Source organism: Halomonas flagellata (assembly GCF_022487945.1).
Lineage (GTDB): Bacteria > Pseudomonadota > Gammaproteobacteria > Pseudomonadales > Halomonadaceae > Halomonas > Halomonas flagellata.
This window is the reverse complement of sequence record NZ_JAKVPY010000016.1, coordinates 57,672-106,860: the sequence shown is the minus strand read 5'-3', so window position 1 is coordinate 106,860 and position 49,189 is coordinate 57,672. Positions and strand designations below refer to the sequence as shown.

The following is a 49,189-nucleotide window of genomic DNA, read 5'->3' as shown; positions in this document are numbered from 1 at the left end:
CCACGCCGACCCGGCTAATGTTCATGGGGAGTTCTCCTCATCCTAAGGCTGGTAAGTGATGCACTCACCCACCAGTGTGGCGCAACGACGCCGGTGTAGGGTGGGGAGGACTCCATCCCATTGCTTAAGCGGGCCATCAGAAGGCAGTCGGGCATGCTGTAAACGCTTCAGGAGCGGGGCTGGTCCGGCGACAGGCCTGCGAGGAGGCGCTGTGAACCCCTCCCTGGGCGCTACCGATGCCATCCATGGCATCGGACCTCCTCTTCGGCCTATCCCCGGCGCCCCGCAACCACCCAACTGTTCTGCCCTATATTGGGGAGAATCAGCCCTCCAGGGCCTCGAGCACCTGACTGGTGATCTCGTCGACGCTGCCGACACCCTCGACGCGGTGGTAGGTTGGGGCGGCCTCCGGGTCCTGTTCGGCCCACTGCCGGTAGTAGTCGACCAGCGGCGCGGTCTGCTCGTGGTAGACCGCCAGGCGGTTGCGCACGGTGGACTCGCGGTCGTCGTCGCGCTGGATCAGCGGCTCGCCGGTGACGTCGTCCTTGCCCGCTTCCTTCGGCGGATTGTACTCGACGTGATAGACGCGGCCAGAGCCCGGGTGGACGCGGCGGCCGGCCAGGCGCTTGACGATCTCCTCGTCCTCGACGGCGATCTCCAGTACGTGGTCGATCTTCACCCCCGCGTCCTTCATGGCATCGGCCTGGGGAAGGGTGCGCGGGAAGCCGTCGAACAGGAAGCCGTTCTCGCAGTCCGGCTGGGCGATGCGCTCCTTGACCAGGGCGATGATGATGTCGTCGGACACCAGGCCCCCGCTGGTCATGATCTCCTTGACCTTGAGCCCCAGCTCACTGCCCTCCTTGACCGCGGCGCGCAGCATGTCGCCGGTGGAAATCTGCGGAATCTTGAACCGCTCGCAGATGAACTGGGCCTGGGTGCCCTTGCCGGCACCCGGGGCGCCCAACAGGATCAAACGCATGTTCTTGTACCTCGGTAGGTAAGTGGTCGTCACAAGCGAAGAAAGGGATGGGAGGGAACGATAACCGTGGCATCGTCCGTAGACAAGCGACCCGACCCGAAAGTCGTGGAGAAAGCGGAAAAAACCGGTTGCAGATCAATTCGCTGACTGCCGAATAGCACTTTGGTCTTCCCTGGGCCATTGTGCCTGATCGGCGCACCAAACAGCGACGGCGCCTCGCGGCGCCGTCGTCGATCCATCGCCCGGGCAATTACAGCAGCAGGCGGCGGATATCGGTCAGCAACTGACCGAGCAAGGCGGTGAAGCGCGCCGCATCGGCGCCATTGACCGCCCGGTGGTCGTAGGAGAGGCACAGCGGCATCGTCAGCCGTGGCTCGAAGGCCTTGCCGTCCCACACCGGCTTCATCTGCGCCTTGGAGATGCCGAGGATGGCGACCTCCGGGGCGTTGACGATCGGCGTGAAGGCGGTGCCGCCGATGGAGCCCAGGCTGGAGATGGTGAAGCAGCCGCCGGTCATCTCCTCGCGCTTGAGCTTCTTCGACTGGGCCTTCTTGGCCAGTTCCACGGACTCCTTGGCCAGATCGATCAGCGACTTCTTGTCGGCGTCGCGGATCACCGGGACCATCAGACCGTCCGGAGTGTCCACGGCAATGCCGATGTGGACGTACTTCTTCCACACCACCGTCTCGCCGTCGGACGTGAGGCTGACGTTGAACTGCGGGTACTGACGCAGGGCGAAGGCGCACGCCTTGATCAGGAAGGGCAGCGGCGTGAGCTTGGCGCCCTGGGCCTCGGCCTCGGCCTTCATGGACTTGCGGAAGGCCTCCAGCTCGGTGATGTCCGCCTCGTCGAACTGGGTGACGTGGGGCAGGTTGACCCAGCTGCGATGCAGGTTGGTGGCGCCCATCTTCATCAGGCGGCCCATGGGCTTCTCTTCCACCTCGCCGAACTGGCTGAAGTCCTGGTCCGGGATCGGCGGGATGCCGGAACCGCCGGCGGCCGCCGGGGCGGCGGCAGGCGCTTGGGCCTTGCCGGCCATCACCTGCTTGACGTAGGCGTGGACATCCTCCTTCAGCACCCGCTCCTTCGGGCCGCTGGGCTTGACCAGCCCCAGGTCGACCCCCAACTCGCGGGCCAGCATGCGTACCGCCGGACCGGCGTGGACCAGCTTGCTGTCGCGGGGCTTGTGGGCCGCCATCTGGGCTTCCGGGCTCGGCGTCCCGGCCGGTGTCGGTGCCGGCTTGTCGGCCTTCGGCGCCTCGGCCTTCCGCTCGGCCGGCTTCGGTGTCGGCTTGGCACCCGCCACTTCGATATAGCCGATCAGGTCGCCCTCGGAGACGGTATCGCCCTCCCTGACGGAGAGCTCCACCAGCTTGCCCTTGAAGGGGCTGGGCACGTCCATGGAGGCCTTGTCGGATTCCAGGGTGATCAGCGGGTCTTCCTCGTCGAGATCGTCGCCCACGGTGGCGACGACCTCGATCACCGGCACATCGTAGGAGCCGGAGAGGTCCGGCACCCGGATCTCGCGGCGCTCGGGCTCGCCGCTGGCGACCTCCCCCTCTTCCTCGGCCGGTGCGGGCTCGGCACGGGATTCGGCGGCCGCGGGCGTCTCGGCCTCACCGCCGCCCTCACCGCCCCCCCCGTCCGCGATCTCCATGGTACCGATGACATCGCCCTCGGAGACGGTATCCCCCTCCTTGACGGTCAACGAGACGAGCTTGCCGGTGTGGGGGCTGGGCACGTCCATGGAGGCCTTGTCGGACTCCAGGGTGATCAGGGTGTCCTCTTCGGCGACCTCGTCGCCCTCGGCCACCGCCACCTCGATGATCTCCACGTCGGACGAACCACCGAGATCCGGCACCTTGACCTCCACGGTACGCTTGCCACCAGCAGCCGCGGCCGCTGGCGCCGCCGGCGCCGGTTCGGGCGCCGGCGCCACAGCAGGCTGCTCGGCGGCCGATGCGGGATTGGCGGCCCCGCCGCCGGCCACCTCCAGCTCGACGATATCGTCGCCTTCGGAGACGGTGTCGCCCTCCTTGACCAACACCTTGATGACCTTGCCGCCCTTCGGCGCCGGTACATCCATGGAGGCCTTGTCGGACTCCAGGGTGATCAGGGTATCCTCGACGTCGATCACGTCGCCTTCCGACACCGCGATCTCGATGATTTCCACATCGGTATCGCCACCGATGTCGGGAACTTTGATGATTTCGCTACTCAAGGTCGCGCTCCTTCCAAATCGTGCCTGGAACAGGCGGGCCCCAGGCCCGCCAGCCACCTGATCAACTGGTCAGCGGATTGGGCTTGTTGGGATCGATGCCGTACTTCCCGACTGCCTCGCCCACCACCTTGCGGTCGAGTTCGCCGCGGTCGGCCAGCGCCTTGAGCGCGGCCACGGTGACGAAGTAGCGATCGACCTCGAAGAAGTGACGCAGCTTCTTGCGGGTATCGGAGCGGCCGAAGCCGTCGGTCCCCAGTACATGGTAGTCGGTCGGCACCCAGGCACGGACCTGGTCGGCGAACAGACGCATGTAGTCGGTGGAGGCGATGGCCGGCCCCTGGCGGCCCTCCAGGCACCGGGTGAGGTGCGGCTTGGCCGGCTCGGCATCCGGGTTCAGGAACGCCTCGCGCTCCAGGCCCAACGCCTCGCGGCGCAGCTCGTTGAAGCTGGTGACGCTCCAGATGTCGGCGCCGACACCCCAGTCGGAGGCCAGCAGCTCGGCGGCCGCCTCGACCTCGCGCAGGATGGTGCCGGAACCCATCAGCTGGACGCGGCCCTTGTCGCCCTGAGTCTCGCGCAGCAGGTACATGCCCTTGATGATGTCCTCGGCGGGCACCGTCTCGAGCGCGGGATGTTCGTAGTTCTCGTTCATCACCGTCAGGTAGTAGAAGCAGTTCTCCTTGTCGGCGAACATGCGCTTCAGGCCGTCCTGGACGATCACGGCGACCTCATGGGCATAGGTCGGGTCGTAGCTGCGGCAGTTGGGAATGGTCGACGACTGGAGATGGCTGTGGCCGTCCTGGTGCTGCAGCCCCTCGCCGTTGAGGGTGGTCCGACCGGCGGTGCCGCCGACCAGGAAGCCGCGCGCCTGCAGGTCACCGGCGGCCCAGGCCAGGTCGCCGATGCGCTGGAAGCCGAACATCGAGTAGTAGACGTAGAACGGCAGCAGCGTCAGGTTGTTGTTGCTGTAGGAGGTGGCCGCGGCGATCCACGCCGACATGGCCCCCGCCTCGGAGATGCCTTCCTCGAGGATCTGGCCCTGCTTGTCCTCGCGGTAGAACATGATCTGGCCCTTGTCGACGGGCTCGTACTTCTGGCCTTCGGAGGTGTAGATGCCGAGCTGGCGGAACATGCCCTCCATGCCGAAGGTCCGCGCCTCGTCGGGGATGATCGGCACCACCTGCTTGCCGATCTTCTTGTCCTTCACCAGGCCGTTGAGGATGCGCACGAAGGCCATGGTGGTGGAGACCTCACGACCCTTGGAGCCACCGGTCTGGGAGGCGAAGATCTTGTCGTCCAGGTCGGGGATCGGCAGCGCCTCGAAGTCGCTGCGACGCTGCGGCAGGTAACCGCCCAGGCGCTCGCGCTGCAGGTGCATGTACTTGAGCTCCGGGGAGTCGTCCTCGGGCTTGTAGTACGGCACCTCCTTGAGCTGCCCATCGGTCAGCGGAATACCGAAGCGGTCGCGGAAGGTGCGCAGCGCCTCGTATTCCATGGTCTTGACCTGGTGGGCCTCGTTGGCCGCCTCGCCGTCGCCGCCGCCCATGCCGTAGCCCTTGACGGTGTGTGCCAGGATCACGGTGGGCTTGCCGTTGGTGGTATTGACCGCCTGGTGGTAGGCCGCATAGACCTTGAACGGGTCGTGCCCGCCGCGGTTGAGCTTCCAGATGTCCTCGTCGGACATGTCCTTGACCATCTCGGCGGTTTCCGGGTACTTGCCGAAGAAGTGCTCCCGGGTATAGGCGCCGCCGTTGGCCTTGTAGTTCTGGTACTCGCCGTCGACCGCCTCGTCCATGCGCTTCTGCAGGATGCCCTTCTTGTCCTTCTCGAACAGCGGGTCCCACAGGCGGCCCCAGACCACCTTGAGCACGTTCCAGCCGGCACCGCGGAACACGCCCTCGAGCTCGTCCATGATCCGCGAGTTGCCGCGCACCGGACCGTCGAGGCGCTGCAGGTTGCAGTTGATGACGAAGATCAGGTTGTCGAGGTTCTCGCGGCCGGCCAGGGAGATGGCGCCCAGGGATTCCGGCTCGTCGCACTCGCCGTCGCCCATGAAGCACCAGATCTTGCGGTCATGCATGTCCTTGAGCTCGCGGGAGTCAAGGTACTTCATCACATGGGCCTGGTAGATCGCCTGGATGGGACCGAGACCCATGGAGACGGTGGGGAACTGCCAGAAGTCAGGCATCAGCCAGGGGTGCGGGTAGGACGAGAGGCCATCGCCGTCGACTTCCTGGCGATACTTGTCCATCTGCGCCTCGGTCAGGCGCCCCTCCAGGTAGGCGCGGGCATAGACGCCCGGTGCCACATGGCCCTGGATGTAGACCAGGTCACCCTCGAAGTCGCCCTTCGGGGCACGGAAGAAGTGGTTGAAGCCCACGTCGTAGAGAGTGGCCGCCGACATGAAGCTGGCGATATGGCCGCCGAGGCCGGGATTGGCCCGGTTGTTGCGAATCACCTGGGCGATGGCGTTGTAGCGGATCAGCGAGCGGATGCGCCGCTCCATGAAGAGATCGCCCGGCATCGGCGCCTCGCGGTGCACCGGGATGGTGTTGCGATGCGGGGTGGTCACCGAGAAGGGTACCTGCATGCCGTCCCGGCGCAGGCGGTCGGCCAGGCGGGTCAACAGGTACTGGGCACGTTCCTCGCCCTCGCGATCCAGCACCGATTCCAGGGAATCCAACCATTCCGTGGACTCGATCGGATCGAGATCCTCTCTTGTCTCCAGACTCATAGACGTCTCTCCGAATGACGATGGGGTGTCGATTGCCCCACATTGCTGGGGCAGGGGTGCTCTCTCTTTTTTTTTGAGATGCCGTGCACGCCGCATGTCGGGGGTGGTGTAGTAATTTTACAAGACGGCTCGGCATACCCGCCGCTGGTGGCGGAGAAGATACCGTAAACGCCTCGCCCTGCCAATTCAAGGTGGAAATGGAAATATTTTTCATAAACTGACATCGCGACGCAACACAAGGCATTACGTGCGCGTAAAGGCCACGAATTCGACTAAGGACAAGGGTTTGTAGCCGAACTACCGTATGAATCAAGCGTGCCATCCAACTTGATCGTTCATGTCCATCTACCGCCCCGAACTGCGTAGTCGTTCCAACACTGCCGGCCCAGCAACTGGCGGAAGTAGGCCCAGTCGAAGGCCGGGCCGGGGTCGCTCTTGCGCAGCGGCGCCACCCGGGCATGGCTGGTGATGCGGCGCCCGGTCAGTGCCGGGTAGGTGGCCAGCAGCTCGGCGGTGGTCGCCGCCAGCGCCCGGTACTGGGCGAGCGTATAGGGCGAGACCTCGTCGCCTTCCAGCTCGATACCGATGGAGAAGTCGTTGAGGGCGGCGCGCGGCCAGCCGTCATCGCACCAGTGCGACCGGCCGGCGTGCCAGGCCCGCTCCCCGAAGGGCACGAACTGCACGCACTCGCCGTCACGCCGGATCAACAGGTGCGCCGAGACGCGCAACTCGGCGATGCCGGCGAAGTAGGGGTGGGCCTTCGGGTCGAGGCGATTGGTGAACAGGCGCTCGATGTGCTCGCCGCCGAACTGCCCCGGCGGCAGGCTGATGGAGTGCAGCACCAGTAGCGAGACCTCGCCCTCGGGGCGTGCATCCCGGTTGGGCGACGGCACCCGCCGAGCGCCTGACAGCCATCCCGCCTCGATCGGCATCGCCTTCCCCTGACGTCTTCCGTGTGGATTCCCTATAATGGACGCCTCGAACGCTCATCGCACCCCCTGGAGAGTGACAGGCCGCCATGCATTATCAGGACGCCCTTGCCGAAGAGATCCGCGACGCTGCCGCCCGGCTGCTGGCCGAGGATGTCGGCCCCGGTGACATCACCGCCCAGCTGATCCCCGACCGCCAGTGGGCGACGGCCCGGGTCATCACCCGCGAGACCGCCGTGCTGTGCGGCGTTGCCTGGGTCGACGAGCTGTTCCGTCGCCTCGATGCCAGCGTCACGCTGCGTTGGAGCGCCGCCGACGGCGACCGGCTCGAGGCCGGCCAGGCCTTTCTCGAGCTCGAGGGTCCGGCCCGCAGCCTGCTGACCGGCGAACGCGCGGCGCTCAACCTGCTGCAGACCCTCTCGGCCACGGCCACTCGCACGCGCCACTACGTCGACCTGCTCGCCGGCACCGGGGTGCGCCTGCTCGATACCCGCAAGACCCTGCCCGGCCTGCGCCTGGCGCAGAAGTATGCGGTGACCTGCGGCGGCGGCCACAACCATCGCATCGGCCTGTATGACGCCTTCCTGATCAAGGAGAACCATATCGCCGCTTGCGGCGGCATCGCGGCGGCGGTGCGGGAAGCCCGCGACATCGCCCGCGACCTGCCGGTGGAAGTGGAGGTGGAGACCTTCGACGAGCTCGACCAGGCCCTCGCGGCCGGCGCCGACATCGTGATGCTCGACAACTTCTCGCTCGACGACATGCGCGAGGCGGTGAAGCGCAACGCGGGGCGAGCCACGCTGGAGGCCTCCGGCAACGTCGACGAGACCACCCTGCGCGCCATCGCCGAGACCGGCGTCGACTGCATTTCCAGCGGCGCCCTGACCAAGGACCTCAAGGCCATCGACCTGTCGATGCGCCTCGTCGACTAGGTAGGGAAGAAGTGGACTCAGGTCTCCACGGCGACCAGGGATTTCTCCAGGCGGTGACGGCACAGCCGCTCACCGCCACGCTCCACCCACTCCTCGCCGAGATCGCGCCAGCCCCGGCGCACCAGGCCGTCGGCCAGCATCAGGCTGGCATCGATGCGGGCCCGCCCCACCCCGTGCTCGAGCAGCAACCGCTCGGCATGCACCAGCAGGGTCGAGCCGATGCCGCGACGGGCCAGCGACGGCCAGACATAGAGCGTCACGATGCGCCCCCGGGGAATATCGAGCTCGAGGAACCCGACGCAACGACCGTCGCAGGTCGCCACCAGAGTGGTGAAGAGCGCCTGGCGTGCCGCCCAGGCGCAGGCTTCCCGGGGCAATGCCGCCGCCCAGGCCTCGCGCTCGGCCAACCCGTAGTGGGCCGTGGCTCCCTGCATCACGGCGTGATGGAAGACCTCGGCCTGGTCGGCGGCGTCCTTGGCCAGGGCGCCACGGTAGAGGATCCGCGGTGCCCGCGGTGCCCGCGGCGCCTGCCCGGCACCCGCTGCCCCGTGCTCGGTGGTGATCTGGCTCATCGGTGTCTGCCCTGCGATGGGTCGGGGATCGAAAGCGGCACGCCCGGTGCCGAGCAGCAGCCTACACAAGCCGGGCGCCGCGGCCAATCCCCCTCGCCCCGACGCCGACGAGCCGGCATAATCCCGACATGATCGCGACGCCCACCTCCCCTGCTGCCCCCGGCTTCGCGATGACCCCGATCGGCGTCATCGAGAGCGACTACCCGGACAAGTTCGGCATTCCCCGCCAGCCGGGGCTGGCCCCGGCCGCCCGTGCCAGCCTGATGCTGACGCCCCCCTTCGACGACCCGCTGGCGGTACGCGGCCTGGACGCCTTCAGCCACCTCTGGCTGACCTTCGTGTTTCACCACAGCCCTGACCGCTGGACGCCCCTGGTGCGCCCCCCGCGGCTCGGCGGCAACGCCAGGGTCGGGGTCTTCGCCAGCCGCAGCACCCACCGCCCCAACCGCCTGGGGCTCTCGCTGGTGGAGCTGGTCGAGATCGACACCCGCCGCGGGGTACGCCTGGTGCTGGGCGGGTGCGACCTGGTCAGCGGCACCCCGGTGCTCGACATCAAGCCCTACCTGCCCTGGGCGGAAGCCCGCCCCGAGGCCCGCGCCGGCTTCTCCCCCGAGGCCCCGCCGCTGCTGCCGGTGACCTTCTCGCCCGAGGTCGAGGCGACCCTGGCCGAGCGCCCCGACGACGCTTCGCTGTGCGAGCTGATCCGCCAGGTGCTGGCCCAGGACCCGCGCCCCGCTTACCGCAAGGGGGCCGAGGAACGGACCTACGGGGTGCGATTGCGCGACGTGGACGTGCGCTTTCGTGCCGAGGCCGATCCGGCTGGAGACATCCGACTACGGGTCGTCGAGATCGTCCCGGCCTGAACCCTCCATAACGACGAAGGGCCCGACAGAGCCCTTCGTGGATCACGCTCTTGGTACCATCAGGAGAAATCGACCCCGATACGCCGCCCCACCTCCTCGTAGGCCTCGATCACCCCGCCCAGGCCCTGGCGGAAGCGGTCCTTGTCGAGCTTCTCGCGGGTCGCAGCGTCCCACAGGCGACAGCCGTCCGGGGAGAACTCGTCGCCCAGCACGATCTCGCCCTTGAACAGGCCGAACTCCAGCTTGTAGTCGACCAGCAGCAGGCCGCCCTCGGCGAACAGCGTCTTGAGCACCTCGTTGACCTTGAAGGTCAGCACCTTCATCTCCCTGAGCTGGTCGGGCGTGGCCCAGCCGAAGGTCTCGGCCAGTGACTCGTTGATCATCGGGTCGTGCAGGGCATCGTTCTTGAGGAACAGCTCGAAGGTGGGCGGGGTGAGTTCGCGGCCCTCCTCCACGCCCAGGCGCTTGACCAGGCCACCAGCGGCGATGTTGCGCACCACGCACTCCACCGGAATCATCTCGAGCTTCTTGACCAGGCTCTCGGTGTCGGAGAGCAGGCCGTCGAAATGGGTGGGAATGCCTGCCTCCTGGAGCTTGCCCATGATGAAGGCATTGAACCTGTTGTTGACCGTCCCCTTGCGTGCCAGCGACTCCATGCGTTCGCCGTCGAAGGCACTGGTGTCGTCGCGGAAATGCAGGACCAGGTGGTCCGGGTCGTCGGTGGCGAAGACCGACTTGGCCTTGCCGGCGTAGAGTTCTTGACGCTTTTCCATGGGAGCCTCCACAGGCTGCGGATACGAGACAGTATGGGAAATCAGCCGATGGCCTGCCACGCCAGGCCGGTGTCCTGGGCGGCGACCATCAGCCGGGATTCATCGCCGTCGAGCAGCGGCACCAGGGCCTCCAGCGCCAGCTCGGGGCGGTTGTTGTGTTCGGAAAGGTGCGAGCAGACGATGCGCTGCAGGCGATCGAGCCCCAGTCGCGCGAGCAGTGCCGCGGCCTGGCCGTTGGCCAGGTGGCCCCAGTCGCCCCCCACGCGCCGCTTGAGGGCGCGCGGGTAGGGGCCCTCGGCAAGCAGGCGCACGTCATGGTTGCACTCCAGCACCAGGGCGTCGCAGCCGGCGAAGGCCCTGGCCACATGGTCGGTGGGATGGCCGAGGTCGGTCAGCACGCCGAGGCTGCGCCCCCCGGCATGGAAGCGAAACTGCACCGGCTCGCGGGCGTCGTGGGGCACGGTGACCGGGTCGATGACCACCCCCTTGATGGCGAAGCGGGCCTGGGGGGTGATCCAGTGGTGGCCGGGCAGCTCGCCGAGGCGTCTCGTGCCCCAGGTGCCCGGGGTCAGGTAGACCGGTACGCCGTGGCGGCGGGCCAGGGGACCGACCCCACGCACATGGTCGCCATGCTCGTGGGTCACCAGCACCGCATCGAGCTGGCGCGGATGCAGGCCGAAATCGGCCAGCCGGCGCTCGGTCTCGCGCAGTCCGAAGCCGCAGTCGACCAGCAGGTGGGTGTCGCCGTCGCTGACCAGGGTCGCGTTGCCCTTGCTGCCGCTGCCCAGGGAGGCGAAGCGCAGCGTACCGGCGGGTGGGCGCGACTCGGCCACCCGGGTCGCCATCAGCGCAGCAGACCCGACACCCGCTCGAGCAGCTCGCGCTGATCCTCGGGGGTGAAGGCGCGATCGCTGGCGTTCTCCGCCCGCAGCACGGTCCGGTCGGGACCGGTGGACTCCAGTACCAGGCGAATCCGCTGGGACATCTGGCGCACGTCGGGGCTGAAGACGATCTGCAGCGGGTTGCGATCGCGCTCGCTCTGGGTCATGTAGCTGATCAGGAAGTCGTGGGCGGCGGGGTCGCTGTCGAGCAGCTCGCGGCGCTCTTCCACGGTGAAGTCCAGCTGCAGCTGGTGATCCAGCTCGGCCCAGGTCCGATCGATATCCAGCGGAATGGCCACCACCCAGTCGTCGCCCCGCTGCTCGAGGCGCAGGCGTTCCTCGCCGGCCAGGCGCTGGGCGGCCAGCGACGACGAGCTGGCCGAGGCGCTGCGCGCGCCGAAGAACTGCTCCATCTCCTCCAGGCAGGCCGCCACCGGGGCACCCCCCCGGTCGCAGCGCACCTCGCTGTCACCGGCGCGCAGCCCTTGACGCACGCTGAGGCGCGCCTGGGGGGTCTCGATCACGCCACGGGAGGTGTCGCTGGCGGTCACCTGCAGGCCGCGAGTACGGGCGAAGTCCTCGAGCTGGGGCCATACCGTACCGGGATCGGCGCCGACCACCAGCCAGCTGTCGCGGCCGATGTTGCGGCGCTCGACGAAGTCACCCTCGGTGGCACGCCCGGCCGCCAGCGGCTGGGGGCTCGGGACCTCGAAGCCGTCGTCCCGTGCCCGGAAGTCACCTACCGCCTCGGGCACCGGCATGGCATCCCGGTAGCGATCGGGGTTGCGCGTCTCGGGCAGGACCAGCGGCGAGCTGCCGCCGGCGTCCGCATAGTCGATGCTGCGGTCGTGATAGTAGCCGTCGCGGGCACAGCCGGCCGTGGCCAGGGCGATGGCCGCCACCAGCGGCATCCATTTCAGCGCAGAGTTCATGCATCCACCTTGCGTCAGGTTGTCCAGGTTCCGGCGCCCGAGCGCCGGTCAATCGTCGGTCAGGCCGGCCAACTGCAGGGCCTCGCCGATGGTGGAGTGATACTTCTCGGACAGCCATGTCAGGGGCAGACGGATACCGGGCTCGATCAGGCCCATGCGGTGCAGCGCCCACTTGACGGGGATGGGGTTCGACTCGACACCGAGATTGGTGTGCAGGGGCATCAACCGGGTGTTGATCTGGTGAGCCTTGTCGGCGTCGCCGGCCACGGCGGCGGCGCACAGCTCGTGCATCGCCCGGGGGGCGACATTGGCGGTCACCGAGATATCGCCATGGCCCCCTATCAGCATGAAGTCGCAGGCGGTACCGTCGTCGCCGGAATAGAGCATGAAGTCGCTGCCCCTGAGGCGGGCGATCAGGTCCTCGGCGCGCTCCAGGTTGCCGGTGGCGTCCTTGAGCCCGATGATGTTGTCGACCTCGGCCAGGCGCAGCACCGTCTCGTTGTAGAGGTCGGAGCAGGTACGTCCCGGCACGTTGTAGAGGATCACCGGCAGCTTGCTGCCCTCGGCCACCGCCTTGAAGTGCTGGTAGAGGCCTTCCTGGGTCGGCTTGTTGTAGTAGGGACACACCGACAGGCAGTAGTCGGCCCCCACCTCGCCGGCGTAGCGGGCCAGCTCGACGGCCTCGGAGGTGGCGTTGGCCCCGGTGCCGGCGATCACCGGGATGCGCCCGTCGACCTCCTCCACCACCGCGCGAATCACGTCGAAATGCTCGGCGAAGGACATGGTGGTGGGCTCGCCGGTGGTACCGGCGGCGACGATGCCGTCGGTGCCATTCTCGAGGTGGAAGTTCACCAGGCGGCGCAGCGCCTCCCAATCGATGTCGCCATTGACCTTCATCGGCGTCGCCATGGCGACGATACTGCCAGTGATCATCCTCTCATTCCTCTCGATGCAACTACGCGATACGACTGCTGCGTCTGCCGCCCCCGAATGCGGGGACACGCCTCGGACAATGGCACCAACGCCAGAGAGTAGATGGTACTCAGGCGATCAAAGCCTGTACAGCACGGGCAGGCGAGACTTTACAGCTCGGCCGCGGTTGCGTGTAATCGGGAGCCACGTCCCACCGGCACAAGGAACCTTCCATGAGCGTCAGCATCGGCCAGCCCGTGCCCGACTTCACCGCCAGCGCCACCAGCGACAGCCGCGTAAGCCTCTCCGAACTGCAGGGCCGGCAGGTGGTGGTCTATTTCTATCCCAAGGCCAGCACCCCGGGCTGCACCACCGAGGGTAGCGACTTCCGCGACCGCAAGGACGCCTTCGACGCCGCCAATACCGTGATCCTCGGCGTCTCCCGCGACGGCCTCCGCGCCCAGGAGAACTTCAAGGCCAAGCAGGGCTTCAACTTCGAGCTGATCTCCGACAAGGACGAGGCCGTCTGCCGGCTGTTCGATGTCATCAAGCTCAAGAAGCTCTACGGCAAGGAGCACCTCGGCATCGAGCGCAGCACCTTCCTGGTCGACGCCGAGGGCAGGCTCGCCCGGGAGTGGCGCAGGGTCAAGGTGCCCGGCCATGTCGAGGAGGTACTCGAGGCCGCCCGGGAACTGCACGCCGCTTCCTGACTCTTCCGCCCGGTGCGTGGGCGGTGGCCCTCACTCCTTGACCAGGGACTCCACCGCCTCGTTCTTCTGCCGCTTCTTGATGCCCCGGGGCCAGGCGTAGACGAGCGCCTTGAGCAGGGTCGCCAGCGGAATGGCGAAGAAGACCCCCCAGAAGCCCCAGATTCCGCCGAAGAAGAGTATCGCCAGGATGATCGACACCGGGTGTATGTTGACCGCCTCGGAGAACAGGATCGGCGACAGGACGTTGCCGTCCAGCGCCTGGATGACGCCGTAGGCGAGCACCACGTAGAGGAACTCGTCGGTCATGCCGAAGTGAAAGCCGGCCACCGCCGCCACCGGCAGGGTGGCCACCGCGGCGCCGATGTAGGGCACCAGCACCGAGAAGCCCACCAGCACCGCCAGCAGCGCCGAATAGGGCAGGCCGAAGAAGGCGAAGGTCAGGAAGGCCACGGTGCCGACGATGATGATCTCGACGAACTTGCCGCGCACATAGTTGGCGATCTGGTCGTCCATCTCCTGCCAGATCCGCGTCATCAGAGTGCGCTTCTGGGGCAGCAGCGACACCATGAAGGCCACCAGCTTCTCGCGATCCTTGAGCATGAAGAACACCAGGATCGGCACCAGGATCAAGTAGACGATCAGGGCGATGACATTGCCCAGCGAGGCCAGCGACAGCGTCAGCGCCCGCTGCCCGAACTGGGTCATCTCGCGCCCGGCCACGCCGATCCAGTTCTGGATCTGGTCGGGGGTCACCAGGTTGGGGTAGCGCTCCTGGAGGTCGTCGAGCAGCTGCTGGCCGCTGGCGAACATGCGCGGCGCCTCCTGCACCAGGCTGACGAGCTGGTTCCAGATCAGCGGCATCAGGATGAAGGCCATCGCCAGCAACACGCCGATGAAGCCGAGAAACACCAGGGTCACCGCCAGCAGATGCGGCACATGGCGCCGGGTCAGGGCCGACACCGCCCCCTGCAGCAGGAAGGCGATCACCAGGGCGATGAAGAAGGGCGCCAGCATGCGCCCGAACCAGATCACCGCGGCGAAGCCCAGCACCAGCACCACCAGCAGGATCACCGCCTCCTCGTCGGAGAAGTAGTGGTCGATCCAGCTCTTGAAGACGGCGCGCAGGCTCATGAGCCGGGCTCTCCGCCCTTGCGAATCCAGTAATGGAAGACCGGGCCACGCTCCTCCCTGGCCGGCATCTCGTGGATGCTCTGCTCGATGAAGGTCTCGAAGTCACGCCAGGAACCGGCATCGGTGGCCATCACCTCGAGCAGCTGGCCAGGCTCGAGGCGCGCCAACGCCTGCTTGGCCTTGAGCAGGGGCAGGGGGCAGGGAAGACCGCGGGCGTCGAGCACGTCATCAGGTTGCACAGCCATGTTGTCTCCCGGGAGAATGCATTCAGGGCATGTCGGCTGCCAGGCAGGAGCCGCTCGACATGAAACCCTTGAGATTTAAAGGCACTTTACGGGCCGAATCAATGTCGGAGGGTAACTCCCGCCGCCTGCCCTGCCGGAAGAGAGGATGGCCATGCCCCGGATCGCCACAACCTGCCTCGCCGCCTTGCTGAGCCTGGCGCTTGCCCAGCCCACTGCCGCCCAGTGGATCGACAGCCGGGCGAGTGACGACTACGGCCTGCCCAGCCTGACCAGCAGCGGCAGCCAGGCGGTCAGCGGCGAGGAGGCACGCCTGGGCCGCGCCTGGCTCAGGCAGTTCCGAGCCCGCGCGCCCGGCTGGGATGACCCCATCGCCCAGGAATACGTGGAATCGCTGATCACCCGGCTACTGCCCCACAGCGACCTGGTCGACACCGACACCCTCGTCACGTTGGTCGAGAGCCGCATGCTCAACGCCTTTGCCGTGCCGGGCGGCGTGATCGGCGTGAACGCCGGCCTGTTCGCCTTCGCCGACGAGGAGGCCGCCCTGGTCTCGGTACTCGCCCACGAACTCGGCCACCTCTCACAGCGCCACTATGCCCGGAGCCTGGCCCGCGCCGAGCAGACCCAGATCCCCACCATGGCCGCCATGCTGGCCGGCATGCTGATCGCCGCCGGTGGCGGTGGCGATGCCGGCATCGGCGTGGCCATGGGCTCCCAGGCGGCCTTCATTCAGGACCAGCTCGCCTACTCCCGCCGCTTCGAACAGGAGGCCGACCGCATCGGCCTCCAGGCCATGGCCCAGGCCGGCTACGACCCCCAGGCCATGGTACGCATGTTCCGCGCCATGCAGCGCATGGCCAGCCTGCAGGGCGGCAACCCGCCGGAGTTCCTGCTGACCCACCCGGTGACCGAGTCCCGCCTCAGCGACACCCAGGATCGTGCCAGCCAGCTCCGGCTCGACAGCCCTCGCGACGAGGACCTTCAGTACTCGCTGGTCAGGGCCAGGGCATTGTTGGCGATCCACCGCCGCGACCCGCGGCAGGCCGCCACCCGCCTGGCCCAGGGAGACGCGCCCGAGGCTGCCCGGCGCTACCTGGCGGCGCTGATCGACGCCGAGCGCGGCAATACCGATGCGGCACTGCGCGACCTCGACGCCCTGGCCCGGGAGTTTCCCGACCTGGCGCTGCTGCCCGCCTCGGCCACCGAGGTGGCGTTCGAGGCCGGCCGCTACGACGACACCATCGAGCGCAGCCGTCGCCAGTTGCGGCTGATGCCCGGCCATGTGCCCACCACCCGGCTGCTCGGCGAGGCGCTGCTGCAACGCGACCCCGACGAGGCCTGGCGGGTGCTGCGGGAGCTCTCCGAGCGCCGCCCCGAGGATCCCCAGGTGTTTACCCTGCTGGCCGAGGCCGCCGGACGCAGCGATCGCGAGGCCTGGGGCCACCTGGCCCGGGCCGAACAGATGCAGCTCACCGGCCGCATCGACAACGCCATCCGCCAGCTCGACGTGGCCAAGGGGGTCGCCGAACGCGAAGGCAACACCACCGCCGCCAGCCGCATCGAGCAGCGTCGCAAGGACTTCCTCGGCTATCGGGAGACGATGGAGAAGTTCTGACAGCTGGAAGCTCCCGGCAAAGCCGGGGACTTACAGCTTAAGCCCGCGAAGCGGGCGCTCTTCCAGCTCCAGCGCTAGGCGAAGCCTAGCGCTGGAAATTGAGCATCCGCTCCAGCGGCTTGAGCGCGGCCCGGCGCAATTCGGCGTCGACGAAGATCTCGCCGCTGCCATGACGCAGGGCGCCGGCCAGGTTGTCCAGGGCGTTCATCGCCATCCACGGGCAGTGGGCGCAGCTCTTGCAGGTCGCGCCGTTGCCGGCGGTGGGGGCCTCGAACAGGGTCTTGCCCGGCACCGCCTGCTGCATCTTGAAGAAGATGCCGCGGTCGGTGGCCACGATCAGCTTGTCGTTGGGCAATTCCTTCGCCGCCTTGATCAGCTGCGAGGTGGAACCCGCCACGTCGGCCAGCTCGACCACCGGGGCCGGCGACTCCGGATGCACCAGCACCGCCGCCTCCGGGTAGAGGGACTTGAGATCCTCGACGCCCTTGGCCTTGAACTCCTCGTGAACGATGCAGGCGCCGTCCCACAGCAGCATGTCGGCGCCGGTCTGCTTCTGGATATAGCCACCCAGGTGCTTGTCCGGGGCCCAGAGGATCTTCTCGCCGCGGGCCTGCAGGTGCTCGATCACCTCCACGGCGATGGACGAGGTCACCACCCAGTCGGCGCGGGCCTTCACCGCCGCCGAGGTGTTGGCATAGACCACCACGGTGCGGTCGGGGTGCGCATCGCAGAAGGCACTGAACTCGTCGGCCGGGCAGCCCAGGTCCAGCGAGCAGGTCGCCTCCAGGGTCGGCATCAGCACGCGCTTCTCCGGCGAGAGGATCTTGGCCGTCTCGCCCATGAAGCGCACCCCGGCCACCACCAGGGTCTCGGCCTCGTGGCGGGCGCCGAAGCGGGCCATCTCGAGGGAATCGGCCACGCAGCCGCCGGTCTCCTCGGCCAGCTGCTGGATGGCATCGTCAGTGTAGTAGTGCGCCACCAGGACGGCGTTGTTGGCCTCGAGGAGTCGCTTGATCTCGTCGACGCGGGCCTCGTCCTCGGCGGGAATCCGGGTGGGGCAGTAGGCGCGTGCCAGGTGCTCGCGCACCTCGACACGGGAAGTCATGATCGTCATCGTGTCTACCACTGTGACTGGCAGGGGCTCCCCCTGCGATTTACCAGGTACCGCCGCTCGCGCGCTCCGCACGGGGCGATACACCTGAGGGTCGACCCTTGCGTCTTTCGCCACGATCGACCCGAGCCCTTATTCTAGACCAGAACACTGGGGTATTGACCACCCCCGGCCGGAAAAGCGTCATGCGAATGGAATGGGGGCCGCCCGGCGGGATCGAGGGGCACTCGAGGTGGCTGCATTGATGGCATCAGTGCGTTAGCGCACCGACGGCGGCCTGCCGTTCCGCCAGAGTCGTGCTACCGATGCTTCACGACATCGTGAAGGCCGGACAGTGACACGAGGTCGCCATGCCATCCCCCATCCAGCACACCACCCTTCCCACGACTGCATTCAAGAAATTCACGCGCCTGCCCGACCGCGAGCCAGGCGAACAGCAGCACGGCTATCCCTTCAAGCCGGAACGCTTGCCCGAAGCACCACTTGCGACACTTCCCGACGAGGAGCTCGACGAGCCTGCCAGGCGCGCCGCCGCAGGCGACGATGATCTGATGAGCCAGGATATCAACGCGATCGTCCCCAAGATGCCGTCATGACATCCCGGCGGGTGCGCCCTTCCCAGGGCGCACCCGCCGATTTCATGGTACCTCCCCTTCGATGATGACCTGACGGTAGATGCGCCGATCGGAGGCATAGCAGCCACAAGAGGCCTCGATCAGCCCCGCCCGGTCCAGCACCGTGATGTCCCCACGGTGATAGCGGATCAACCGGCGCGTCTGCAGCGCCATGGCGGCCAGGGTGATGCCGGCACGACGCACCCCCAGCATCATGGCCAGGAACTCATGGGTGAGATGCAGCTGATCCGAGTGCGCACGATCCTGGGTCATCAACAGCCAGCGAGCCAGCCGGGCCTCGAGCTGATGAAAGTGGGTACATGCCGCCACCCGGGACAGCTGGTGCATCAGCACATAGAGATAGCGCTTCAGCAGCGCCTGAAGCGCGGGGCTCTGCTCCAGGTGACGGCCAAAGACAGCCGCCGGTATGCGCAGTGCCGGCCCGGCGCCCTGCACCAGGGCGTGCCAGGGCGACTCCTCGATCCCCAGGATCAAGGGCATCCCGAACATACCTTCACTGCCGACCATTGCCACTTCCAGCCGGTCCCCGTCACTCAGATTGGCAATCAGGGAAATGAAGCTGTTGAGGGGAAAATAGACATGCGAGATTCGCCCGCCGGGCTCGGCGAGCACCTCACCGAACACCAGGTCGACGGCCTCGCAGTCGGCAAGGAAAGATACCCTGTCCTGATGCGGCAAGCTGTCGATAAGGTGGTTGGTCATCGGACTGAGAGTAGAAGGCTTCATGTGCACGCTCCTGGTTGAAACCGGCAATCGGCACATGGCAAGAAATCACTAGGGTCCGACGTCGACGGCAGCCAGGGGGTGATCAGGCAATCACCAACAAGCCGCTAAGCGAACACTGGCATGTCCATCATCATGCCGTCGGTGCGCCAGGATACACACGCAGGACACGACCTGCTTGCGTACCCTACCGGTCCGCGAGGGAAATAGACCCTTCACCCGGGGCGATGATAGCTCAGCAGGCGATCGTACTCCTTCTTGACGACCACATAGCATTCACAGACCCGCGCTTCCAGGCCAGGCCTGTCCAGGATGCTGATATGCCCGCGATGGTAGGAAATCAGGCCAGCCCTCTGCAGCTTGCCGGCCGACTCGGTGACGCCCTCGCGGCGCACCCCGAGCATATTGGCGATCAGTTCCTGGGTCATGACCAGCTCGTTGGTCGGCAAGCGATCCAGGCTCAGCAACAGCCAGCGACACAGCTGCTGATCCAGGCTGTGATGCCGGTTGCATACCGCTGTCTGAGCCATCTGGGTGATCAGGGCCTGGGTGTAACGCAATAACAAGTGCTGAAGCGTTGACGCGCGATCGAATTCGTCCTTCAGCAGCTGCCCCTTGAGGCGATAGGCGCTGCCGGCACTCTGCACGATGGCACGGCTCGGTGTGGTTTCGCCGCCCATGAACAGCGAGATGCCGACGATACCCTCGGCACCGACGACGGCAATTTCCGTCGAATCACCATCTTCCATGACGCACAGTAGCGATACGATGGAATCCGTCGGGAAATAGACATGGCGCATCACCTTTCCCGACTCGACCAGAGAATCCCCCAGCGTCAGCTCGACCCGCTCGAGGTGGGGCGCCAAGCGCTGGTATTCATCCTTCGGCAGGGCCGCCAGCAAGTGATTCTGACGAAGGTCATGTTGCAGGGCCATGACTGACACTCCCGTATCGGGCAAGCCACCCCCGACCACAGGGCACGAAAAGCGGACTTGTCCGATGGTGGTTGACGATACGAGGCAGCCGCAGGATATCCTTGCCGGACTCACCCCTGATCACATCTAGAGACAGGCAACAGGCTGCCCTGTATCACCAGGCAGCCTACAACCAATTGAATTAAAACAAGAAACACCGACTCACGCGGATCTCGCTGCACTCCCCCACTCGCCGACACAGGCGCAGCAACCGAGTACTTACTGTGTACGCTAGCGCACGGAAGTGGCTCCGTCACGCCACTACGCTCGCTGGATACCGGCCAGGCCCCAAGGCTCAGGTCAGGCAGTGCCGTCCCACCGAGACTCACACGCAGGCGGAACAGGAAACCAACTCATGGGTAGTGCCAACGTTTCTGATGATCACGCCTCTTGTCTCACGAACTCGAGCGCCGCACCGGGCCACGCCGCTCTTGCCCCACCTATGAGCGTGCGGCCCAGGGGTAATGCGCGTTCCCAGGCCGAGTGCATGAGAGACGACCCGATGCTTCAGGGCACCGCCTGGACGCAGCTCCCTTCCGCCTTCTTACGCGCCGAGGAGTCGGTGCGGCAAGGTCACACCCCGACAGTGGAGGACCTCCCCGAGCGAAAGGCGACCAACGCCTCGAGACGGGAAGTCGCAGCAGCCCTGGATGCCGAGAGGGCATGGGCTCGGGTGGCCCTCAACGCCATTGGCGATGCCGTCCTGACCATCGACCTTCACGGTACGGTCACCTACATGAACCGAGTGGCTGAAACCCTGACAGGCTGGTCAGAATCGGAGGCGATCGGCAAGCCACTTTCCCGCGTGTTCCATCTTGTCGATGGCAAGACACATCAAACGACCATCCTCCCTGGGCGGCGCGCCATCGAGGAGAACAAAACGGTAGGCTTCGCTCTGGATTGCGTGCTCGTCCGCCAGGATGGCAGCAAGCTCGAGATCGAGGATTCAGCGGCGCCCATCCATGACCGGGAGGGTCGAGTCACCGGCGCCGTGATCGTGTTCCACGACGCCTCTCAGTCACAGGCCATGTTGGAGAAGATGGCCTACCTGGCGCAGCATGATGCGCTCACCGGCCTGCCCAGTCGCGCCCTGCTGACGGAACGGCTCTCCCGAGCCATTGGCCTGGCCCGACGACACCGACATCTGGTCGCCCTGCTCTATCTTGACCTTGATGCCTTCAAGCCCATCAATGACTCGCTCGGCCATGCCTTGGGTGACAGCCTGCTCCAGGCGGTTGCGGGTCGTCTTCAGGAGTGCATGCGCGACATCGACACCGTCTGTCGTCAGGGTGGCGACGAATTCGTGATCCTGCTTGCCGAGATCAGGCAACCCGAAGATGCCACCAAGGTCGCGGAAAAACTGCTTGCCGTCCTGGGCAGGCCGTACCGTATCCATGGTCATGAACTCCTCATCACGCTAAGCATCGGCATCAGCCTCTACCCGGATGATGCCGACGATGCCGATACCCTCATGCACAACGCCGACACGGCCATGTACCACACCAAGCGAAATGGCCGAAATGGACATTACTGCTTCACGGATGAGATGAATACCCTGCCCATTCGACGAAGGCGGAGCGAACCAGGTCTGCATCGGTCCCTCCAGCCATCGCAATTCTTGTTCGACTTTTAGCCGAAGATCGGGCGGTCCACGGAGGTCGTTCCCGTGCCTGGGCCCTGTTCCCGGGAAGCATCCGATGCTCGATCCCGCTCAGCCTGCCAGGTTCACTGCCGTGGCACAGTCCAATGGGCCGATCGTTCCACCAGGCATCAGGACGTGAGGCGCCATGTACGCCAGCGCACAGACGGGGGGGGCGCCGTTGGCATAGCCTCAACATGGGTGTGGCAAGGGAACAGCCTATACAGGGAGTTGCGCCAAGCGTCGCACGGACTGCGACGCCATCATGACACGAACCATCCCGCAGCATCCTGAAACAGGAAAATGCGCCGCAGAGGAAAACTTCATGAACAATATCGTCTATATCGTCGGTGCAGTCGTCATCGTGCTGGTGGTTCTCTCCGTTCTCGGTCTGCGTTGAGACAAGCGACGAGAGAAGTTGATTGGCAAGACAGCACGGTGAAGCCGGGAGGCTGCAGGCCGAAGACCCCGTTCACTGGAGACGCCCCCGTGACCATCATCAAAGGATTCGTGTTCCTGCTCTTTCTGTTCGGTCACATCGCGCTGACCAACGCCGATGACGGCTACACCGACGCCCTGCAGACATACGAGCGGCAGGAGTACCGCCAGGCCTTGCAGATGTTCGACCGGCTTGCCACCACCGGCGACGCCGAGGCCCAGTACATGCTTGGGCAAATGCACGAGGCCGGCCAAGGGACGCTCCAGGACTTCGTGGAGGCGCACAAGTGGTACAACCTGGCCGCGGCTCGCGGCCACCGCCGTGCCGCCGCTGCGCGCGATGCCGTGGCGGCGCGGATGACCGCGCAGCAGATCAGCGAGGCCCAACAGGCAGCCCGCGCCTGGCAGCCGAGGGCGACACCGTCAGGGATAGCACCCGAACCATCGCCTCCCGTCGAGACCCTGTCCGGCCGACAACTGGTGGCCGAAGTCCAGCGTGAACTCAACCGGCTAGGTTACGAGGCCGGCCCGGTGGACGGTCTGATGGGAACTCGCAGCCGTAATGCGATTCGCGATTACCAGGGCACGGTGGGCCTGGCCCAGGACGGTCAACCGACGACGGCACTGCTGGCTCGATTGCGGCAGACGGGCCGGGAGCCGGCGGCCACGGTGCCACCCGAGCCGGAACCGACACCGGAAAGACGGGTCGCCCTGGACGACGCCTTCAGCGACGGCGATTTCCGGCGCAACCCACCCTGGACCGTGCTCAGCGGACGCTTCGACATCGATGATGGCGGGTTACGCAGCATCGTGGAGAAACCACAGGTGGTCACGCCCGCCTCACCGACGCTCCGCCCGGAACGACCGGAGGAGATCGGCCTGGCGATGCTCCAGTTGATCCTCGGACAGGAGGGCGGGCTGAAGCCTGACGCGGCATCGCCGGAGGCGACGGAGGTCGAGTTCGGGGACGCGGCCCGGATTTTCGTCCATGCACCGGTCGACAACGCCTTCAGACTGGAGCTGGAACTGGCCTCCTACCAGCGGCCGGGCAGCCTGGCACTGGGGCTGTTCCAGGGCAACCAGCCCGGTGGAGGCTACCGCCTGGTCTACAATCCCGGCTCACGGCCCGGGCTTAGCCTGGTACGGATGACGGCCGATGGGGGCGAGGTGATCGCCAGCAGCGAGGGCACGCTCGACCTCGAGGATGGCCGTTTCCATATGCTGAGCTGGACCCGCGACGAGAGCGGGAACATGCAAGTCTGGGTGGATGGCCGGCGTGTGCTGCAGGCACACGATCGGCGCCTGCGCCAAGGCTTCCAGGGCTTCGTGCTGGTGAATCATGGCGGCGATTACAACCTCCGCCGGGTACGGCTGGAGCATTAGGGAAACAATCAACCGGACCCATAACGACAAAGCGCCCTCGCTTTCTGGAAGCGAGGGCGCTTTGTTTGGCAATCTGGTGGGTCGTGTAGGATTCGAACCTACGACCAATTGGTTAAAAGCCAACTGCTCTACCAACTGAGCTAACGACCCGGTGCTTGCGGACAAGCATACAGGCTCGGATGGTGGGTCGTGTAGGATTCGAACCTACGACCAATTGGTTAAAAGCCAACTGCTCTACCAACTGAGCTAACGACCCGTCCGAACGGGTGCAGATATTACTCACCCAGCCCCCTGAAAGCAAGCGCTTTTTTGCCTTTGGTCGCAGGCTCGTCGCCTCAGCGGCTGCGGTGGCCCTTCGGCTTGCGCATCGCCTGCACCGGCCGGCGCTTGTGCTTGTCGCGGCTCCAGCGATTCTTCTCGTCCGGGGTCAGCTCCGGCACCTTGCGCGGCGCCAGTCCGGCCTGGGCCGCCAGGTCGTCGATCTCGTCCTGGGAGAGCTCAGTCCACTCGCCGGCCTTGGCCCGCTTGTCGAGGAAGATGTTGCCGTAGCGCACCCGCTTGAGGCGGCTGACGGTGAGCCCCTGGGACTCCCACAGGCGGCGCACCTCGCGGTTGCGGCCCTCCATGATCACCACATGGAACCAGGTGTTGATGCCCTCGCCGCCGAATTCCTGGACGTCGGTGAAGCGCGCCGGGCCGTCGTCGAGCATCACCCCCTCGACCATGGCCACGATCTGCTCCCTGGTCACCTCGCCCATCACCCGCACCGCGTACTCGCGTTCCACCTGGGTGGAGGGGTGCATCAGCCGATTGGCCAGTTCGCCGTCGGTGGTGAACAGCAGCAGGCCGCTGGTGTTGATGTCGAGCCGGCCGATGGCGATCCAGCGCTCGCCCTTGAGGCGCGGCAGGCGATCGAAGACGGTACGCCGTCCTTCCGGGTCCTTGCGGGTGCAGAGCTCGCCCTCGGGCTTGTTGTACATGATCACCCGGCGCGGCACCTCCTCGGCGCCACGCAGGGTCACCGGCCGGTCGTCGACGCTGACCCGGTCGCGCATCTCGATGCGGTCGCCCAGGGTCGCGACCTTGCCGTTGACCTTGACCCGGCCATCGGCGATAGCGGTCTCCATCTCGCGGCGCGAGCCCAGCCCGGCACGGGCCAGGACCTTCTGTAGTTTCTCGGTGGTGTCGCTCATCGGTCGTCGGTCTCACTGGATGTGGATTCCGCCCCCGGGGCAGCGTCATCGTCGACGCAGCCCCGGGCACGTTCGGACAGGCGGGCCTCGAGATCGGCGAAGCTCAGCCCGGTCCGTTCTGACGCCGTCCCGGCGTGGTCATCGTCGGCCGTCCCGGCCGTCGGTTCGGAGACCTCGGCGGCATCGGCCGGCGCGAGGTCATCATGATCAAAGGCCTCTCCATCGGCCGCCGTCTGCTCGCCCCCCTCGTCGGGAGGGGCGTCGGCCTGGGCCAGCAGCGCCTCCTGGGGCGGCGGTGGCGCGTCCTCCTCGAAGAGCGGCTCGTCGAACTCCTTGAGCTCGTGCATCGGCGGCAGCTCATCGAGGGTCTTGAGGCCGAAGTCGTCGAGGAAACTTCGGGTGGTGGCATAGACCGCCGGTCGCCCCGGCACGTCGCGGTGCCCTACCACCCGGACCCAGCCACGCTCGAGCAGGGTGCGCATGATCGAGCCGCTCACCGTGACCCCGCGCACCTCCTCGATGTCGCCGCGGGTCACCGGCTGGCGGTAGGCGATCAGCGCCAGGGTCTCGAGCAGCGCCCGGGAGTAGCGCTGGGGGCGTTCGTCCCACAGCCGTGAGACCCAGGCCGAGAGCCGCGGGCGGATACGCAGCTGGTAGCCCGAGGCGGTCTCGATCAGCTCCATGGCGCCGCGCTCGTGGCGGATGCCGAGCCGCTCCAGCGCCTCGCGCAGGGCGCGACGCGGCGGCCGCTCGTGATCGTCGAACAGTGCCTCCAGCCGGTCGAGGCCCAGCGGCTCCCCGGCGGCCAGCAGTGCCGCCTCGAGGATCTCGTCCAGGGCATCGGGAAACTCCATGGCGGTCATGCCGGCGCACTCCCCTCATCGTCCTCGAAGGGGCTCTCGCCGCCCGCGTCACCCTCCGCCGCGAAGACGTCCTCCTCGTCCGCCGCCAGCGCCGCCCGGGCCCGCACATGGATCGCCGACAGCGGGGCGTTCTGCACGATCTCGATCATCGCCTCCTTGGCCAGCTCGAGGATCGCCATGAAGGTCACCACCACCCCCGCCCGGCCCTCTTCCAGGGTGAACAGCGCCTCGAAGGGGGTGAAGTGCTCGTGGCTCAGCCGCTCCATGATCCTGAGCATCCGCTCCCGGGTCGAGAGCACCTCGCGGCTGATCTGGTGCGCCTGGTTGAGCTCGGCGCGACGCAGGATGCCGGCCAGCGCCCCGAGCAGCTCGTCGAGTTCGACATCGGGATGGATTAGCCGGGATTCCAGCGGCGGCAGCACGGCCCGCGCCGGGAACCAGTCGCGCCCCAGGCGCGGCAGCTCGGCCAGCGCCTCGGCGGCACTCTTGAGCTGTTCGTACTCCTGCAGGCGGCGGATCAGCTCGGCCCGCGGATCCGCCTCCTCGTCGTCGCCGCCCTCCTTCGGCGGGCGCGGCAGCAGGGTGCGCGACTTGATCTCGGCGAGCATCGCCGCCATCAGCAAGTATTCCCCGGCCAGCTCGATCTCCAGCGCCTTCATCAGCTCCACGTACTCGATGTACTGGCGGGTGATGGCGGCCACGTCGATGGCCAGGATATCGAGGTTCTGGCGGCGGATCAGGTAGAGCAGCAGGTCGAGCGGCCCCTCGAAGGCCTCGAGGAAGACCCGCAGCGCCTCCGGAGGAATGTAGAGGTCCTCCGGCAGCTCGGTGATCGGCTCGTCGAACAGCCGCCCCAGCACCGCGGCCTGCTGGGCCGCGACGGTTGTCTGCTCGGGGCTGCTGGCGGTATCGGGGATGGTACTCACGCGGCGTGCCTCTCCGGGGACGCGGGATCAACGCGCCAGTCTAGCAAGAGCACGCCAAGGGAAACAGTATGAACCCGGTGGCGCCACGACAACCATTGGACAACTTCTATGCCACCGCCTGACGGTGGCGCGTTATGTCACCACGCCCGGCCAGGATGCCCTCCACGGACACATCTTCATCCAGGGCGTCCCAATGGATCCCTCGAGGGCTCAGCTCATAGTCGGCCAGCTGCCCGGGAGTGGCATTCAGCAGCCGCGGATACCAGGCAAGAGGCACACCGATCGTACGACCGTCACTCAGCTCAACCCAGAAGCTATCTTCATCAAACGTCACACGTTTAGGCGAAATATTCATGCCAGGCCTCCTCCAGTGCCTTACGATGCTGCGCGACCATAGCGGAAATTCGACGCAGCATCCGTGCATCGAAACCGTCATTCCGAGCCAGCTGAACCTCAGGAACCAACCAGAACTTGGCTTCAGAACCCGCCTTGAAAACATGGATATGCGGTGGCTCTCTGGGATCACCTTCATCTGAATAGAAGAAGAACTTGAAGCCATCCAGACGCAGCACGGTTGGCATGTCTGACTCCCCCGGCGACCCAAGGGTCATTCAACCGCGGCCATCTTGAGATAGCAAGCCACCCTACTCCGCCGCCTCTGCCTTGCGATAGCGCCCGGTGTAGTCGAAGAGCTTCTCGCGCACCTGCCAGAGGCGACCCACCTGGCGCCCCACCACGAAGTCCGGGGCACGCAGCCGCCGCTCCCCCTCGATCACCGCCTCGGGCGTGGCGGGCTGCCAGCGCGAGCCCGGCGCGCGCAGGTGGTCGCGCAGGAAGACCGCGGTGAAGGCGCGCCGCTGGGCCGGGGTCTCCAGGGCGAACCACTCGGTGAGCGTCGCGCCATCCTCGTCGTGATAGGTCACCTTCAGGCGCGGCAGGCCGCGGCCGTTGACGGTCGCCTCGAGCTGCATGCCGCTGACCCGCAGCACTCGGGCGTCCTTCAGGCGCAACGCCTCCCGGAGCTTGTCGTCGGCATCGACCAGCAGCGTCTGGCAGCCGTGGCAGCGCCGGGCGGCGATGTCGTTCTCGGCACCGCACTGCTCACAGACCTTGAAGCGGTAGCGGAAGTCGCACTGGCGCTTTTTACAGGCGCCCGACCCCGCGCCGCGTTGCTCGTGCTCGGACGGGGCGCTCGACGCATCGTCAACGAGCCCCTGGCAGCGGCGGCCGAAGTGCTCGATGACGATATCCCCCTCACGCCGCCCCCAGAACAGGTTGGCGTGGCCGCAGGCGGGGCACGCGACCTGCACCGGCTCGGTGTCGCCGGCGGGCCCGGGGCTGCCCACCTCGGGCGCGTAGAGGTCCCAGGGGTTGCCGGCATAGTCGAGGATCAGGCAGTCGGCCTTGCCCGGGGCGAGGCGCAGGCCGCGGCCGACGATCTGCTGGTAGAGGCTCACCGACTCGGTGGGCCGCAGGATCGCGATCAGGTCCACATGGGGGGCATCGAAGCCGGTGGTCAACACCGCCACGTTGACCAGGTACTTGAGCCGCTGCGCCTTGAAGGCGGCGATGATCGCCTCGCGCTCGGCGGAGGGCGTCGCCCCGGTGACCAGCGCCGCCGCCTGGGCCGGCAGGTAGCCGAGGATCTCCTCGGCGTGGGCCACGCTGGCGGCGAACAGCATCACGCCCCGGCGCTCGCGGGCACGCACGACCACCTCGGCGATGATGCCCGGCGTGGCACGGTGGCCGGCCACCACCCGGTTGAGCTCCTCCTCGCGGAACAGCCCGTCGGCCGAGGGGGTGAGCCGCGAGAAGTCGTAGCGTTCGACGGCGGCATCGATCCGCGTCGGTTTCGCCAGGTAGCCCTGCTTGACCATCAGCCGCAGCGGCTGCTCGAACACGCAGTCGCGGAAGAAGCAGTCCTCCCCGCCTCGCACCATGCCGTGGTGGTGGCGGTGGTAGATGAAGCCCTGACCCAGCCGATAGGGCGTCGCGGTCAGCCCCAGCACCTTGAGGCGCGGATTGCGGGCGCCCAGGTGGTCGATCACCCGGCGGTAGCTCGACTCCTCGTCCAGGGCGACCCGGTGACACTCGTCGATCACCAGCAGGGTGAAATTGCCGTCGTCGAAACTCTCGAGGTTGCGCACCACCGACTGCACCGAGCCGAACACCACCTGGCGGGCCGCCTCCTTGCGGCCGAGGCCGGCGCTGAAGATATCGGCCTCGAGCCCGTAGGCGAGGTACTTGGCGTGGTTCTGCTCGACGAGTTCGCGCACATGGGCCAGCACCAGCACCCGCCCCCGGGCCAACCGCGCCAGCTCGGCGATCACCAGCGACTTGCCGCTGCCGGTGGGCAACACCACCACCGCCGGGTCGTCCGCGGCGCGGAAGTGCGCCACCACCCGGCCGACCGCCTCCCGTTGATAAGGACGCAACGCAGGGGGCGACGGGGAGGTAGCGACGAACTCGGCGGGCATGGCGGAACCGGGATGGCGAGGAAACGCCGCCATCTTACCCGCCACCACCGCCCCCGTCAGGGGGCAGAAGCGTGGCCGACGGCCGGCAACATTCCTGACGCGCAGCCGAAGAGCTTTCGCCTTGAAGAACTTTCATCCGTGAACCTCGGCGTCTGGACTATAGTGAGCAGACCGCCATGTATCAGACCAATGTCCAAGACGTGATGGCGATACTCATCACTGGAGTCTGATATTTCTCATCACAGAGGTAGGAGATCACCGATCAAAGGGACTTTGATCCTCGACACTTGACGGGCATCCCCCCGCCGGTCGCCCTTGTTCAGCATGCGGCTGTCGGAATACTCGATGTCACTCCCTTTCAACGAGAGGACACCGCCATGCCGACGACGACATCCACCCGAAGTCCCACGCCTCCCCCGCTCTCCCCCCGCCAGAACCCCTGGCGTGTCGACCAGCTGCTGGCCCTTGCCGGCAGCCACGAGCTGGCCGAGCTCACTCGCTACCGCCGCCTCGCCTTCAGCTTCCTGACCTTCAATACCGCGATCAGCCGCTTGCTGGCTGGCCTGGGCATCGAATGCGAAACGCGCCTGAAGAAACTGGCCCACATCGCCCAGCGGCTGGAGCTGCTGTACCCGCTCTCGAGCAGCGAGCGCTACTATGCCAAGCTCCACGCCAAGCTGCGCCAGAAGGAGGCCGCTCCCTGCCATTTCATCGGCAGCGAAGACATGGCCATCGACGCCTTGACCCAGGCCCTGATGGACGCCGAGGCGTCACGATGCTTCTATGAGCAACTGCGTGAGGCCAGCCCCGCCAGCCTTCACTTCTTGCTGGCCGCCATCGTCCAACAGAAACAGGCCGAGCTCGGCGTGCTCAGCGAGCGCTTGACCAGCGGCGAGGGCCTCACCCAGCCCGCCGCCCTGTGCTAGCCCTCGCGCGCCCTGAACGACAAGAGGCGGCCCTGGGCCGCCTCTTGTCATTGTGCCGGTCGCCACGGCCGGAGGATCACCCCAGCCACACCCGGGCATTGCGGAACAGACGCAGCCAGGCGCCGTCCGTCGTCCACTCGGCCGGCCGCCAGGAGTTGGTCACCGCCCGCGCCACCCGCTCGGGGTGCGGCATCATGATGGTGACCCGGCCATCCGGGGTGGTCAGGCCGGTGATCCCGGAGGGTGAACCGTTGGGGTTGGCCGGATAGTGAGCGGTCACCTGGCCATAGTTGTCGACGTAGCGCAGGGCCACCTGGCCACTGCCCTGCATGCGGCGCAGGTGGGCACTGTCGCGGAACTCGGTGCGCCCCTCGCCGTGGGCCACGGCGATAGGCAGGCGCGAGCCTTCCATGCCGGCGAGCAGGATCGACGGGCTCTTCTCGACCTGGACCATGGAGACCCGGGCCTCGAACTGCTCCGACTCGTTGCGCACGAAGCGCGGCCAGTTATCGGCACCGGGAATCAGCTCCTTGAGCTGGGCGAGCATCTGGCAGCCGTTGCACACACCGAGCGCGAAGCTGTCGTCGCGGCCGAAGAAGGTCGCGAACTGCTCCCGGGCGCGGGGGTTGAACAGCACCGACTTGGCCCAGCCGCCGCCGGCCCCCAGGACGTCGCCGTAGGAGAAGCCGCCGCAGGCCACCAGGCCCTGGAACGCCTCGAGGCTCACACGCCCCTCGAGGATATCGCTCATATGCACGTCGATGGCCTCGAAACCGGCGCGGTCGAAGGCCCAGGCCATCTCCACCTGGCCGTTGACGCCCTGCTCGCGCAGCACCGCCACCGCCGGGCGGGTCTTGTTGAGGTAGGGTGCCGCGATGTCCTCGTCCACCTCGAAGGTCGGACTCGCCGACAGGCCCGGGTCGCGGTCGTCGAGCAGGCCGTCGAACTCGCTCTTGGCGCAGTCGGGGTTGTCGCGCAGCGCCTGCATCCGGTAGCTGGTCTCGGCCCAGGTCCGCTGGGTGAGCAGCCGGGTGGTCTCGAGCAGCGGCTCCTCGAACAGGGTCACCCGCACCTGGTCGTCGTAGCGCGGGCGGGCGATGACACCGCAGGTCTCGATGCCCGCCGCGGCGAACTGGGCCAGCACCTCCTCGGTGTACCGGCGGTTGACCTGAATCACCGCACCGAGCTCCTCGGCGAACAGCGCATCCACCGCCTCGGCGGGCTCGTCGACCAGCCAGTCGAGCTTGATCTCGAGGCCGGCGTGGGCGGCGAAGGCCATCTCCAGCAGGGTCACCAGCAGGCCGCCGTCGCTGCGGTCGTGGTAGGCGAGCAGCCTGCCCTCGGCGTTGAGACCCTGGATCACCGCGAAGAACGCCCGGAGGTCCTCCGGGTCGTCCAGGTCGGGGCAGTCGTGGCCCACCTGGCCGTAGACCTGGGCCAGTGCCGAGCCGCCCAGGCGGTTACGGCCACCGCCCAGGTCGATCAGGATCAGGTCGGACTCGTCCTGCTCCAGGTTGATCTGCGGGGTCAGGGTCTTCAGCGCATCGGTCACCGGGGCGAAGCCGGTCACCACCAGCGACAGCGGCGAGGTGACGCTCTTCTCCTCCGCCTCGCCCTCGTCGTTCTCCTCCTGCCAGGCGGTACGCATGGACATGGAGTCCTTGCCCACCGGAATAGCGATGCCGAGCGCCGGGCAGAGCTCCATGCCCACGGCGTGCACGGCGTCATACAGGGCCTGGTTCTCGCCCGGATGATCGGCGGCGCTCATCCAGTTGGCGGAGAGCTTGATGTCGGAGAGCTTGTCGATCGGCGCCGCGGCCAGGTTGGTGATCGCCTCGGCCACCGCCAGGCGGGCGCTGGCCGCCGGGTCGATCAGCGCCACCGGCGGGCGCTCGCCGAGCGCCATGGCCTCGCCGGCATGGGTGTCGAAGCTGGCCGTGGTCACGGCGACATCGGCCACCGGCACCTGCCAGGGACCGACCATCTGGTCGCGGGCCACCTGGCCGGTGATCGAACGGTCGCCGATGGTGATCAGGAAGCTCTTGGAGGCCACGGTGGGCAGGCGCAGCACCCGGTCCATGGCCTCGCGCAGGTCGAGGTTGTCGAGCATCACCCCTGGAAGATCGTTCGCCTCGCGGCTGAACTCGCGCAGCATCTTGGGCGGCTTGCCGAACAGCACGCTCATCGGCAGGTCGACGGGCTTGCTCTCGAAGTGGCCGTCGCGCACCTCGAGGTGATGCGCCGCGAGGGCCTCGCCAACCACCGCATAGGGGCAACGCTCACGGGCACAGAGGGCATCGAAGGTGTCGAGGTCTTCCGGGGCCACCGCCAGCACGTAGCGCTCCTGGGCCTCGTTGCACCAGATCTCCAGCGGGCTCATGCCCGGCTCGGCGTTGGGCACGGCACGCAGGTCGAACAGGCCACCGCGCTCGCCGTCCTTGACCAGTTCCGGCAGGGCGTTGGAGAGGCCGCCGGCGCCCACGTCGTGGATGAAGCGAACCGGGTTGCCCTCGCCCAGCGCCCAGCAGCGGTCGATCACCTCCTGGGCACGGCGCTCGATCTCGGGGTTCTCGCGCTGCACCGAGGCGAAGTCGAGATCGGCGCTGGAGGCGCCGGAGGCCATGCTCGAGGCCGCTCCGCCACCGAGGCCGATCAGCATCGCCGGGCCGCCCATCACGATCAGCTTGCCGCCCACCGGGATCTCGCCCTTCTGGACATGGCCGTCGCGGATATTGCCGTAGCCACCGGCGATCATGATCGGCTTGTGGAAGCCGCGGCGCTCGATGCCGTCATGTCCCAGGGCGTCCTGCTCGTAACTGCGGAAGTAGCCGGCCAGGTTGGGCCGGCCGAACTCGTTGTTGAAGGCGGCACCGCCGATGGGGCCGTCGAGCATGATCGACAGCGCCGACTGCATGCGCTCCGGCTTGCCGTAGTCGAAGGCCTCCCAGGGCTGCACGAACTCGGGGATGCGCAGGTTGGAGACGGTGAAGCCGGTCAGGCCCGCCTTGGGCTTGCCGCCGATGCCGGTGGCGCCCTCGTCACGGATCTCGCCGCCGGCACCGGTGGCGGCACCGGGATAGGGCGCGATGGCGGTCGGGTGATTGTGGGTCTCCACCTTCATCAGGATATGGATCGGCTCGCGGTGGGTGCCGTAGACGGCCTTGTCGGCGGCCCTGCCGGTGAGCGGGGCGGCGAAGAAACGTCCCGCCTCGGAGCCCCGGATCACCGCGGCGTTGTCGCTGTAGGCCGAGAGGATGTTCTCGGGAGAGGCCTCATGGGTGTTCTTGATCATCCTGAACAGCGAGTGCGTCTGCGCCTCGCCGTCGATCACCCAGTCGGCGTTGAAGATCTTGTGGCGGCAGTGCTCGGAGTTGGCCTGGGCGAACATCATCAGCTCGACATCCGAGGGGTTGCGCCCCAGCCCCCGGAACGCCTCGCACAGGTAGTCGATCTCGTCCTCGGCCAGGGCCAGGCCGAGTTCGACATTGGCGGTCGCCAGCGCTTGCCGGCCGCCTGCGAGGATGTCGACGCTGCCCAGCGGGGCCGGTTCATGGTGGGCGAAGAGCCGGGCCGCATCCGAGGCATCGGCCAGCACGCTCTCGGTCATGCGGTCGTGCAGGGTGGCGACGATGCCCGCGAAGGCCTTCTCCGAGAGCATGCCCTTGAGCTTCACCCGGTAGGCGATGCCGCGCTCGATGCGTCGCACCCGGGCCAGGCCGCAGTTACGGGCGATATCGGTGGCCTTGGAGGACCAGGGCGACTGGGTGCCGATGCGCGGCACCACCAGAAAGAGACGGCCCTCGCTGCTGCCGGCGGCCTCCTCGCCCCGGGAACCCACGCCCCGGGAACCATAGTCGAGCAGCTGCTCCAGCACGGCCAGGTCATCATCGGCCAGCTCGCCGTCATGGTCGATGAAGTGCACGTAATCGGCGTGCAGCGACTCGACGGCGGCAACGGTGTCGCGCAGGGCGGCCAGCAGCTTGGCATGACGGAAGGCGGAAAGGGCGGGCGCGCCTCGCAGTTCGAGCATGTCTTGGAGCCTCTGAAACGGATATATCGGGGGGCCGCGGCGCTGCGGCAACGAGCGCACATGATACTGGAAAGCACCGGGCGCGAGAAATCGTGGAGATGACAGCCCGCCGTCCACTGGTTATGGTGACGGGTCCCCGTCGTCATCCAGCAGCCGAATGCCCACAGCCCTTTCCGACCACCTCCGACGCTCATGGCGCGGCTATGCCGCCTCGGCCGTCGCACTGCTCCTGGGCCTGCTGCCCGAGCGCCCCGGCGTGCCCGATGGCCGGCATCTCGAGGCGATACTGGCACGTGACTTCATCAGCGTGCACACCCGCAACACTCCCACGACCTACTACCTGGGACGCCAGGGTCCCACCGGCTTCGAGTACGAGCTGATGCGACGCTTCGCCGACTACCTCGGCGTCAGCCTGACCCTGGACGCCAGTCACAACATCCCCGAGGTGATCGAGGCGGTCCGGCGCGATGGCGACCTGGGCGCCGCCGCCCTGCCACTTGACCCGACCCGGCAAGGCGTGATCTTCAGCCGACCGATCCTCGACCTGCGGCCGCTGCTGGTCTACCGCCGGGGACTGCCTCCGGTGAAGCGCCTCGACGACCTGGACGGCCTGGCGATCGCCACCCTGGGCGGCTCCGGCACCGACCTGGTACTTCGCGAGCTGCAGGCCGAGCACCCCGGGCTGAGCTGGCAGGAGTCCACCGACCTGGAAGTGGCCGAACTGCTCGGCCGGGTGGAGGACGGCACCCTGGACGCCGCAGTGGTCTTCGACCATCAGTTCCGCCTCAACCGGCTGTTCTTTCCCGGCGTCGAGCGGGGCTTTGAGCTGGGCGAGCCACTCTCCATGGCCTGGGCCTTTCCCGCCGGGCGCGGCCTGGGGCTGGTGGAGGCCGCCAACCGCTTCCTGGACGAACTACGGGAAGGGGGTGAACTGGATGACCTGATGGCCCGCTACTTCGGTCACGACGACTATCTCGAGTATGTCGGCGCCCGCACCTTCATCAACCATGTGCACCAGCGCCTGCCGACGTATGCCGAGTTGTTCCGCGAAGCCGCACGGAATACCCGCTTCGACTGGAAACTGCTCGCCGCGCTGGGCTATCAGGAGTCCCACTGGGACCCGGAGGCCACCTCCCCCACCGGGGTACGCGGCCTGATGATGCTGACCCTGCCCACCGCCGGCGAGCTGGACGTCGACGACCGCCTCGACCCGGAGCAGAGCATCGACGGCGGGGCCCGCTACCTGCGCAGCCTGAAGGAGCGCCTGCCCGAGTCGATCACGGGAGACGACCGGCTGTTCATGGCCATGGCCGCCTACAACGTGGGGTTGGGGCATCTCTACGACGCCCGTGACATCGCCGAGATGCGCGGCGGCGATCCGGATCGCTGGGCCGACGTGCGCGAGGCACTGCCGCTGCTGCAGGAGCGGGAGTGGCACAGCAAGACCCGGCACGGCTATGCCCGCGGCGGCGAGCCAGTGATCTACGTGCGCAACATCCGTCGCTACTACGAGATCCTCGCCTATGTGGATCGCAGCCAGCAGCAGTTCCATCGCCTCAATGCCCGGTTGCCCGACGAGCAGGAGAGCGGCGTGCTCGAACTCATCCCCCCGATCATGTAGGGCGGGTCAGCCGGCCTCCTCGCCTTCCCGCCGGGCAGCGAAGAACTCCCTGAGCAGCCGCGTGGCGCGCGCCGCCAGCACCCCGCCTTCCACCTCGACGCGGTGGTTGTGCCAGGGCTGGGCGAAGAGATTGGCCTTCGACTCCACCATGCCGCTGCGTGGTTCGGCGGCGCCATAGACCACCCGGGCGAGGCGAGCATGGATGATCGCTCCCGTGCACATCAGGCAGGGCTCCAGGGTCACGTAGAGGGTACAACCGTCCAGCCGGTAGTTGCCGAGGCGCTCGCCGGCAGCGCGCAGCGCACGCACCTCGGCGTGGGCGCTGGGGTCATGGCCCGATACCGGGGCATTGAAGCCGCGCCCCACGATCTCGCCGGCGGCGTCCACCACCACCGCGCCCACTGGCACCTCGCCGGCGGCGAGCCCCTCGCGGGCCTGATCGAGAGCCCGGTGCATGTAGAATTCGTCACTGCGCATCGGCATCGACTCCGGTAGACTGAACGCCATGAAACGATCGTATGATAACGTCGGCCTCGCGCCATGCCGGCGGCCCCTGGAGGATAGCGACCATGCCTGACGCCCTGAATGCCCTGGTGGACCTGCTCGGCCTTGAGGCCCTCGAGGAGAACCTGTTCCGCGGCACCAGCCAGGATCTCGGCCTGCCCCAGCTGTTCGGCGGCCAGGTGCTGGGCCAGGCCCTGTCGGCCGCCAGTCGGACCGTCGACCCCGCGCGACGCGCCCACTCGCTGCACGGCTACTTCCTGCGCCCGGGCGACGCCCATCGCCCGGTAGTCTATCAGGTCGATGCGGTGCGCGACGGCGGCAGCTTCACCACCCGCCGGGTCACCGCCATCCAGAAGGGGCGGCCGATCTTCTTCTGCAGTGCCTCCTTCCATGGCGAGGAGGGGGGCTTCGCCCATCAACCGGCGATGCCCGAGGCGCCCTTCCCCGAGGCGCTGGAGAGCCCTGATGCCCGGCTAGAACGCTTCCCCGGCCATCCCATCGAGTTCCTTCATCTCGGTGATGAGGCCAAGCCGGGGCAGCCCGCCCGCAAGCGGCTCTGGTTCCGCCTGGCCGGCGAGTTGCCGGACGACCCGGCACTCAATCGCTATCTGCTCGCCTACAGCTCCGACTTCAACCTGCTGACCACGGCGCTGGTGCCCCACGGCATCACCTTCGGTGACCCGGCCCTGCAGATCGCCAGCCTCGACCATGCGCTCTGGTTCCATCACGACGTCAAGCTCAACGACTGGCTGCTCTACGACATGGACAGCCCCTGGGCCGGCGGCGCCCGCGGCTTCGCCCGCGGCAGCATCTACGACCGCCGGGGCCGTCTGGTCGCCTCCACCGCCCAGGAGGGGCTGACGCGGCTACGCTGAAGCACCGCCCCTTCCGGCTGCTGGCAATGCCCCGGAGTTGTCATTATCATCGCCAACGAAGGCCGGTGTAGCTCAGTCGGTAGAGCAACGCACTCGTAATGCGTAGGTCGTAGGTTCGACTCCTATCACCGGCACCAGAAGTCACCACGAGACAGCCGCCCGGCAGATGCCGCGCGGCTGTCTTCGTCTGCACGGGGAGCGCTCAGGTCTCGATACCTGGCGTGGCCGGCTCGCGGCGGCGTGAACGAGGGGCCGGCACATCGGTGGAGAGGTCGAGCTCGTGCTCCTCGCCTTCCTGCCAGTAGCGCAGGTGGGCATCCTCATCCTCGGGAGTGTCGCGCACCAGCTCGAGGAAGTGCATCGGGTTCTCGGGGGGCTCGCCGTTCACCTCGAGCAGCAGCGCCCCCGGCGCCATGCCGGCCTCCTCGGCCGGGCCGCTGACGTCACTGACCAGCAGGCCGGTATCGTCCGGCAACCCGAGGGCCTCGCGCAGGTCGTCGTCGAGGGGCGTGACCGTGATGCCGAGCGCCACCACCGCCTGGTCGGCGAATCCTTCGTACTCGATCTCGCGCGCGGCATCCAGCACCTGGGGGGCAACGAGGATGCTCGCCCCGGCGGTGAGCGCCAGGGCGATGGCATCACTGGGCCGGCTGTCGATGCGTATCGGGTCATCGCGACCCTCCAGGCGCAGTTCGAGCATGCCGAGGAAGGTGTTGTCGACGATGGCGTCGACGTAGACCCGCTCCAGGCTCACCTCGATGCCAGCGAGCACGTCGCCGAGCAGTTCATGGGTCATCGGCCTGCGCGGCCGGTCACCGCGCAGGCCCCGCAGGATGGCACCGGCCTCCACCGGGCCAATGAAGATCGGGATCACTTCTCGAGCACCGGGCTCGCGGAGCAACACCACCGGTACGCCACCGACCCCGGATATGCCGATGGTGGCGACCTCCACCTCGACCATGGTGTCCGGGTCGGCGGCGAGCTCCCGTGCGGCCGCCTGCCCCCAGGCAACCAGCAGCACGACGAGCAGCGGCAGCGCCAGCAGGCGCCGCAGGGTAGGCAGGCGGGGGGATGACATGGGGCGCCTCGCGACCGCCGACCCCGACGGCTGGGCAGGGTCGTGCCGGCGGTTGAGTGAATGCCCTTTCAGAATGGCAGCCTCGTCGCCGCTGCGCCATTCAGGCAGCAGGCATCGCCAAGCCGGCCTCGGGCCAGCCCGGAACGGCGCTGATGCCGGGCCGTTCGACCGCCCTGCTGCCGCACGCTGCTCAGCCGATCTTGACCCTCATCAACTCGTCCCAGCGGGTGGTATAGCGCGAGGTGCGCCGCTCGCAGCGCAGCGCCCAGGCGTTGTCCTTGCCAGGCAGGCCGAAGCGCACGGTATCGCGCCCCATCTCGCGGTTGAGCCGGTCGACCGTCGCCATCAGCCGCTGGCTACGGTCGCGTTCGGCTTCGCTCCGGGACTCCTCCAGCAGCGAGAGCTGTCGCGCCCGGTCGTCCACCAGGTCGAGCAGCATGACGCCGCACTTCTGGTAGCGGTAACCGTCGCGGAAGATCGCCGCGAGCCCGCGACCGGCGGCCTCGAACAGGTCGCGGCTATCGGTGGTGGGTCCTGCCAGCGGCACCACCACGCTGTTGCGGTACTGGGGCTCGCCGACCTGGAAGGGGCTGGTGCGCAGGAACACCTGGACGGCCCGAGCCAGGCTGCCCTGGCGACGCAGCTTCTCGGCCGCCCGGGCGGCGTGCTGGCGCACCGCCGCCTGCAGATCGCCGGGCTCGCCGGTCAGGCGCCCGAAGGAGCGCGACACCAGGATGCACCGGCGCGGTTCGGCCAGGTCGTCGAGGTCGATGGCGGGGTGGCCACGCAGCTCCCAGACCAGCCGCTCCAGCACCACCGAGAAGGCCCGGCGGATGCGCCCGGGGTCCGCCTGGCGCAGCTGCCAGGCCGTGTCGATGCCCATCAGCGCCAGCCGCTCGCCGGTTCGGCGCGCCACCCCCCACAGCTCGACCACCGGCAACCGTTCGAGCACATGGCGCGTCACGGCACTGTCGGCCTCGAGCCGACAGACCCCCTCGTAGGCCGACTGTTGCTTGGCCAGGTGGTTGGCCACCTTGGCCAGCACCCGGGTGGGCGCCAGCCCCACCCCCACTGGAATGCCGGTCCAGCGGCACACGGTGTCACGCAGCCGGTGGCAGTGCGCCTCCAGCCCCGCCGTATCGAAACCGGCGAAGCCGATGAAGCTCTCGTCGATGGAATACATCTCCACGTCAGGCGAGAACTCGGCCAGCACCTGATTCACGCGCCGCGACATGTCACCGTAGAGCGCATAGTTGCTCGAGAGCAGCACCGCCTGGCGGCGGATGGCCGGCGGCAACAGGTGCAGGGGCGCCCCCATGGCCACCCCCAGCGCCTTGAGCTCCCGGGAGCGCGCCACCACGCAGCCGTCGTTGTTGGAGAGCACCCCCACCGGCAGGCCCTCGAGCCGCGGGGCGAAGGCTCGCTCGCAGCTGACATAGAAGTTGTCGCAGTCGACCAGGGCAATCACGGCGTCGCCCTCGGCAGCGCGTGGACGACATGGGTGACCACGCCCCAGACGTGGGCCTCGCGGCCCTCCAGCGGGATCGGCGCGAACCGCGGATTGCTGGCCATCAGCACGGTGTGGCCTCCGAGTCGTGCCAGCCGCTTGACCGTGGGCTCGCCGTCCACGGCGATGATGACGACCCGCCCGGGCTGCGGCTCGAGGCTGCGATCCACCACCAGCAGGTCGCCGTCGTGGATACCGTCGCCGAGCATGGAGTCGCCCTCGGCACGCACGAAGTAGGTCGAGGCCGGCCGACGCACCACATGGGCATGCAGGTCGATCTCGACGTCCAGGTGGTCATCCGCGGGGCTGGGGAAGCCGGCCCGCACCCGGCAGCCCATCAGTGGCTGCCCCCCGCTACCGGCTGCGGGGGCGGCACGGCCGATCACGCACACCAGAGAAGCGAACGACATGGGCACCTCCCGACAATACTATATTTAAACACAGTATCCGGCAGACCACGGCGCTTGGCAAACGAGGAGGTGTCCATAGGCGGTCCAGCCCCCGTGTTCGGAGCTGATTCAGACCGGGAAGCTTTCCTTTCCACTGCTGCTGGGCGAGATCAACGGCCGCTGGTGGGTCATTTCTATTGGCCATCGACAAATGGCATAACCGACGGGCCGGCGGCGTCCAGCGCGACATCGCCGGGCTCGAGGGCCCGGCGATGTCGGCGTAATGCTCCGCTACTGGCTGGCGAATGCCGTGCGCCTTGTTCGGCTCAGTGGCACATCTTACCGAGCGATCAAGGCCAGTTCCTGATCGTTGTCGATAACGGCCTGGTCGTGGGTGAACTGCTTATGCCACTGCAGGCGAATCTGCCGTTTGCAAAGCAAGATGCGACTTGCAGCTTGCACTGTGTCGAGGAAAAGGTATTTTGGCCGGCACCTTTTGATACCCAAGAGGCTGATCCACGCCACCCACGACGAGACCCAGCAGGTTAGCAAGGCCTAATGTCGAGCAGGTACACGTTGACAGAGGCTCCTTTTACTACAGAAGTGGATCGAAATCTTGCGGGAAATCGAGACCCGGCTTCCATGATAAAGGGATATTATACTCTGATCCCCAGGGAAAGAAGCATCACCGATATCAAGGCAAGGAAGATTCCCCCGCTGAATAGCCCTAGCATCCAGCCCAGGCGCAGGGTATTTTCGGCTGTCTCTCTCGAACCCTTACGAACCGCATCACTACCCGCAGAGGTGACAGTCATCCTTGCCTTTCTCATTCGGTCTTTCTTATAGCCCCAGCGTCTGATAATCACCAGAAACGGCACCAGCGACATCATGCTGCCAAGGATCCAGACAATGAGCCCTCCCAGCAGTTCATCCATGTCGCCATCAACCCACAACCGTCCCAGCTCATCGTAGACCGGGAATAATACGCCTGTCTTCATCGTCAGGTAGGCACCCAGGGCAATGTTAGCGGTCGTGGCAATCCACAACATGGCCAGTCGAGTTCCATAGCACGTGCTCGAGGGGCGGGTATCGAAGATGCACCACCAGAACAACAGCCCGGACCCCAGCATGGTGACGTGCATCAGGTAATGCACCATGTCATTACGCAAGGCCAGCTCGAAATACGGTGGATACTGCCAGACATAAGCCAGGCCTACGAACAACAGGGTTGCCGTGATCGGATGCGCCAGTACGCCGAGTCCCGTCAAGCGCCCCACTCGACCTAACACCCGCCGAACATGAGTATTCAGGCCGGATACGAAGGTTGTCTGTGGGGAGGGAAGAAACAGCAGCATGGGCCCCAGGGTGCGTAATAAGAGATGCTGCACCTGGTGCATGGAAAAGCTTCGCTCGCCGAGCGGATCGATGGGCGACTGGAGGGCGAGGAAAAGCATGAAGAGTCCCAGAAATACAAGAGAGGTCTCTCGATGACTCGTTAGTCGTCCGCGTTGTTGGCGTTGCCGTATACCACGTAGATAGACGAAGCACACCAGCGCCAAGGGCAGCATGAAATCCAGATCAAAGGACCAGGAAAACAAGACATTAGCCGCCAACGAGCCATCGCTATGCGCCATCGCAGACGTCGCAAGCAGCACCAATGGTAGGCACATCCAGTACCGCTGTCGGGAAGTTGCCATGGCACTCATCCTTGATTGGAAATATCGACCGAGAGCATCGCTACTCACTTTGCATCGGAAATGGGGCTCCCTCGCTCTCTTCCGCCTGATGGCGCTGTTGCTCCGGCGTCCATAATGTCTTGAGGTAGTTCACCACGTCGCGGATCTCGGCAGGGCTCAGGAGATCCTTGAAGGCCGGCATGGTGAGTCGCTCGGTCTTGTTCCAGGGGTCGCGCCACCCCTCGGAGACAATCCGGTAGAGCATGGCATCGGAGTGCTTCCAGGTATGGCCCTCCGGCCCGTGCGGGGGAGCCGGCAGTTCGCCCTGGGCATTCTGGCGCTCCCAGTTCGGCATGCCCTCGCCCTGAGGTCCATGGCAGCTGGCACAATACTGCAGGTAGATCCTTTCCCCGTCTTCCAGCGGAGAGGCATCGCTCGAAGAGGGGCCACCCTCCGCCATGGCCTGACCGGCAGCACTTAACAACAGCCACGTCGTGACGAGGAGCCAGCGGTCACGCATCGGGGGGTGTCCAGCTCTGTCCCTGGTCTTCGCTACGCATGAGCTCCCCCTCGCGATCCAGCGCATAGAGCGTTCCCGCCGGGGCAAGAGCGAGCGCGACTTTCTCCGTGCCGTCGTCATTCACCCGTTGCCATACCTGGCCGCCACTGTCGCTGCGCCACAGGCCCTGCTCCGTGGTCACATAGACGCGTTCGGGATCGTCGAGATCGTAGGCCATATCATAGACCCTGCCGGCATCGAGCTCCCCGGTCGGTCGCCAGCCGCAGAAGCAGTCCATCGACAGGCGCACCGCATCGTCGGAGACCGCGTAGAGCCAGCCGGTCTGCATGCTGCCCTCCATGTCGGAGTGGACGAGGCGGCGAATGGCCTGAGTCGGGCCGCTATCCATCTTCTTCCAGGTCGTGCCGGCATCCTCGCTTTGGTAGAGACCGTCGGCGGCGATCACCGCATAGAGCGTTTCTGGCTGGTTACGGTGCACGGTGAAAGCGATGACGTCCTGGCTAGGTAGGCCCTCATCGGCTGCATGCCAGCTTTCTCCATGATCGGTGCTGCGCTGCACCCCGATGGAGGGGCCTGCGATGTAGAGCGCCTTCTCGGCTGTTGCCGGAACCGATGCCGTTACCAACCGTCCATCCTTCACCACGTCAGGCAAGGGAATCTCTTGCCAGGTCGCGCCGCCATTCATGCTCTGGGAAAGCTGGTTGGCATCCACCTTGAGCAGCCGTTCGCTCGTCCGGTCATAACTCAGCGACGGCAATGCCTTCTCGGCAGCCCCGGCCACACCGGCGATACCCAGGCTAACCATGACCCCACTCGCCAATGACAGGGCCTGCAAGAAGCGACTTGCGATATTTCTCATATCAATATTTCCTTGAACAACGGCTAGGCTTTGTCCGAAAAGTCGGCGAGCGATGGCCAGACAAGGCAAAAATCAGCGAAAAAGCGGAGTTTACGTGGGTGTAAATGAGCATTTTAAGCTGATTTTTAACGCCGTATGGGCGAGCGCAGGCAGTTTTAGGACAAAGCCTAGCCAATGCTGCCCAGGGCAGGGAAGGTGCGCAATAACCAATAGGACAGCTCGGTCAGTTTTCCGGTGATCATCAAGATACCCATCAGGATCATGATCAGCCCGGCCGCCAGATGCATGACCCGGCCCCAGCGGCGCAGGAATTTCTGGTGGTGCAAGAAACGGTCGAGCGAAATGGCACTCAGCAGGAAGGGCACACCCAGGCCCAGCGAATAAATGCCGAGTAATGCCACGCCGCTCGAGGCATTGGCCGTCGAGGCGCTGACGGTCAGAATGGCGCCGAGGATCGGGCCGATACAGGGGGTCCAGCCGAACGCGAACGCCACGCCGAGCAGATAAGCCGCACCGCGCCCGCCACCCTCTTCCTTGAGCCTGCCGATAAACCGCCACTCTCGCTGTAACCAGTGCAGCGGGATGAGCCCGGTCATGAAGGCACCGAACAGGATGACGATGATACCGCCGACCAGGTTGGCTTCCTGGCGATAGACCAGCAGCAGGCGACCGATGGCCGTGGCACTGGCACCAAGCATCAGGAATACCGTGGAGAACCCGAGCACGAACCATATCGACTGGGTCAACACCCGGAGCCGCTCGCGCCGGTCCGCTTCCCGTATCTGCCCCAGCGAGCGCCCGGCCACGAAGGAGAGATAGCCAGGCACGAGCGGCAAGACACAGGGCGAAACGAACGAAATCAGGCCCGCCAGAAAGGCAGTGGCCAGGCCGATATTGGCAACTTCCCACATCACTCCTTACCCCGCGGCTAGGCTTGGAGCCTCGACACGGGCTGCTCGGTCGGCACGTTGTGATCCGCTTCGTGGCGAGTGGTGGTGTCGGTCGCCCTTGACGCTATAGGAGAGGCTTCCACTTTGGCTTGGACGCCAGAGGCTTCGCCCTGGTCGGTAGCCTTACCTTTCTTGTCCTTGCATTTCATCATGCACATTGCTCCGCACATGACGAGGCAAGGCAAGATACTCACCAGGATAGGCGCGATACCCAGCAGGACCAGTTGATCCCAGCCCATGGCAAGGCCACCAGCCACCACCACGGCACCCAAAAGCATCCAGCGGCGTGGCCCTGTCACCCAGCCTTTCAGTCCGGAGGTCTCCTGCCCCTGCGGGGTCTTGTCGTCACAGCAACTCATGGCGCTTCCTCGTTGGTGCTTGCTATCGTTTCGGTAAGAAACTCGATCATCTCGGGGGTATTCCATTCGGCCTCCCCGACCAGGCGTCCGACCTCCTTGCCCTGGCGGTCGAGCAGAAGCGTCGTGGGAATACCCACGGCACCCAGGTCCGCGCTGGCCATGCCGGTTTGATCGACATAGGGGGCAAGATGCTCGATACCCACCTCCTGATAGAATTCGTTGACGACCTCGATGCCCTTGCGGTCGATCGAGAGCGCAACGACCTCGAAGTCCATCCCACCCAATTCAACCTGGAGGGCATCCAGGGTGGGCATTTCCTCGCGGCAGGGGCCACACCATGTCGCCCAGACGTTGAGCAGGATCAGTTTCCCTTCGAAGTCAGCCAGCGTCAGAGGGGTGCCATCGCTATCCTCGAAACTGATGTCCGACACGTCGCGCGGGCTTTCCCAGAGAAGCAATCCATTCGGCCCTACACGTTCGGGAGGTTCGGCGGCGGCCGAAGAGGTGATCGCTACCCACAATGCCGCTGCTAGCCAACTGGCTCCGGTCAGTTTTCCCATCACCAAAGCTCACCTTCAGTGGGTGGCGTAAATTTCGGGGGTACCGGTTGGCTCGAAGGCCAAGGTATAGACTTCGAGTGGGCCGCGTTTCTCTCCCGACATTCCCGGTGAGCCAAGCGGCATCCCCGGTACGCTCAGCCCTTGGATGAAGGGCTCCTCATCAAGTACCTTGGCTACGCTTTCCACGGGTACGTGACCTTCGAAAATGTAGTCTCCAATGAGCGTGGTATGGCAACCATGCAGCTTCTCGGGGACGTTGTGTTCGGCTTTCATCTGGGCGAGATCATTGGTATCGATCGTCTCCACGTCGAACCCGTTCTCTTCCAGATACTTGGCGTATTCGGCACAGCAGCCACAGTTGGGGTTCTTGTAGAGAGTCGCCGAGGTCTCGGCTGCCAATCCCGCAAAGGGGAAGGTCATCAGCGCAGCCATGGTGAGTGTCTTCAAGTGCTTCATCTGTGGGGTCTCCTGAAAAGTCATGGATAACACTCAATGGTTTGTTGTGCTATATTTTCACAACATTAATTGAAGATATTGGTAACGTAATGATGGATACGGCCCCATAAGCTGTCAGACAGTGCCTCCGGCCCCTTGACCAACACTTCTACATAATCGACCAGGTGCTCCGGCGCGAATTCCAGACCATGAAAGCGGGCGCGCATACGCCCCGACTGATCGATGACATGAGTCACGACGCCATGACTCTGGACGCCCTCGGCCACATCGTCGAACTTGAGGCCATAGGCTTCCGCGACCTGGCGTGTGGTGTCGGCAGGCTCGTTTTCGCCCCGATAAAGAAACCGCCAACTTGCGGGGTCGAAGTCGAAATTTGTGCCATAGGCCCGCATGTTGTCGCGCGTGCCAGCGATGTCCTCGCTATCGGTAGCAATCGTGATAAATTCGACGTCTTCATGCAGGCCGGCGTCGTTGACTTGCTCCTGTACCTCGGCAATCAGGTTCATATGCACCGGGCAGGCTTCCCTGCAGCGCGTGTAGATGAAATTGAGCACCACGACGCTCTCTTCCAGGTCGGAGGAAGAGACGATATTGCCGTCAACATCGGTCAAGGAGAATGCCGGAGCCGGCTGGTCGACAAACTGGGCGTAGCGCTCTCGTTCCTGCAATGTCTCCTCGGCCTCGTCGAGGGAGTGAGCGAAGGAAAGCGAGCCGGCCCCGAAGGCGCTGGTGGCGATGATGGCGGCGGTCAAGATCGCAGTACGACGATTCCGCATGACACTTTCCTTTTCCCGTGAAGCACCTTGCCGCCAGGTAGGCAGGTGTCAAGGCTTGATTACGGCTTCCCTTCAGCAGCTGGGCTGCTAGCTGAAAAGGTATCCTTGAAGCCCACTTCAAGGTCAAGCCCTCATTTTGGAATCTCAGCACCGGGAGGGAACTCCCGACATGGGCCGACAACCGGGGCCTTGCCCTTGGGCTGCCCTGAGGTTGTAGAGTGCTCGTGGGCGCGTGGATCAGTGATGCGACGGCGTCATGCTGGCCATATCGTCCATTCCGGTCATGGATTGCAGATGCCAGAGTTGCCAGGCGGCAAATGAAATGATCAGCAATGCCGCCATCGTGCGGGTCGCCGGATGACGAATCCATAGCGAGACGCGACGGGCTGCCACGCCGGTTGCCAGGACGGCGGGCAGGGTGCCGAGCCCGAAGGCTCCCATCATCGTCGCGGCGCGCAACGGCTCGGCCACGGCCAGACTCCAGGCCAGCATTGAATAGATCAGCCCGCAGGGCATCCAGCCCCAGATCGAGCCCAGCGCGAAGGCCTGGGGCACCTTCACGACTGGCATCAAGCGTCGGCCAAAGGGCTCGACACGACGCCAGAGAGCGCGCCCCAGGGCCTCGACATGAACCAAACCCTTCCACCAGTTGGCGATATACAGCGCCATCAGAACCAGCATGACAGCCGCCAGGATACGCAGCGCCAGGGCGATACCATCCAGGGCATGATTGAGCACGGAACCGAGCAACGCCACGAGGGCGCCGGCGATCATGTAGCTTGTGATACGACCCAAGTTGTAGCCGAGCAACAGGCCGGCCAGGCGTCCTGGCTGCCGCATGCTGGGGGGCACGGCAAAGGTCAGGGCACTCATGATCCCACCACACATACCAATGCAGTGCGCTCCCCCCAGCAGGCCGAAAATGAAGGCCGCCGCCAACGGCGGCAGGCTCAGGTCGGCGGGATCCATTCAAAGCGCTCCTTTGGGGCCATCCGCCGTGTCATGGGAGGGGCTGGTGGTGAAGGCTGCCGGAGGCGAACCGTACAGCGCTTCGAGCTCGATCTGTTCGGGCGGATAGCAAAGCCCCTGATCGGAACAGCCCTGAAAGGTCACCGTGATGGTCAGCGGCTCGGTAGCGGCGTCGCTCGCCTCGATGGGCGCACTGAATACCACCCGGTCATAGAACACATGGATCTCCCCCAGAGATGCATGCACCATGAGCTCGCCGGGAGGCAAGGCCAGTTCAGCGAAACTGACCCCCGGGTCGCGGCTGTCAAGGGCGAACTGATGCCGGTGGAGGTAATAGTCTTCGGCATTGATAAAGCCGACATATACGCGTTCATCGTCTCGCCAGGCGCTGGCCCGGAAGGCTTCTTTAGCCGGCAGGAATCTTCCCTGAACCGGGTCACTGAAGGGATTGCTCTTGTCACGGCCCACGGGAAACTCCCCGCGGGCCGATACCGGCGTGGCGATGAACAGCAGAACCAGCAGAAAAGCGAAGGCCGTTTTCATGAGGCCACCGCCGTTTTCGCCTCATTCACCGGCTGACGCCTCGCCCAGACGACCAGGGCAAGGCCCGCGATGAGCATCGGCAGGGTCAACAGCTGCCCCATGGTCAGCCAGCCGAAGGCGATGAACCCCAGATGGGGGTCGGGCAGGCGCACGAACTCCACGGTGAAGCGGAAGGCGCCATAGCACGTCAGGAACAGCCCGGAGATCATGCCCCGCTGGCGTGGTCGGCTCGACAGCCACCACAGCACGGCAAACAGTACCACCCCTTCCAGGGCGAACTCGTAGAGCGCCGAGGGATGACGCGGCTCCGGCCCCAGCCCCATCATGGGGGGGAATACCATGGCCCAGGGGACATCGCTGATACGCCCCGGCAGCTCGTGATTGATGAAATTGCCGAGGCGCCCCGCGCCCAGGCCGATCGGCACCAGCGGGGCGATGAAATCGGTCAGCTGAAAGAAGGCCAGGCGGTGCTTGCGGGCAAACAGCCATGCTGCCATCAACACACCGGCCAGCCCGCCATGGAAACTCATGCCTCCATCCCAAACCCGAAATAGCCACAAGGGGTTGGCCAGGAGTTGCTCGAGCCCATAGAACAGCACATAGCCAAGGCGGCCACCCAAGATGATCCCCACGGCAGCGTAAAAAATCAGATCGCCGATATCATCGTGATTCAGGCCCAGGCGGTGGGCACGACGACGCCCTAGCCACCAGGCGGCGGTCAGCCCGACTACGTACATCAGGCCATACCAGTGAATCTGTACTGGCCCCAGGGAGATGGCCACGGGATCGATCTGAGGATATTGCAGCATGAGTCTTCCTTATGTTCTAGCAACCAATGCATGTCGCCGAGCTAGCATTTGCGATAGACCTCGCTTACACAACGCCATGATCGATGGTGACGTCGACCGGCGAATCGGACTCACCGAGCGTCACCGGTCCCGCCTCGCCGACCAGGTCGCCTGGCTTCGTTCGATGAAGGAGACGCGCACCTCGATGGCCGAGGTTGCCAGCGCCATCACCAGTCATGCATGCCGAGTCCAAATGAGTTTCGCCAGGATCGGCAGGAGCGTGACACCGCTGATCAGAATCAAGACGACTGTCAGACCTCTGGAATCGGCGGTAATCAGTACGTCGCCGAACATGACGATCAGGTACGCCGTCGGAACTACCCCGGCCAGCGTGGCAATCAAGAAGCGCCAGAAGGCGAGCGGTGTGAGGCCCGCCGCGTAACTGACGGCATCGAACGAAATAAATGGCACCAATCGCGATGCGAAAACGACGAGCATCAACCCCGTCTGAGAACGCTCCTTTCCCAGCCAGTCCAACATGGGACGTATACGCGACCAGCGATGGATCACCTCATAGCCGAGCAGGCGGGCAATGCCGAAGGCGAGCAGAGCGCCGGCCTCGGCACCGATGACCACATACGCCGTCCCCCAAACAGGGCCGTAGGTCGCACCGGCCACCATGGCGATCGGTCCACTGGGGATCGGGCTCATGACAATGGCCGCTATCATCATGGCAATAATGGCCAGCGGCCCCCAGAAACCCAGTTGACCAACCCACTCGCGCAAGGCGCTCTTATCAGAGAATATCGATAAGGCACCGGTCTCCATCAGGGCCCAGTAGAGAGCTGCCAAGCCAATCAGCACAGCAGTTCCCACGACGAGTCTAGGCTTTACACCAAGCTTGCTTGCCATATTCGTCTCATGTGGTGTGCCGAATCCTTTCATTAGGCCATCGGGATTTAGCCTCATGCCTACACTTTTCTTTTATTTCTCGTGTCTCTTGTTAAAGAAG

At 65.9% G+C, this 49,189-nt stretch carries 48 protein-coding genes and 3 tRNA genes; 12 read left to right on the top strand and 39 right to left on the bottom strand.

From position 1 onward, the window contains the following. Positions 1–322 precede the first annotated feature (322 nt). The 4 genes from adk to ampD all read right to left on the bottom strand — a co-directional run bounded on the left by adk (position 323) and on the right by ampD (position 6,866). Positions 323–979, bottom strand: coding sequence for an adenylate kinase (adk, locus tag MKP05_RS14030; protein WP_240568864.1), 657 nt, complete (start codon positions 977–979; stop codon positions 323–325). Positions 980–1,229: 250 nt separating this feature from the next. Next, the gene (aceF, locus tag MKP05_RS14025; RefSeq protein WP_240568863.1) at positions 1,230–3,200 is read right to left on the bottom strand and encodes a pyruvate dehydrogenase complex dihydrolipoyllysine-residue acetyltransferase; all 1,971 of its coding nucleotides are present in this window, start codon (positions 3,198–3,200) and stop codon (positions 1,230–1,232) included. Between the two features lie 61 nt (positions 3,201–3,261). Next, positions 3,262–5,934: a pyruvate dehydrogenase (acetyl-transferring), homodimeric type gene (gene aceE / locus MKP05_RS14020; RefSeq protein ID WP_240568862.1), complete on the bottom strand. Its 2,673-nt coding sequence runs from the start codon at positions 5,932–5,934 to the stop codon at positions 3,262–3,264. Positions 5,935–6,269: 335 nt separating this feature from the next. Further along, positions 6,270–6,866: a 1,6-anhydro-N-acetylmuramyl-L-alanine amidase AmpD gene (ampD, locus tag MKP05_RS14015; protein WP_240568861.1), complete on the bottom strand. Its 597-nt coding sequence runs from the start codon at positions 6,864–6,866 to the stop codon at positions 6,270–6,272. Positions 6,867–6,952: 86 nt separating this feature from the next. Here ampD and nadC point away from each other — a divergent pair, with 86 nt between their 5' ends. Next, positions 6,953–7,795 (top strand): carboxylating nicotinate-nucleotide diphosphorylase, encoded by an 843-nt coding sequence (nadC, locus tag MKP05_RS14010; RefSeq protein ID WP_240568860.1) that lies wholly within the window; start codon positions 6,953–6,955, stop codon positions 7,793–7,795. A 17-nt stretch (positions 7,796–7,812) separates the two neighbouring features. On the opposite strand, the gene MKP05_RS14005 is transcribed toward nadC, so the two are convergent. Further along, entirely contained in the window at positions 7,813–8,367 is a 555-nt protein-coding gene (locus MKP05_RS14005; RefSeq protein WP_240568858.1) for a GNAT family N-acetyltransferase, read from the bottom strand. A 128-nt stretch (positions 8,368–8,495) separates the two neighbouring features. On the opposite strand from MKP05_RS14005, the gene tsaA reads away from it, so the two are divergent. Continuing rightward, a complete protein-coding gene (gene tsaA / locus MKP05_RS14000; RefSeq protein ID WP_240568857.1) occupies positions 8,496–9,230 on the top strand; it encodes a tRNA (N6-threonylcarbamoyladenosine(37)-N6)-methyltransferase TrmO in 735 nt (244 codons plus the stop codon). Between the two features lie 59 nt (positions 9,231–9,289). On the opposite strand, the gene purC is transcribed toward tsaA, so the two are convergent. The 4 genes from purC to dapA are packed head-to-tail and all read right to left on the bottom strand — an operon-like array spanning position 9,290 to position 12,749. Continuing rightward, complete coding sequence (purC, locus tag MKP05_RS13995; protein ID WP_110283224.1) at positions 9,290–10,003, bottom strand: phosphoribosylaminoimidazolesuccinocarboxamide synthase; 714 nt, start codon at positions 10,001–10,003, stop codon at positions 9,290–9,292. A gap of 41 nt (positions 10,004–10,044) precedes the next feature. Then, positions 10,045–10,848, bottom strand: a complete 804-nt coding sequence (locus MKP05_RS13990; protein ID WP_240568855.1) for an MBL fold metallo-hydrolase — start codon at positions 10,846–10,848, stop codon at positions 10,045–10,047. Beyond that, positions 10,848–11,816, bottom strand: a complete 969-nt coding sequence (locus MKP05_RS13985; protein ID WP_240568853.1) for a lipoprotein, NlpB — start codon at positions 11,814–11,816, stop codon at positions 10,848–10,850. The genes MKP05_RS13990 and MKP05_RS13985 overlap by 1 nt, the downstream gene beginning before the upstream one ends. Before the next feature lie 48 nt (positions 11,817–11,864). Continuing rightward, on the bottom strand, positions 11,865–12,749 hold the full coding sequence (dapA, locus tag MKP05_RS13980; RefSeq protein WP_240568852.1) for a 4-hydroxy-tetrahydrodipicolinate synthase: 885 nt from the start codon (positions 12,747–12,749) through the stop codon (positions 11,865–11,867). A 212-nt stretch (positions 12,750–12,961) separates the two neighbouring features. Here dapA and MKP05_RS13975 point away from each other — a divergent pair, with 212 nt between their 5' ends. Continuing rightward, positions 12,962–13,438 (top strand): peroxiredoxin, encoded by a 477-nt coding sequence (locus MKP05_RS13975; protein ID WP_110283221.1) that lies wholly within the window; start codon positions 12,962–12,964, stop codon positions 13,436–13,438. A gap of 30 nt (positions 13,439–13,468) precedes the next feature. Here MKP05_RS13975 and MKP05_RS13970 read toward each other — a convergent pair whose 3' ends face one another. Beyond that, positions 13,469–14,569, bottom strand: coding sequence for an AI-2E family transporter (locus MKP05_RS13970; protein ID WP_110283220.1), 1,101 nt, complete (start codon positions 14,567–14,569; stop codon positions 13,469–13,471). Then, positions 14,566–14,814: a sulfurtransferase TusA family protein gene (locus MKP05_RS13965; RefSeq protein WP_110283219.1), complete on the bottom strand. Its 249-nt coding sequence runs from the start codon at positions 14,812–14,814 to the stop codon at positions 14,566–14,568. The genes MKP05_RS13970 and MKP05_RS13965 overlap by 4 nt, the downstream gene beginning before the upstream one ends. 151 nt (positions 14,815–14,965) lie before the next feature. Here MKP05_RS13965 and MKP05_RS13960 point away from each other — a divergent pair, with 151 nt between their 5' ends. After that, on the top strand, positions 14,966–16,429 hold the full coding sequence (locus tag MKP05_RS13960; protein WP_439108995.1) for a M48 family metalloprotease: 1,464 nt from the start codon (positions 14,966–14,968) through the stop codon (positions 16,427–16,429). A gap of 85 nt (positions 16,430–16,514) precedes the next feature. On the opposite strand, the gene nadA is transcribed toward MKP05_RS13960, so the two are convergent. Further along, on the bottom strand, positions 16,515–17,543 hold the full coding sequence (gene nadA, locus MKP05_RS13955; RefSeq protein WP_439108994.1) for a quinolinate synthase NadA: 1,029 nt from the start codon (positions 17,541–17,543) through the stop codon (positions 16,515–16,517). Between the two features lie 347 nt (positions 17,544–17,890). Between nadA and MKP05_RS13950 the strand changes: the two genes are divergently transcribed. Continuing rightward, positions 17,891–18,136 (top strand): hypothetical protein, encoded by a 246-nt coding sequence (locus MKP05_RS13950; protein WP_110283216.1) that lies wholly within the window; start codon positions 17,891–17,893, stop codon positions 18,134–18,136. A gap of 42 nt (positions 18,137–18,178) precedes the next feature. Here the strand turns inward: MKP05_RS13950 and MKP05_RS13945 are convergent, their stop codons facing one another. Both MKP05_RS13945 and MKP05_RS13940 read right to left on the bottom strand, forming a co-directional pair. Then, the gene (locus tag MKP05_RS13945; protein ID WP_240568846.1) at positions 18,179–18,901 is read right to left on the bottom strand and encodes a Crp/Fnr family transcriptional regulator; all 723 of its coding nucleotides are present in this window, start codon (positions 18,899–18,901) and stop codon (positions 18,179–18,181) included. 212 nt (positions 18,902–19,113) lie between these two features. Then, positions 19,114–19,833 (bottom strand): Crp/Fnr family transcriptional regulator, encoded by a 720-nt coding sequence (locus MKP05_RS13940; RefSeq protein ID WP_240568844.1) that lies wholly within the window; start codon positions 19,831–19,833, stop codon positions 19,114–19,116. Between the two features lie 541 nt (positions 19,834–20,374). On the opposite strand from MKP05_RS13940, the gene MKP05_RS13935 reads away from it, so the two are divergent. The 3 genes from MKP05_RS13935 (at position 20,375) to MKP05_RS13930 (ending at position 23,332) form a co-directional block, all read left to right on the top strand. Next, complete coding sequence (locus MKP05_RS13935; protein WP_240568842.1) at positions 20,375–21,505, top strand: diguanylate cyclase domain-containing protein; 1,131 nt, start codon at positions 20,375–20,377, stop codon at positions 21,503–21,505. 271 nt (positions 21,506–21,776) lie between these two features. Beyond that, positions 21,777–21,911: a hypothetical protein gene (locus tag MKP05_RS21790; RefSeq protein WP_258364117.1), complete on the top strand. Its 135-nt coding sequence runs from the start codon at positions 21,777–21,779 to the stop codon at positions 21,909–21,911. Between the two features lie 89 nt (positions 21,912–22,000). Further along, complete coding sequence (locus tag MKP05_RS13930) at positions 22,001–23,332, top strand: peptidoglycan-binding protein (RefSeq protein ID WP_240568841.1); 1,332 nt, start codon at positions 22,001–22,003, stop codon at positions 23,330–23,332. Positions 23,333–23,406: 74 nt separating this feature from the next. On the opposite strand, the gene MKP05_RS13925 is transcribed toward MKP05_RS13930, so the two are convergent. The 8 genes from MKP05_RS13925 to radD form a co-directional block, all read right to left on the bottom strand. Next, positions 23,407–23,482: transfer RNA gene (locus MKP05_RS13925), tRNA-Lys, on the bottom strand. Between the two features lie 30 nt (positions 23,483–23,512). After that, positions 23,513–23,588 (bottom strand) — tRNA-Lys (locus MKP05_RS13920). A gap of 79 nt (positions 23,589–23,667) precedes the next feature. Next, entirely contained in the window at positions 23,668–24,525 is an 858-nt protein-coding gene (gene rluB / locus MKP05_RS13915) for a 23S rRNA pseudouridine(2605) synthase RluB (protein WP_240568839.1), read from the bottom strand. Next, on the bottom strand, positions 24,522–25,388 hold the full coding sequence (gene scpB, locus MKP05_RS13910) for an SMC-Scp complex subunit ScpB (RefSeq protein ID WP_240568837.1): 867 nt from the start codon (positions 25,386–25,388) through the stop codon (positions 24,522–24,524). Before scpB ends, rluB begins: the two co-directional genes overlap by 4 nt. Next, entirely contained in the window at positions 25,385–26,305 is a 921-nt protein-coding gene (locus MKP05_RS13905; protein ID WP_439108996.1) for a segregation and condensation protein A, read from the bottom strand. Before MKP05_RS13905 ends, scpB begins: the two co-directional genes overlap by 4 nt. A gap of 115 nt (positions 26,306–26,420) precedes the next feature. Next, positions 26,421–26,669: a DUF2442 domain-containing protein gene (locus MKP05_RS13900; protein WP_110283200.1), complete on the bottom strand. Its 249-nt coding sequence runs from the start codon at positions 26,667–26,669 to the stop codon at positions 26,421–26,423. After that, positions 26,653–26,895, bottom strand: coding sequence for a DUF4160 domain-containing protein (locus MKP05_RS13895; RefSeq protein ID WP_110283199.1), 243 nt, complete (start codon positions 26,893–26,895; stop codon positions 26,653–26,655). The genes MKP05_RS13900 and MKP05_RS13895 overlap by 17 nt, the downstream gene beginning before the upstream one ends. A gap of 63 nt (positions 26,896–26,958) precedes the next feature. Next, positions 26,959–28,791, bottom strand: coding sequence for a DNA repair helicase RadD (radD, locus tag MKP05_RS13890; RefSeq protein ID WP_240568868.1), 1,833 nt, complete (start codon positions 28,789–28,791; stop codon positions 26,959–26,961). Positions 28,792–29,168: 377 nt separating this feature from the next. Between radD and MKP05_RS13885 the strand changes: the two genes are divergently transcribed. After that, positions 29,169–29,717 (top strand): hypothetical protein, encoded by a 549-nt coding sequence (locus tag MKP05_RS13885; protein WP_240568835.1) that lies wholly within the window; start codon positions 29,169–29,171, stop codon positions 29,715–29,717. Between the two features lie 76 nt (positions 29,718–29,793). Here the strand turns inward: MKP05_RS13885 and purL are convergent, their stop codons facing one another. Then, positions 29,794–33,747 (bottom strand): phosphoribosylformylglycinamidine synthase, encoded by a 3,954-nt coding sequence (gene purL / locus MKP05_RS13880; protein ID WP_240568834.1) that lies wholly within the window; start codon positions 33,745–33,747, stop codon positions 29,794–29,796. 157 nt (positions 33,748–33,904) lie between these two features. On the opposite strand from purL, the gene mltF reads away from it, so the two are divergent. Further along, on the top strand, positions 33,905–35,368 hold the full coding sequence (mltF, locus tag MKP05_RS13875; protein ID WP_240568832.1) for a membrane-bound lytic murein transglycosylase MltF: 1,464 nt from the start codon (positions 33,905–33,907) through the stop codon (positions 35,366–35,368). A 6-nt stretch (positions 35,369–35,374) separates the two neighbouring features. Here mltF and tadA read toward each other — a convergent pair whose 3' ends face one another. Next, on the bottom strand, positions 35,375–35,845 hold the full coding sequence (tadA, locus tag MKP05_RS13870; RefSeq protein WP_240568867.1) for a tRNA adenosine(34) deaminase TadA: 471 nt from the start codon (positions 35,843–35,845) through the stop codon (positions 35,375–35,377). Between the two features lie 92 nt (positions 35,846–35,937). On the opposite strand from tadA, the gene MKP05_RS13865 reads away from it, so the two are divergent. Then, complete coding sequence (locus MKP05_RS13865) at positions 35,938–36,747, top strand: acyl-CoA thioesterase (protein ID WP_110283193.1); 810 nt, start codon at positions 35,938–35,940, stop codon at positions 36,745–36,747. A gap of 61 nt (positions 36,748–36,808) precedes the next feature. Then, a tRNA-Thr gene (locus MKP05_RS13860) sits at positions 36,809–36,884 on the top strand. A 65-nt stretch (positions 36,885–36,949) separates the two neighbouring features. Here MKP05_RS13860 and MKP05_RS13855 read toward each other — a convergent pair. From MKP05_RS13855 to MKP05_RS13785, 15 genes are all read right to left on the bottom strand, one after another. Continuing rightward, positions 36,950–37,825, bottom strand: a complete 876-nt coding sequence (locus MKP05_RS13855) for a bifunctional nuclease domain-containing protein (protein ID WP_240568830.1) — start codon at positions 37,823–37,825, stop codon at positions 36,950–36,952. Positions 37,826–38,015: 190 nt separating this feature from the next. Then, complete coding sequence (locus MKP05_RS13850) at positions 38,016–39,293, bottom strand: Y-family DNA polymerase (protein WP_240568828.1); 1,278 nt, start codon at positions 39,291–39,293, stop codon at positions 38,016–38,018. Beyond that, positions 39,290–39,742 (bottom strand): LexA family protein, encoded by a 453-nt coding sequence (locus tag MKP05_RS13845; protein WP_240568826.1) that lies wholly within the window; start codon positions 39,740–39,742, stop codon positions 39,290–39,292. The genes MKP05_RS13850 and MKP05_RS13845 overlap by 4 nt, the downstream gene beginning before the upstream one ends. Before the next feature lie 635 nt (positions 39,743–40,377). Then, complete coding sequence (locus tag MKP05_RS13840; protein ID WP_240568824.1) at positions 40,378–41,418, bottom strand: cytochrome c oxidase assembly protein; 1,041 nt, start codon at positions 41,416–41,418, stop codon at positions 40,378–40,380. A gap of 40 nt (positions 41,419–41,458) precedes the next feature. Then, the gene (locus MKP05_RS13835; RefSeq protein WP_240568822.1) at positions 41,459–41,917 is read right to left on the bottom strand and encodes a c-type cytochrome; all 459 of its coding nucleotides are present in this window, start codon (positions 41,915–41,917) and stop codon (positions 41,459–41,461) included. Next, positions 41,910–42,776 (bottom strand): WD40/YVTN/BNR-like repeat-containing protein, encoded by an 867-nt coding sequence (locus tag MKP05_RS13830; protein WP_240568821.1) that lies wholly within the window; start codon positions 42,774–42,776, stop codon positions 41,910–41,912. The genes MKP05_RS13835 and MKP05_RS13830 overlap by 8 nt, the downstream gene beginning before the upstream one ends. 167 nt (positions 42,777–42,943) lie before the next feature. Next, entirely contained in the window at positions 42,944–43,687 is a 744-nt protein-coding gene (locus tag MKP05_RS13825; RefSeq protein ID WP_240568819.1) for a cytochrome c biogenesis CcdA family protein, read from the bottom strand. A 17-nt stretch (positions 43,688–43,704) separates the two neighbouring features. Then, positions 43,705–44,085 (bottom strand): hypothetical protein, encoded by a 381-nt coding sequence (locus tag MKP05_RS13820; protein ID WP_240568817.1) that lies wholly within the window; start codon positions 44,083–44,085, stop codon positions 43,705–43,707. Beyond that, positions 44,082–44,645, bottom strand: coding sequence for a TlpA family protein disulfide reductase (locus MKP05_RS13815; RefSeq protein WP_110283188.1), 564 nt, complete (start codon positions 44,643–44,645; stop codon positions 44,082–44,084). Before MKP05_RS13815 ends, MKP05_RS13820 begins: the two co-directional genes overlap by 4 nt. Positions 44,646–44,660: 15 nt before the next feature. Further along, positions 44,661–45,101, bottom strand: a complete 441-nt coding sequence (locus tag MKP05_RS13810; RefSeq protein WP_240568816.1) for a DUF411 domain-containing protein — start codon at positions 45,099–45,101, stop codon at positions 44,661–44,663. A gap of 65 nt (positions 45,102–45,166) precedes the next feature. Further along, complete coding sequence (locus tag MKP05_RS13805; protein ID WP_240568814.1) at positions 45,167–45,877, bottom strand: SCO family protein; 711 nt, start codon at positions 45,875–45,877, stop codon at positions 45,167–45,169. Positions 45,878–46,114: 237 nt separating this feature from the next. Beyond that, entirely contained in the window at positions 46,115–46,846 is a 732-nt protein-coding gene (locus MKP05_RS13800) for a sulfite exporter TauE/SafE family protein (RefSeq protein WP_240568812.1), read from the bottom strand. Continuing rightward, the gene (locus tag MKP05_RS13795; protein WP_240568811.1) at positions 46,847–47,389 is read right to left on the bottom strand and encodes a protein-disulfide reductase DsbD domain-containing protein; all 543 of its coding nucleotides are present in this window, start codon (positions 47,387–47,389) and stop codon (positions 46,847–46,849) included. Then, positions 47,386–48,198, bottom strand: coding sequence for a prolipoprotein diacylglyceryl transferase (gene lgt, locus MKP05_RS13790; protein WP_110283184.1), 813 nt, complete (start codon positions 48,196–48,198; stop codon positions 47,386–47,388). The genes MKP05_RS13795 and lgt overlap by 4 nt, the downstream gene beginning before the upstream one ends. Before the next feature lie 213 nt (positions 48,199–48,411). Beyond that, a complete protein-coding gene (locus MKP05_RS13785; protein WP_240568810.1) occupies positions 48,412–49,089 on the bottom strand; it encodes a TVP38/TMEM64 family protein in 678 nt (225 codons plus the stop codon). Positions 49,090–49,189 lie beyond the last annotated feature (100 nt).

What these genes read in the sequence shown, in the direction of transcription:
- adk (WP_240568864.1), bottom strand. Translation starts at nt 979, where the DNA reads ATGCGTTTGATCCTGTTGGGCGCCCCGGGTGCCGGCAAGGGCACCCAG.
- aceE (WP_240568862.1), bottom strand. Translation starts at nt 5,934, where the DNA reads ATGAGTCTGGAGACAAGAGAGGATCTCGATCCGATCGAGTCCACGGAA.
- ampD (WP_240568861.1), bottom strand. Translation starts at nt 6,866, where the DNA reads ATGCCGATCGAGGCGGGATGGCTGTCAGGCGCTCGGCGGGTGCCGTCG.
- nadC (WP_240568860.1), top strand. Translation starts at nt 6,953, where the DNA reads ATGCATTATCAGGACGCCCTTGCCGAAGAGATCCGCGACGCTGCCGCC.
- MKP05_RS14005 (WP_240568858.1), bottom strand. Translation starts at nt 8,367, where the DNA reads ATGAGCCAGATCACCACCGAGCACGGGGCAGCGGGTGCCGGGCAGGCG.
- tsaA (WP_240568857.1), top strand. Translation starts at nt 8,496, where the DNA reads ATGATCGCGACGCCCACCTCCCCTGCTGCCCCCGGCTTCGCGATGACC.
- purC (WP_110283224.1), bottom strand. Translation starts at nt 10,003, where the DNA reads ATGGAAAAGCGTCAAGAACTCTACGCCGGCAAGGCCAAGTCGGTCTTC.
- MKP05_RS13990 (WP_240568855.1), bottom strand. Translation starts at nt 10,848, where the DNA reads ATGGCGACCCGGGTGGCCGAGTCGCGCCCACCCGCCGGTACGCTGCGC.
- MKP05_RS13985 (WP_240568853.1), bottom strand. Translation starts at nt 11,816, where the DNA reads ATGAACTCTGCGCTGAAATGGATGCCGCTGGTGGCGGCCATCGCCCTG.
- dapA (WP_240568852.1), bottom strand. Translation starts at nt 12,749, where the DNA reads ATGATCACTGGCAGTATCGTCGCCATGGCGACGCCGATGAAGGTCAAT.
- MKP05_RS13975 (WP_110283221.1), top strand. Translation starts at nt 12,962, where the DNA reads ATGAGCGTCAGCATCGGCCAGCCCGTGCCCGACTTCACCGCCAGCGCC.
- MKP05_RS13970 (WP_110283220.1), bottom strand. Translation starts at nt 14,569, where the DNA reads ATGAGCCTGCGCGCCGTCTTCAAGAGCTGGATCGACCACTACTTCTCC.
- MKP05_RS13965 (WP_110283219.1), bottom strand. Translation starts at nt 14,814, where the DNA reads ATGGCTGTGCAACCTGATGACGTGCTCGACGCCCGCGGTCTTCCCTGC.
- MKP05_RS13960 (WP_439108995.1), top strand. Translation starts at nt 14,966, where the DNA reads ATGCCCCGGATCGCCACAACCTGCCTCGCCGCCTTGCTGAGCCTGGCG.
- nadA (WP_439108994.1), bottom strand. Translation starts at nt 17,543, where the DNA reads ATGACGATCATGACTTCCCGTGTCGAGGTGCGCGAGCACCTGGCACGC.
- MKP05_RS13950 (WP_110283216.1), top strand. Translation starts at nt 17,891, where the DNA reads ATGCCATCCCCCATCCAGCACACCACCCTTCCCACGACTGCATTCAAG.
- MKP05_RS13945 (WP_240568846.1), bottom strand. Translation starts at nt 18,901, where the DNA reads ATGAAGCCTTCTACTCTCAGTCCGATGACCAACCACCTTATCGACAGC.
- MKP05_RS13940 (WP_240568844.1), bottom strand. Translation starts at nt 19,833, where the DNA reads ATGGCCCTGCAACATGACCTTCGTCAGAATCACTTGCTGGCGGCCCTG.
- MKP05_RS13935 (WP_240568842.1), top strand. Translation starts at nt 20,375, where the DNA reads ATGCTTCAGGGCACCGCCTGGACGCAGCTCCCTTCCGCCTTCTTACGC.
- MKP05_RS21790 (WP_258364117.1), top strand. Translation starts at nt 21,777, where the DNA reads ATGACACGAACCATCCCGCAGCATCCTGAAACAGGAAAATGCGCCGCA.
- rluB (WP_240568839.1), bottom strand. Translation starts at nt 24,525, where the DNA reads ATGAGCGACACCACCGAGAAACTACAGAAGGTCCTGGCCCGTGCCGGG.
- scpB (WP_240568837.1), bottom strand. Translation starts at nt 25,388, where the DNA reads ATGACCGCCATGGAGTTTCCCGATGCCCTGGACGAGATCCTCGAGGCG.
- MKP05_RS13900 (WP_110283200.1), bottom strand. Translation starts at nt 26,669, where the DNA reads ATGAATATTTCGCCTAAACGTGTGACGTTTGATGAAGATAGCTTCTGG.
- MKP05_RS13895 (WP_110283199.1), bottom strand. Translation starts at nt 26,895, where the DNA reads ATGCCAACCGTGCTGCGTCTGGATGGCTTCAAGTTCTTCTTCTATTCA.
- radD (WP_240568868.1), bottom strand. Translation starts at nt 28,791, where the DNA reads ATGCCCGCCGAGTTCGTCGCTACCTCCCCGTCGCCCCCTGCGTTGCGT.
- MKP05_RS13885 (WP_240568835.1), top strand. Translation starts at nt 29,169, where the DNA reads ATGCCGACGACGACATCCACCCGAAGTCCCACGCCTCCCCCGCTCTCC.
- purL (WP_240568834.1), bottom strand. Translation starts at nt 33,747, where the DNA reads ATGCTCGAACTGCGAGGCGCGCCCGCCCTTTCCGCCTTCCGTCATGCC.
- mltF (WP_240568832.1), top strand. Translation starts at nt 33,905, where the DNA reads ATGCCCACAGCCCTTTCCGACCACCTCCGACGCTCATGGCGCGGCTAT.
- tadA (WP_240568867.1), bottom strand. Translation starts at nt 35,845, where the DNA reads ATGCGCAGTGACGAATTCTACATGCACCGGGCTCTCGATCAGGCCCGC.
- MKP05_RS13865 (WP_110283193.1), top strand. Translation starts at nt 35,938, where the DNA reads ATGCCTGACGCCCTGAATGCCCTGGTGGACCTGCTCGGCCTTGAGGCC.
- MKP05_RS13855 (WP_240568830.1), bottom strand. Translation starts at nt 37,825, where the DNA reads ATGTCATCCCCCCGCCTGCCTACCCTGCGGCGCCTGCTGGCGCTGCCG.
- MKP05_RS13845 (WP_240568826.1), bottom strand. Translation starts at nt 39,742, where the DNA reads ATGTCGTTCGCTTCTCTGGTGTGCGTGATCGGCCGTGCCGCCCCCGCA.
- MKP05_RS13840 (WP_240568824.1), bottom strand. Translation starts at nt 41,418, where the DNA reads ATGGCAACTTCCCGACAGCGGTACTGGATGTGCCTACCATTGGTGCTG.
- MKP05_RS13835 (WP_240568822.1), bottom strand. Translation starts at nt 41,917, where the DNA reads ATGCGTGACCGCTGGCTCCTCGTCACGACGTGGCTGTTGTTAAGTGCT.
- MKP05_RS13830 (WP_240568821.1), bottom strand. Translation starts at nt 42,776, where the DNA reads ATGAGAAATATCGCAAGTCGCTTCTTGCAGGCCCTGTCATTGGCGAGT.
- MKP05_RS13825 (WP_240568819.1), bottom strand. Translation starts at nt 43,687, where the DNA reads ATGTGGGAAGTTGCCAATATCGGCCTGGCCACTGCCTTTCTGGCGGGC.
- MKP05_RS13820 (WP_240568817.1), bottom strand. Translation starts at nt 44,085, where the DNA reads ATGAGTTGCTGTGACGACAAGACCCCGCAGGGGCAGGAGACCTCCGGA.
- MKP05_RS13815 (WP_110283188.1), bottom strand. Translation starts at nt 44,645, where the DNA reads ATGGGAAAACTGACCGGAGCCAGTTGGCTAGCAGCGGCATTGTGGGTA.
- MKP05_RS13810 (WP_240568816.1), bottom strand. Translation starts at nt 45,101, where the DNA reads ATGAAGCACTTGAAGACACTCACCATGGCTGCGCTGATGACCTTCCCC.
- MKP05_RS13805 (WP_240568814.1), bottom strand. Translation starts at nt 45,877, where the DNA reads ATGCGGAATCGTCGTACTGCGATCTTGACCGCCGCCATCATCGCCACC.
- MKP05_RS13800 (WP_240568812.1), bottom strand. Translation starts at nt 46,846, where the DNA reads ATGGATCCCGCCGACCTGAGCCTGCCGCCGTTGGCGGCGGCCTTCATT.
- MKP05_RS13795 (WP_240568811.1), bottom strand. Translation starts at nt 47,389, where the DNA reads ATGAAAACGGCCTTCGCTTTTCTGCTGGTTCTGCTGTTCATCGCCACG.
- lgt (WP_110283184.1), bottom strand. Translation starts at nt 48,198, where the DNA reads ATGCTGCAATATCCTCAGATCGATCCCGTGGCCATCTCCCTGGGGCCA.
- MKP05_RS13785 (WP_240568810.1), bottom strand. Translation starts at nt 49,089, where the DNA reads ATGGCAAGCAAGCTTGGTGTAAAGCCTAGACTCGTCGTGGGAACTGCT.